This is a genomic window from Pseudomonas inefficax, assembly GCF_900277125.1.
In the GTDB taxonomy this organism is placed as follows: Bacteria; Pseudomonadota; Gammaproteobacteria; order Pseudomonadales; family Pseudomonadaceae; genus Aquipseudomonas; species Aquipseudomonas inefficax.
Genome location: NZ_OPYN01000167.1, coordinates 1 through 50,394 on the forward strand (window position 1 = coordinate 1; position 50,394 = coordinate 50,394).

The 50,394-nt window shown below is 60.3% G+C and carries 75 protein-coding genes and 1 pseudogene (1 of these 76 only partly in view); 23 read left to right on the plus strand and 53 right to left on the minus strand.

Going from position 1 to position 50,394, the window contains the following annotated elements; genetic code table 11:
* Both JV551A3_RS31080 and JV551A3_RS20030 read left to right on the plus strand, forming a co-directional pair.
* Window positions 1-109, plus strand: a pseudogene (locus JV551A3_RS31080) (integrase); the annotation flags it as partial.
* Window positions 110-591: 482 nt separating this feature from the next.
* On the plus strand, window positions 592-876 hold the full coding sequence (locus JV551A3_RS20030) for a hypothetical protein (protein WP_133973691.1): 285 nt from the start codon (window positions 592-594) through the stop codon (window positions 874-876).
* 168 nt (window positions 877-1,044) lie between these two features.
* Here the strand turns inward: JV551A3_RS20030 and JV551A3_RS20035 are convergent, their stop codons facing one another.
* The gene (locus tag JV551A3_RS20035) at window positions 1,045-1,260 is read right to left on the minus strand and encodes a hypothetical protein (protein ID WP_133973693.1); all 216 of its coding nucleotides are present in this window, start codon (window positions 1,258-1,260) and stop codon (window positions 1,045-1,047) included.
* A complete protein-coding gene (locus JV551A3_RS20040; RefSeq protein WP_133973695.1) occupies window positions 1,250-1,558 on the minus strand; it encodes a hypothetical protein in 309 nt (102 codons plus the stop codon). Before JV551A3_RS20040 ends, JV551A3_RS20035 begins: the two co-directional genes overlap by 11 nt.
* Window positions 1,559-1,666: 108 nt before the next feature.
* Between JV551A3_RS20040 and JV551A3_RS20045 the strand changes: the two genes are divergently transcribed.
* A complete protein-coding gene (locus JV551A3_RS20045; protein WP_133973697.1) occupies window positions 1,667-2,362 on the plus strand; it encodes an SOS response-associated peptidase in 696 nt (231 codons plus the stop codon).
* Here JV551A3_RS20045 and JV551A3_RS31085 read toward each other — a convergent pair.
* The 12 genes from JV551A3_RS31085 to JV551A3_RS20105 all read right to left on the minus strand — a co-directional run bounded on the left by JV551A3_RS31085 (window position 2,325) and on the right by JV551A3_RS20105 (window position 12,258).
* Window positions 2,325-2,531, minus strand: a complete 207-nt coding sequence (locus JV551A3_RS31085) for a hypothetical protein (RefSeq protein ID WP_133973699.1) — start codon at window positions 2,529-2,531, stop codon at window positions 2,325-2,327. The two genes, JV551A3_RS20045 and JV551A3_RS31085, sit on opposite strands and share 38 nt — an antisense overlap.
* Before the next feature lie 24 nt (window positions 2,532-2,555).
* Window positions 2,556-2,765: a hypothetical protein gene (locus JV551A3_RS31090; RefSeq protein ID WP_133973701.1), complete on the minus strand. Its 210-nt coding sequence runs from the start codon at window positions 2,763-2,765 to the stop codon at window positions 2,556-2,558.
* Between the two features lie 170 nt (window positions 2,766-2,935).
* Window positions 2,936-3,385, minus strand: a complete 450-nt coding sequence (locus JV551A3_RS20060; protein ID WP_133973703.1) for a carboxymuconolactone decarboxylase family protein — start codon at window positions 3,383-3,385, stop codon at window positions 2,936-2,938.
* Between the two features lie 134 nt (window positions 3,386-3,519).
* Window positions 3,520-4,038, minus strand: a complete 519-nt coding sequence (locus tag JV551A3_RS20065) for a DUF2514 family protein (protein WP_133973705.1) — start codon at window positions 4,036-4,038, stop codon at window positions 3,520-3,522.
* Window positions 4,035-4,478 carry a structural protein P5 gene (locus JV551A3_RS20070; protein WP_133973707.1) on the minus strand — a complete coding sequence of 148 codons (444 nt, stop codon included), beginning with the start codon at window positions 4,476-4,478 and terminating at the stop codon, window positions 4,035-4,037. Before JV551A3_RS20070 ends, JV551A3_RS20065 begins: the two co-directional genes overlap by 4 nt.
* Window positions 4,479-4,551: 73 nt before the next feature.
* On the minus strand, window positions 4,552-5,145 hold the full coding sequence (locus tag JV551A3_RS20075; protein WP_235874615.1) for a tail fiber assembly protein: 594 nt from the start codon (window positions 5,143-5,145) through the stop codon (window positions 4,552-4,554).
* The gene (locus JV551A3_RS20080) at window positions 5,145-5,888 is read right to left on the minus strand and encodes a hypothetical protein (RefSeq protein WP_235874616.1); all 744 of its coding nucleotides are present in this window, start codon (window positions 5,886-5,888) and stop codon (window positions 5,145-5,147) included. The genes JV551A3_RS20075 and JV551A3_RS20080 overlap by 1 nt, the downstream gene beginning before the upstream one ends.
* A 63-nt stretch (window positions 5,889-5,951) precedes the next feature.
* Window positions 5,952-6,824, minus strand: coding sequence for a hypothetical protein (locus tag JV551A3_RS20085; protein WP_133973711.1), 873 nt, complete (start codon window positions 6,822-6,824; stop codon window positions 5,952-5,954).
* The gene (locus JV551A3_RS20090) at window positions 6,824-7,138 is read right to left on the minus strand and encodes a hypothetical protein (protein WP_133973713.1); all 315 of its coding nucleotides are present in this window, start codon (window positions 7,136-7,138) and stop codon (window positions 6,824-6,826) included. Before JV551A3_RS20090 ends, JV551A3_RS20085 begins: the two co-directional genes overlap by 1 nt.
* On the minus strand, window positions 7,135-11,205 hold the full coding sequence (locus JV551A3_RS20095; RefSeq protein WP_133973715.1) for a TipJ family phage tail tip protein: 4,071 nt from the start codon (window positions 11,203-11,205) through the stop codon (window positions 7,135-7,137). The genes JV551A3_RS20090 and JV551A3_RS20095 overlap by 4 nt, the downstream gene beginning before the upstream one ends.
* A gap of 56 nt (window positions 11,206-11,261) precedes the next feature.
* Window positions 11,262-11,858: a tail assembly protein gene (locus tag JV551A3_RS20100; RefSeq protein WP_133973717.1), complete on the minus strand. Its 597-nt coding sequence runs from the start codon at window positions 11,856-11,858 to the stop codon at window positions 11,262-11,264.
* Window positions 11,859-11,913: 55 nt separating this feature from the next.
* A complete protein-coding gene (locus tag JV551A3_RS20105; protein ID WP_133973719.1) occupies window positions 11,914-12,258 on the minus strand; it encodes a hypothetical protein in 345 nt (114 codons plus the stop codon).
* A gap of 174 nt (window positions 12,259-12,432) precedes the next feature.
* Between JV551A3_RS20105 and JV551A3_RS20110 the strand changes: the two genes are divergently transcribed.
* Window positions 12,433-12,762: a hypothetical protein gene (locus JV551A3_RS20110; RefSeq protein WP_133973721.1), complete on the plus strand. Its 330-nt coding sequence runs from the start codon at window positions 12,433-12,435 to the stop codon at window positions 12,760-12,762.
* Between the two features lie 150 nt (window positions 12,763-12,912).
* A complete protein-coding gene (locus tag JV551A3_RS30730) occupies window positions 12,913-13,182 on the plus strand; it encodes a hypothetical protein (protein WP_166674276.1) in 270 nt (89 codons plus the stop codon).
* Between the two features lie 218 nt (window positions 13,183-13,400).
* On the opposite strand, the gene JV551A3_RS20120 is transcribed toward JV551A3_RS30730, so the two are convergent.
* From JV551A3_RS20120 to JV551A3_RS20190, 16 genes are all read right to left on the minus strand, one after another.
* The gene (locus tag JV551A3_RS20120) at window positions 13,401-14,156 is read right to left on the minus strand and encodes a C40 family peptidase (RefSeq protein WP_133973725.1); all 756 of its coding nucleotides are present in this window, start codon (window positions 14,154-14,156) and stop codon (window positions 13,401-13,403) included.
* A gap of 2 nt (window positions 14,157-14,158) precedes the next feature.
* Window positions 14,159-14,908, minus strand: coding sequence for a phage minor tail protein L (locus JV551A3_RS20125; protein WP_133973727.1), 750 nt, complete (start codon window positions 14,906-14,908; stop codon window positions 14,159-14,161).
* A 9-nt stretch (window positions 14,909-14,917) separates the two neighbouring features.
* Entirely contained in the window at window positions 14,918-15,256 is a 339-nt protein-coding gene (locus tag JV551A3_RS20130; protein WP_133973729.1) for a phage tail protein, read from the minus strand.
* On the minus strand, window positions 15,256-18,636 hold the full coding sequence (locus tag JV551A3_RS20135) for a phage tail tape measure protein (protein WP_133973731.1): 3,381 nt from the start codon (window positions 18,634-18,636) through the stop codon (window positions 15,256-15,258). Before JV551A3_RS20135 ends, JV551A3_RS20130 begins: the two co-directional genes overlap by 1 nt.
* 96 nt (window positions 18,637-18,732) lie before the next feature.
* Complete coding sequence (locus JV551A3_RS31450) at window positions 18,733-19,203, minus strand: type II toxin-antitoxin system death-on-curing family toxin (RefSeq protein WP_133973733.1); 471 nt, start codon at window positions 19,201-19,203, stop codon at window positions 18,733-18,735.
* 3 nt (window positions 19,204-19,206) lie between these two features.
* Entirely contained in the window at window positions 19,207-19,374 is a 168-nt protein-coding gene (locus tag JV551A3_RS30735) for a hypothetical protein (protein ID WP_166674277.1), read from the minus strand.
* 311 nt (window positions 19,375-19,685) lie between these two features.
* The gene (locus tag JV551A3_RS20145) at window positions 19,686-19,949 is read right to left on the minus strand and encodes a DUF1799 domain-containing protein (protein WP_133973735.1); all 264 of its coding nucleotides are present in this window, start codon (window positions 19,947-19,949) and stop codon (window positions 19,686-19,688) included.
* 53 nt (window positions 19,950-20,002) lie between these two features.
* A complete protein-coding gene (locus tag JV551A3_RS20150; protein ID WP_133973737.1) occupies window positions 20,003-20,386 on the minus strand; it encodes a phage tail assembly chaperone in 384 nt (127 codons plus the stop codon).
* 9 nt (window positions 20,387-20,395) lie between these two features.
* The gene (locus JV551A3_RS20155) at window positions 20,396-21,055 is read right to left on the minus strand and encodes a phage tail protein (RefSeq protein WP_133973739.1); all 660 of its coding nucleotides are present in this window, start codon (window positions 21,053-21,055) and stop codon (window positions 20,396-20,398) included.
* Window positions 21,056-21,093: 38 nt separating this feature from the next.
* Window positions 21,094-21,522, minus strand: coding sequence for a phage tail terminator-like protein (locus JV551A3_RS20160; protein WP_133973741.1), 429 nt, complete (start codon window positions 21,520-21,522; stop codon window positions 21,094-21,096).
* A complete protein-coding gene (locus JV551A3_RS20165; protein ID WP_133973743.1) occupies window positions 21,519-22,193 on the minus strand; it encodes a hypothetical protein in 675 nt (224 codons plus the stop codon). Before JV551A3_RS20165 ends, JV551A3_RS20160 begins: the two co-directional genes overlap by 4 nt.
* Before the next feature lies 1 nt (window position 22,194).
* Window positions 22,195-22,587, minus strand: coding sequence for a hypothetical protein (locus JV551A3_RS20170; protein ID WP_133973745.1), 393 nt, complete (start codon window positions 22,585-22,587; stop codon window positions 22,195-22,197).
* Window positions 22,588-22,590: 3 nt separating this feature from the next.
* Window positions 22,591-22,968, minus strand: coding sequence for a hypothetical protein (locus JV551A3_RS20175; protein ID WP_133973747.1), 378 nt, complete (start codon window positions 22,966-22,968; stop codon window positions 22,591-22,593).
* A 3-nt stretch (window positions 22,969-22,971) separates the two neighbouring features.
* Window positions 22,972-23,409, minus strand: coding sequence for a HeH/LEM domain-containing protein (locus JV551A3_RS20180; RefSeq protein ID WP_133973749.1), 438 nt, complete (start codon window positions 23,407-23,409; stop codon window positions 22,972-22,974).
* Window positions 23,410-23,456: 47 nt separating this feature from the next.
* Window positions 23,457-24,434 (minus strand): major capsid protein, encoded by a 978-nt coding sequence (locus JV551A3_RS20185; RefSeq protein WP_133973751.1) that lies wholly within the window; start codon window positions 24,432-24,434, stop codon window positions 23,457-23,459.
* Between the two features lie 3 nt (window positions 24,435-24,437).
* Complete coding sequence (locus JV551A3_RS20190) at window positions 24,438-25,211, minus strand: hypothetical protein (protein ID WP_133973753.1); 774 nt, start codon at window positions 25,209-25,211, stop codon at window positions 24,438-24,440.
* Between the two features lie 107 nt (window positions 25,212-25,318).
* On the opposite strand from JV551A3_RS20190, the gene JV551A3_RS20195 reads away from it, so the two are divergent.
* Window positions 25,319-25,858, plus strand: coding sequence for a hypothetical protein (locus JV551A3_RS20195; protein WP_133973755.1), 540 nt, complete (start codon window positions 25,319-25,321; stop codon window positions 25,856-25,858).
* On the opposite strand, the gene JV551A3_RS20200 is transcribed toward JV551A3_RS20195, so the two are convergent.
* Genes JV551A3_RS20200 through JV551A3_RS20220 form a run of 5 tightly spaced genes read right to left on the minus strand, consistent with a single transcriptional unit; the run spans window position 25,855 to window position 30,743 of the window.
* Entirely contained in the window at window positions 25,855-26,946 is a 1,092-nt protein-coding gene (locus tag JV551A3_RS20200) for a minor capsid protein (protein WP_133973757.1), read from the minus strand. The genes JV551A3_RS20195 and JV551A3_RS20200 overlap by 4 nt on opposite strands.
* Entirely contained in the window at window positions 26,873-28,324 is a 1,452-nt protein-coding gene (locus tag JV551A3_RS20205; RefSeq protein WP_133973759.1) for a DUF4055 domain-containing protein, read from the minus strand. Before JV551A3_RS20205 ends, JV551A3_RS20200 begins: the two co-directional genes overlap by 74 nt.
* Window positions 28,324-29,652 (minus strand): phage terminase large subunit family protein, encoded by a 1,329-nt coding sequence (locus JV551A3_RS20210; RefSeq protein WP_133973761.1) that lies wholly within the window; start codon window positions 29,650-29,652, stop codon window positions 28,324-28,326. Before JV551A3_RS20210 ends, JV551A3_RS20205 begins: the two co-directional genes overlap by 1 nt.
* Window positions 29,627-30,103: a DUF2280 domain-containing protein gene (locus tag JV551A3_RS20215; protein WP_133973763.1), complete on the minus strand. Its 477-nt coding sequence runs from the start codon at window positions 30,101-30,103 to the stop codon at window positions 29,627-29,629. Before JV551A3_RS20215 ends, JV551A3_RS20210 begins: the two co-directional genes overlap by 26 nt.
* A 31-nt stretch (window positions 30,104-30,134) precedes the next feature.
* Complete coding sequence (locus JV551A3_RS20220; protein WP_235874617.1) at window positions 30,135-30,743, minus strand: putative metallopeptidase; 609 nt, start codon at window positions 30,741-30,743, stop codon at window positions 30,135-30,137.
* Between the two features lie 87 nt (window positions 30,744-30,830).
* Here JV551A3_RS20220 and JV551A3_RS20225 point away from each other — a divergent pair, with 87 nt between their 5' ends.
* Entirely contained in the window at window positions 30,831-31,073 is a 243-nt protein-coding gene (locus JV551A3_RS20225; protein WP_133973864.1) for a helix-hairpin-helix domain-containing protein, read from the plus strand.
* A 7-nt stretch (window positions 31,074-31,080) separates the two neighbouring features.
* On the opposite strand, the gene JV551A3_RS20230 is transcribed toward JV551A3_RS20225, so the two are convergent.
* Genes JV551A3_RS20230 through JV551A3_RS20240 form a run of 3 tightly spaced genes read right to left on the minus strand, consistent with a single transcriptional unit; the run spans window position 31,081 to window position 31,900 of the window.
* Window positions 31,081-31,272, minus strand: a complete 192-nt coding sequence (locus tag JV551A3_RS20230; RefSeq protein WP_133973765.1) for a hypothetical protein — start codon at window positions 31,270-31,272, stop codon at window positions 31,081-31,083.
* A gap of 47 nt (window positions 31,273-31,319) precedes the next feature.
* Window positions 31,320-31,589 carry a hypothetical protein gene (locus JV551A3_RS20235; protein WP_054572370.1) on the minus strand — a complete coding sequence of 90 codons (270 nt, stop codon included), beginning with the start codon at window positions 31,587-31,589 and terminating at the stop codon, window positions 31,320-31,322.
* A complete protein-coding gene (locus JV551A3_RS20240) occupies window positions 31,589-31,900 on the minus strand; it encodes a hypothetical protein (protein ID WP_064314657.1) in 312 nt (103 codons plus the stop codon). Before JV551A3_RS20240 ends, JV551A3_RS20235 begins: the two co-directional genes overlap by 1 nt.
* Before the next feature lie 123 nt (window positions 31,901-32,023).
* Between JV551A3_RS20240 and JV551A3_RS20245 the strand changes: the two genes are divergently transcribed.
* Window positions 32,024-32,470 (plus strand): hypothetical protein, encoded by a 447-nt coding sequence (locus JV551A3_RS20245; protein ID WP_133973767.1) that lies wholly within the window; start codon window positions 32,024-32,026, stop codon window positions 32,468-32,470.
* Between the two features lie 116 nt (window positions 32,471-32,586).
* On the opposite strand, the gene JV551A3_RS20250 is transcribed toward JV551A3_RS20245, so the two are convergent.
* The 11 genes from JV551A3_RS20250 to JV551A3_RS20295 form a co-directional block, all read right to left on the minus strand.
* Window positions 32,587-33,177 carry a hypothetical protein gene (locus tag JV551A3_RS20250; protein ID WP_133973769.1) on the minus strand — a complete coding sequence of 197 codons (591 nt, stop codon included), beginning with the start codon at window positions 33,175-33,177 and terminating at the stop codon, window positions 32,587-32,589.
* Window positions 33,168-33,299 carry a hypothetical protein gene (locus JV551A3_RS31205; RefSeq protein WP_256660806.1) on the minus strand — a complete coding sequence of 44 codons (132 nt, stop codon included), beginning with the start codon at window positions 33,297-33,299 and terminating at the stop codon, window positions 33,168-33,170. Before JV551A3_RS31205 ends, JV551A3_RS20250 begins: the two co-directional genes overlap by 10 nt.
* A complete protein-coding gene (locus tag JV551A3_RS20255; protein WP_133973771.1) occupies window positions 33,296-33,901 on the minus strand; it encodes a recombination protein NinG in 606 nt (201 codons plus the stop codon). Before JV551A3_RS20255 ends, JV551A3_RS31205 begins: the two co-directional genes overlap by 4 nt.
* Window positions 33,898-34,368, minus strand: a complete 471-nt coding sequence (locus tag JV551A3_RS20260; protein ID WP_133973773.1) for a NinB/YbcN family protein — start codon at window positions 34,366-34,368, stop codon at window positions 33,898-33,900. Before JV551A3_RS20260 ends, JV551A3_RS20255 begins: the two co-directional genes overlap by 4 nt.
* Window positions 34,369-34,572: 204 nt before the next feature.
* Entirely contained in the window at window positions 34,573-35,379 is an 807-nt protein-coding gene (locus tag JV551A3_RS20265) for a hypothetical protein (RefSeq protein ID WP_133973776.1), read from the minus strand.
* Window positions 35,366-36,271: a helix-turn-helix domain-containing protein gene (locus JV551A3_RS20270; protein WP_133973778.1), complete on the minus strand. Its 906-nt coding sequence runs from the start codon at window positions 36,269-36,271 to the stop codon at window positions 35,366-35,368. Before JV551A3_RS20270 ends, JV551A3_RS20265 begins: the two co-directional genes overlap by 14 nt.
* On the minus strand, window positions 36,268-36,447 hold the full coding sequence (locus JV551A3_RS20275; protein ID WP_133973780.1) for a hypothetical protein: 180 nt from the start codon (window positions 36,445-36,447) through the stop codon (window positions 36,268-36,270). Before JV551A3_RS20275 ends, JV551A3_RS20270 begins: the two co-directional genes overlap by 4 nt.
* Window positions 36,444-37,175: a Rha family transcriptional regulator gene (locus JV551A3_RS20280; RefSeq protein WP_133973866.1), complete on the minus strand. Its 732-nt coding sequence runs from the start codon at window positions 37,173-37,175 to the stop codon at window positions 36,444-36,446. Before JV551A3_RS20280 ends, JV551A3_RS20275 begins: the two co-directional genes overlap by 4 nt.
* 254 nt (window positions 37,176-37,429) lie before the next feature.
* On the minus strand, window positions 37,430-37,609 hold the full coding sequence (locus JV551A3_RS20285) for a hypothetical protein (RefSeq protein ID WP_133973782.1): 180 nt from the start codon (window positions 37,607-37,609) through the stop codon (window positions 37,430-37,432).
* A gap of 19 nt (window positions 37,610-37,628) precedes the next feature.
* Window positions 37,629-37,823, minus strand: coding sequence for a hypothetical protein (locus tag JV551A3_RS20290; protein WP_085598710.1), 195 nt, complete (start codon window positions 37,821-37,823; stop codon window positions 37,629-37,631).
* 29 nt (window positions 37,824-37,852) lie between these two features.
* Window positions 37,853-38,101 carry a transcriptional regulator gene (locus JV551A3_RS20295; RefSeq protein WP_133973784.1) on the minus strand — a complete coding sequence of 83 codons (249 nt, stop codon included), beginning with the start codon at window positions 38,099-38,101 and terminating at the stop codon, window positions 37,853-37,855.
* A 96-nt stretch (window positions 38,102-38,197) separates the two neighbouring features.
* On the opposite strand from JV551A3_RS20295, the gene JV551A3_RS20300 reads away from it, so the two are divergent.
* Both JV551A3_RS20300 and JV551A3_RS20305 read left to right on the plus strand, forming a co-directional pair.
* On the plus strand, window positions 38,198-39,040 hold the full coding sequence (locus tag JV551A3_RS20300; protein WP_133973786.1) for a S24 family peptidase: 843 nt from the start codon (window positions 38,198-38,200) through the stop codon (window positions 39,038-39,040).
* 39 nt (window positions 39,041-39,079) lie between these two features.
* Window positions 39,080-39,376, plus strand: a complete 297-nt coding sequence (locus tag JV551A3_RS20305) for a hypothetical protein (protein ID WP_133973788.1) — start codon at window positions 39,080-39,082, stop codon at window positions 39,374-39,376.
* Window positions 39,377-39,892: 516 nt separating this feature from the next.
* Here JV551A3_RS20305 and JV551A3_RS20315 read toward each other — a convergent pair.
* Window positions 39,893-40,150 carry a hypothetical protein gene (locus JV551A3_RS20315; protein ID WP_133973792.1) on the minus strand — a complete coding sequence of 86 codons (258 nt, stop codon included), beginning with the start codon at window positions 40,148-40,150 and terminating at the stop codon, window positions 39,893-39,895.
* Between the two features lie 152 nt (window positions 40,151-40,302).
* Window positions 40,303-40,626: a DUF1654 domain-containing protein gene (locus tag JV551A3_RS20320; protein ID WP_133973793.1), complete on the minus strand. Its 324-nt coding sequence runs from the start codon at window positions 40,624-40,626 to the stop codon at window positions 40,303-40,305.
* A gap of 886 nt (window positions 40,627-41,512) precedes the next feature.
* Between JV551A3_RS20320 and JV551A3_RS20330 the strand changes: the two genes are divergently transcribed.
* The 10 genes from JV551A3_RS20330 (at window position 41,513) to JV551A3_RS20375 (ending at window position 46,116) form a co-directional block, all read left to right on the plus strand.
* Entirely contained in the window at window positions 41,513-41,965 is a 453-nt protein-coding gene (locus tag JV551A3_RS20330; protein WP_235874618.1) for a hypothetical protein, read from the plus strand.
* A gap of 19 nt (window positions 41,966-41,984) precedes the next feature.
* Window positions 41,985-42,404 (plus strand): hypothetical protein, encoded by a 420-nt coding sequence (locus tag JV551A3_RS20335; RefSeq protein WP_133973799.1) that lies wholly within the window; start codon window positions 41,985-41,987, stop codon window positions 42,402-42,404.
* A complete protein-coding gene (locus tag JV551A3_RS20340) occupies window positions 42,401-42,604 on the plus strand; it encodes a hypothetical protein (RefSeq protein WP_133973801.1) in 204 nt (67 codons plus the stop codon). The genes JV551A3_RS20335 and JV551A3_RS20340 overlap by 4 nt, the downstream gene beginning before the upstream one ends.
* Window positions 42,601-42,816: a hypothetical protein gene (locus tag JV551A3_RS20345; protein WP_054883267.1), complete on the plus strand. Its 216-nt coding sequence runs from the start codon at window positions 42,601-42,603 to the stop codon at window positions 42,814-42,816. Before JV551A3_RS20340 ends, JV551A3_RS20345 begins: the two co-directional genes overlap by 4 nt.
* A 288-nt stretch (window positions 42,817-43,104) precedes the next feature.
* Window positions 43,105-43,539: a hypothetical protein gene (locus JV551A3_RS20350; protein WP_133973803.1), complete on the plus strand. Its 435-nt coding sequence runs from the start codon at window positions 43,105-43,107 to the stop codon at window positions 43,537-43,539.
* Between the two features lie 16 nt (window positions 43,540-43,555).
* On the plus strand, window positions 43,556-44,284 hold the full coding sequence (locus JV551A3_RS20355; RefSeq protein WP_133973805.1) for a hypothetical protein: 729 nt from the start codon (window positions 43,556-43,558) through the stop codon (window positions 44,282-44,284).
* Window positions 44,281-44,844, plus strand: coding sequence for a siphovirus Gp157 family protein (locus JV551A3_RS20360; RefSeq protein WP_133973807.1), 564 nt, complete (start codon window positions 44,281-44,283; stop codon window positions 44,842-44,844). Before JV551A3_RS20355 ends, JV551A3_RS20360 begins: the two co-directional genes overlap by 4 nt.
* A 7-nt stretch (window positions 44,845-44,851) precedes the next feature.
* Window positions 44,852-45,364 (plus strand): hypothetical protein, encoded by a 513-nt coding sequence (locus JV551A3_RS20365; protein WP_133973809.1) that lies wholly within the window; start codon window positions 44,852-44,854, stop codon window positions 45,362-45,364.
* Window positions 45,365-45,367: 3 nt separating this feature from the next.
* Window positions 45,368-45,562 (plus strand): hypothetical protein, encoded by a 195-nt coding sequence (locus JV551A3_RS20370; protein ID WP_133973811.1) that lies wholly within the window; start codon window positions 45,368-45,370, stop codon window positions 45,560-45,562.
* A 41-nt stretch (window positions 45,563-45,603) separates the two neighbouring features.
* Window positions 45,604-46,116, plus strand: coding sequence for a hypothetical protein (locus JV551A3_RS20375; RefSeq protein ID WP_133973813.1), 513 nt, complete (start codon window positions 45,604-45,606; stop codon window positions 46,114-46,116).
* Between the two features lie 17 nt (window positions 46,117-46,133).
* Here the strand turns inward: JV551A3_RS20375 and JV551A3_RS20380 are convergent, their stop codons facing one another.
* Complete coding sequence (locus tag JV551A3_RS20380; protein WP_133973815.1) at window positions 46,134-46,871, minus strand: DUF5677 domain-containing protein; 738 nt, start codon at window positions 46,869-46,871, stop codon at window positions 46,134-46,136.
* A gap of 103 nt (window positions 46,872-46,974) precedes the next feature.
* Between JV551A3_RS20380 and JV551A3_RS20385 the strand changes: the two genes are divergently transcribed.
* Both JV551A3_RS20385 and JV551A3_RS20390 read left to right on the plus strand, forming a co-directional pair.
* A complete protein-coding gene (locus tag JV551A3_RS20385) occupies window positions 46,975-47,688 on the plus strand; it encodes a hypothetical protein (RefSeq protein ID WP_133973817.1) in 714 nt (237 codons plus the stop codon).
* An 88-nt stretch (window positions 47,689-47,776) separates the two neighbouring features.
* Window positions 47,777-49,561 (plus strand): DNA cytosine methyltransferase, encoded by a 1,785-nt coding sequence (locus JV551A3_RS20390; protein ID WP_133973819.1) that lies wholly within the window; start codon window positions 47,777-47,779, stop codon window positions 49,559-49,561.
* Here the strand turns inward: JV551A3_RS20390 and JV551A3_RS20395 are convergent.
* Window positions 49,530-50,327 carry a hypothetical protein gene (locus tag JV551A3_RS20395; RefSeq protein WP_128637130.1) on the minus strand — a complete coding sequence of 266 codons (798 nt, stop codon included), beginning with the start codon at window positions 50,325-50,327 and terminating at the stop codon, window positions 49,530-49,532. The genes JV551A3_RS20390 and JV551A3_RS20395 overlap by 32 nt on opposite strands.
* A 56-nt stretch (window positions 50,328-50,383) precedes the next feature.
* Between JV551A3_RS20395 and JV551A3_RS30740 the strand changes: the two genes are divergently transcribed.
* On the plus strand, window positions 50,384-50,394 hold the 5' end (the start) of the coding sequence (locus tag JV551A3_RS30740) for a hypothetical protein (protein ID WP_166674279.1). 187 nt of this gene lie beyond the right edge of the window; the window shows 11 of its 198 coding nt (coding positions 1-11); the start codon lies at window positions 50,384-50,386; its stop codon lies off the right edge, out of view.

Here is a 50,394-nt window from a genome sequence, read left to right on the forward strand (position 1 = left end):
GGAAATCAACGACCTGAGCGATGCAAGCGTGCTGCTAGGGCACTCGAAAGAGGGAATCACTGAACGCGTTTACCGGCGCGTCGGGGCCATTGCCAAGCCTTCAAAATGATAAAGTTTTGGGACTGGCAATCAATAGTTTTGGGACTTCGGTATTTTCTAGCGCCCAAATAAAAACCCCGCAACCTCAATGGCTGCGGGGCTTTCGAATGGTGGAGGCCGAGGTCGGAATCGAACCGGCGTAGACGGATTTGCAATCCGCCCTGCATTTCTTTGCATTTCAGTAGCTTACGAGCTTTTCAGTTCCGCATAGAAGCTTTTTTAGCAACGCTGCAGCCCTTTAAAATCAAGGGGCATGGCAGGAGTTGCGGAACTGATTTTCGCGCCTGGTCAGCGGTTTTCAAGACCGTGGTACAAGTATCCGAATCACGGGGCGCTAGGACCGAAATCGATTCCAAAACAAAGACGAAACGGCACGGCTACAGGCCGCATACTGCAAGGGTCGCCGCTTCGGTTTTGGAATCGATGTTTGATGAAAAAATGCTCGCCTAGTCGTTAGAATCCGGCTCACCCCTACTCTGCAGGAAGCTCAACATGGACATACAGGCACTCCAGCTCTCTCTACTGCCGTGGCTACGCGTTGACACCTGGCACACCATGCACCCGAAGGATGAAGAGCGTTTTCACCAAGCGCTACATGTGGCCTTCGGCGAGCTTGGCTACTCGATCGCTTACGAGCAGTTCTATGAGGCAATTCATCGCACGCTTTCGGAACGTCAACCAGGCGTAGAGGTGTACCGGAGCAAGACCATCGAGGAGTTCGCGCGCCGCGCCGAGGTCATAAGCTCGTACCTGTTCGATGTGCGCAACTGCCAGTAATGCAGCAGTAGCGTGAGATTCGAGCCTCAGGCCGCGTCACAAGCGGCCTGTGCACCTCCGCTGTCTAATACGGTTCGGCCTGTTTCAGCGACTTTCGCCCAGTAAAACCGAGATGCTTTTGAGCGGTTTTAGACAGCCCAGACCACCCTCCTCCGGCGTTCTGCCGAACTACTCCAAATCCCTCTCAGACTCATCCAGCGCCCACAGCCTGGCTGCCTCGGCAAGCTCGAGCATGTCGACCAGATCACCGTCATCGACCTCCTTTCGGCGGTGCCCGGCATAGGCCATCTCGCTGAGGACGGCTGCGCGCCCATCAGGATCAGCCACCAAGGCAGTTTGGTCATTCAGCTCGGCCAGCCAGGCCTGCGGCAGGTCAGTTGCCATAAGTGCCCACCGCACGACACCACCATGACTGCGCGTACAACACACCGTCGATTTCCTCGACACCATTGATGTTGATCCCGAGCTGGGCCATGCCATTGAGCTTAGCGTCGTGCAACCGGGGGATGATGTCGGGCCCAGGTGACGGGTTGAACACCCAGGCCTGGGTCGATACCCGGCCCAGCGGCTCACTGTGGTGGTCACCGATGTGGATGTCGGCCTGCAAAGGCTGGATCTTCCTGAGCTGATCGGAAGGGATGGCCACGCCATTCACGCGGCGGCGAACGAGGAGGAAGTACATGCTGCACCTGATACTGTATATCGATACAGTATTTCAGCATCAGGAAACGCAAATGCGCCAGTACCGCTCGGCGGACTATGCTTGTTTGCTCAGGCAGGAGGGCCGCGCATGTGTGGAAGGCTGAGCCAGTACCGAGGCATACACGACTTCGTTGAAACCCTGAGCCTGCCAGAGGCCTGGAAGAACAACATAGGAGAACAGCCGCTTGGCAGGTGCAACGTCGCGCCGACAACGCCTGTGGCGGTGCTGCGGGTCGATGACGCAGGCCCTCGGGCGGACCTGGTGAAGTGGGGATGGCGGCCGCATTGGGCGACCGACCGTGCTGCGCCGATCAACGCCCGGGTGGAGAAGGTGGCGCACGGCCCATTTTTCCGGTTGATCTGGCCAAACCGGGCTATAACGCCTATCGATGGCTGGTATGAATGGGTGAACGAGGGCGGGCCGAAGAAGCAGCCCTACTACATCCGGCGCCGGGACGGACGCCCTGCCCTTTGCGCGTCGATTGGCCAATTCTCCGGTGGCGAGCATGACGGGTTCGTCATTATCACCGCCGACGCCCAGGGCGGTATGGTTGATGTGCACGATCGCCGACCTGTCGTGTTGTCGCCAGAGCTGGCGTACGAGTGGATCGCGGCAGGAATGTCAAACGAGCACGCAGAGCAACTGGTGCTTAACCTGGGCGAGCCAGCCGAGGTCTTCGAGTGGTACCGGGTTAGCACAGCGGTTGGCAATGTGCGCAACCAAGGCGCCGATCTAATCGAGCCGATTAGTGAACCTGGCCAGCAGGGCCGCCTAACGCTTTGAGCTGGTAATCGGTGACTGCCTGAAACTGCGACTCAGCGATCAGGCGCAACCGCTCGACTTCGTCGGCTGGCCTGCCAGCCCCCTGAGCCTCGTGATAACGCCTCATGGCATCCACGGCGTCGGTATACATGGGATGGTCAGGGTAAAGGATCGGCGGCTTACACTTCATAGGGGTTACATCCTTAGGAGGCCATCACTGAATGGTAGCCGGTGCCCGCCCTGCTTGGATTAACTGGTAATCTAGAACCGCTTGGTATAGCGAATCCGCCAATAGGCGCAGGCGCTCGACCTCTTTAGGCGGGGCACCACCTGTTTGCGCATCACGATGGGCCCGGACCGCTTCCAGAGCTTTCAGTAGCAAGGGCTCACCAGCGAGCGCCATCCCCTCCAGCGTTCTTTTCACGGATTAATCCTTTGGTGGAAGTCAGTGCATTATAGGCCGCCTCGCCCCAGTGCCGCTATTCAGTGGATCGAGGCGATGCGGCTAAAATTGACCCTGACTTCACACCCCGATAAGGCGGAAAACCGAGCTCCACCTTGACGGCTTCCTTCGCAGGGTTAGGCGGTTGACAGCTACGCCTTCGCGGCAGGCTTGAGTCTGAACGTAACCCCCATCCTGTTGAAAGCGTTCATTGCAGCAATCGTGGCAGTCAAATCTACCAGGTCTCGCTCGCTGAAGACCGCGGAGGCGGCAGCGTAGGCCTCATCCGAAACATGGGTTTCTCCCACGTTGGTCACCTCTTCTGCCCACTTCAATGCAGCGCGCTCTAGATCAGAGAATAAGTGTTCCGCCTCATGCCAAACCGCGACTAGCAGCACCTTGTCAACTGACATGCGGCCTTTGATCAAGTCGCGAGAGTGAAGATCGATGCAGAACGCGCAACCATTGATCTGTGATACTCGAAGGAAAACCAGATGTATCAACTCCGGAGGTAGATTCGTTCCGGTGGTTACATAGTGGTGTAACCCGGTCAGCGCTTTTGCTGCACCGGGAGACTTTTCAAACCAATTCATACGAGTCATACATACTCCATAAGCGCTTTCGTAAACACAGACGCATTTTATTGCGTACGCGGCTCGGCTCATGGGTCCAATCCGCTGTAATTTCTTGGTACCAATAGTTGGCTAGGGCGCTGTTCTACTTCCCGGCTTCCTTGCTATGGGGAGAACTTTCCAAAACCGTCGATCACCGCCTCGCATGCCAGGCCGGCTATTCGGCTTCGCTCAAGCGCCGCTGCGCAGCTGCCCGCCATTCGGTCAGACTCTTCAAGCAATCCGCCGAGCACCACGACGGCAGAGGTTCCTGCCGGGCGCTGCTGGGCAGCGATGGTGTCGCAGGTGGCTCGGTGGCTGGCAAGCAGTCGGTCGATTTCCCTGCGCAGCCCACCAGCAGCAGACTCAGCAGCAGCGGCGCGGCCTTTGGCCAGTTCCAGTTTCTTGCGTGCACTCTCACCCTCCTCGTCCGCCAGGGCTTGGCGGCGTTGTTCTTCCGTTCTGGCCTGGGCCGCTGCGCGCCGGTCGCGCTCGGACACCTGCAGGCGGTAGTCGGACAGCTCGCTGTGCGCCGTCGCGGTATCACGCTGCGCCATTACCACCCGGTATTGTTGGCCGCCGGCGACCAGCACCAGAGCGATCAGCCACCAGCACCAGGCCGGTACCGCGCCCAACCATGTCATGCCAGCGCCCGCCGAACGCCCTCGCTGATAACCTGGTCCTTGTAGGGATTACTGCCGTTCTCATGGATGATGATGCTCTCAACGAACACCCGCAGCGTGGTCGGCTCCTTGATATTGATCGGGTCGGTGGGGTGCACGCCCAGCCGCTTGGCCACGGCCCTGGCGTAGGCCTGGGTGTCGTTCTCATTGCTCGGGGCCCAACGGTTGATGGTTTCAAGCACCGTGTCGATACCCTCCCCGCCAACGCCGGGCATCCCATCCTTGCCGCGGTAGTTGATCAGCAGCTTGCCCAGGGCGCGGATGCCGTTCTCTGGCGTGTCGAAGCGGGCGAAGCGAGGCTTGGCAACGCCGGCCTCCAGGCCGAGCTGGCCCTGCCAGGCATTACGCGAGTTGAAGTCGATGTTGCCAGGGTTGTTGTTGCGGATGCCGCGTGCGGTCATGGGTATTCTCCAGGCAAAAAAATACCGGCTCTGGGCCGGTTGTGTTCAAAAGGCAGGTGGTCGTTCAACCGGATCAGGCCGGCGGCGTGGGCCAATCGATGTCGTTGGGGTAGCCTTCCTGGTCAGGTAAGCGGCTCAGCGCCACACGGTAGCGTTTCCAGTCGATCAGCAGAGCGGCCTCAGCTTCGGTGGCCTCGTCAAGCTCAACGGCATCCTGCAGCGGGGCAATCGCTGCATCGGCCACGGCGCGCCGCTGCGCCTGTTCAGAAACCACAGTGGCCAGCAGCTGCTCAGCGGCGGCTTGGGCCTTGGCCTCGGCGGTGATGACTTGCGACCAGTCGATTACACCAGCAGTTGCGGACAGGCGATCGCCCAGCTCCAGGCCGGGCAACTGCACTTGACCGTCAGCCGGATAAAGGTCGACCGGGAAACGCGCCCCCTGCGGTGCGTCGGCGTCATGAGGCAGCATCAGGGTCAGCACCAGGTCGCCGTTGATACGCTCCACAGGGGCAATCACGAAGTTGCAGCCTACGGCCTCGGCCGGCAAAGTCGCGCCATCGGCCAGACGCGAGAAGTCTAGGGCTACGCCGTTCACCTCCAGAATGTCGCCGGTCTTCGCAACCGAGAGGTGGATATCAGAACGAACCGGGGAAAGCTTGAGAATCATTAGAACCACCTCCCTACAGCTAGGGCAGAAATTTGGACTGCAGTGCCTACGGCCCGGGACGCCATATCGAAACCTCGCAGCGTGACTGTCGAACCGCTCGGTGTGCCTGCGAGAGCCGCCCAGTTTGCAGCAGAGCCCCATCGGAAAGACCCTGGAGTTACCACTGGCACGCCTGAGAATGCCGCAGGGAACGACCAGATTCGCGTCCCTTGATACACTCCGCCGGCATATACAGTATCAATAGCCTGGTCGGTAACAACGATGCTCATCCAGCATTCCATGGTCCCGTCGGCATACTTGGTGTACTCACCATTGGCATTGCTACCGCGCTCAATGATGGCTCCCGTTGGTACGCCACCACTCTGGCTGACATTGCCAGCGATGTCGGCTACGGCCGCCTTTTTCAGGCCCAGTCCGGTGCGAGCATCTGCCTGGTTCGTTCCGCCAGTGCCTCCCTTATTCACCGGCAACACGTTCTCGGTCGAGACCGCGCCCAACCCAGCCAGCGTGGAGCCCCAGGTGTTGGCGATATCGTTGAACTTGTCGGCCAGGGTCTTGGTGTAACCCTGCACCGGCGTAATGGCATAGGTGCCGCCGGCTACCGTTGCCCCCTTGTATGCCGGCAAGATGCTCAGCACCGTAGCGCTGGCAATGTTGGTCACCTCATACCAGTTGCCGTCGGGGCCCAGCAGCGCATCGCCCACCCGGGCGTTTGCGGAAAAATTGGTGCCGGTACCGGTCACCGTAGTTTGGCCAGCCGCAATCGCGACCGTGCCTGTCCTGTACCAGGGCATAGGATGCTCCGATTAGTTGAATGGAAATGGGAGATCGTCCGTCTTGATGACGAGCGCCTGCGGGTATCGATCGGTGGGTATGTCGAAGTAAGCGGTAGATGCGGTATTGCTTAGCAGCATTGTTGTGCGGGCTGCGTCACAGGCCATGAAGTAAATGCCGCCATCGGCTCCATAGGCACCGTCCATGTTTGCTTGCATATTCGAGCGAGCAGGGAATGGACTACCGGGCGATGGCATATTCTCCATAGCGCCCTGCCCCAACGACCTCGAAAAGGTAGTGCTGGCCGCAAACTCTCCTGTGCCAACAGCGATGAATACGGTTGCTACACAGTAGTAAGGGCCGCTGTTGATGAACCGCGTAGCAGTCTTGGTGGCCCCCGCGAAAGGCACGCTGTAGAGCTTAATGCCGTTCACCACTGTGGGCGTAGGGGGCGCGGGCGCACTAATCGTATCGACGATGTTTAGCGGGTACTGTAATGAATTGAAGGTGAGCGCGCCGGATTCGTCGTAGCACTTGAGACCTGCTCCGTTCAGCGTGTTTCGCATAGTGTCGAAGTAGTAGAACTTCGTCGAAGGGCTGGCCCCGATGAAATAGAACGTCGTGGTGTCACCCGACTTTGAGGACCCGCAAGAGATTCCTGGTCCCGTTATAAATACGATTGGTGCAATTACCCCGGTAACGCTGAAGCCGTGAATTGCATCGACAATCGATGACTCTGCATAGCTGCTTCCTTCATTAGGGGGAAGCTGCGCCGATCGATGTTCGAGGCGCGGCCAGTTGACTTGGAAAGAGAGATAGCCGCTCTTCAAAAGCCCATAAGTGATCTTCTCAGTGTCGAACAGGAGGCTTCCATCCTCCTTGTAAACCTTCAGGCCTGCAGACATCAGTAATACCCATAGTGAATGCGGCAGTTGAGCGAGTAGAAGCCCCATCCACCGGCGTAGGAGTACTGCCAAGACAGGGTGGCGACGGAGGCCCCCACGACCAGCGTCACCCCCGGCCGCTTGCCGAGGTACTTGTTCTGAGCGGAAAGCTCGGTGATGGCGTAGAAAAGCGTCTTTCCAGCGGGTGCCAGGGGAATCGAGAGCGACCCGTTGGCCGCTCCCGTGTCCACATAGCCCATCATCTGGCTGATCGAACTGGTCATATCCAGCAGCGCCAGGCCGCTCGGGTCGTAGACCTTTAGGCCTGCCGTCATACGTTCACTCCCAGGTCGATCGCCAAGTTGCCGTTGGCGTGGAAGATGCGCAGGCGCTGGTTATTGATCAGCAAGCGCCCCTGCCCTGCCACCGTGCCGTTGATCTCGAACGTCCCGCTCTTGTTCAGGATCCAGCCCTGCTGGCCGGCCACGTAGTTGGTCGAGCTGATGTAGCTGCCAATTTTGGCGTTCGTGATGGTGCCGTCTTGGATGAAGGCCTCATTCATGAACACCTGCCCACCCTGCACTGCGAACGGCGAGGAAAGCGTGCCGTTGATGCCATTGACCACTGCGAAGAGGTCGGCCGATACCAGGAACTTGCTTTGCAATCCGGCCGGGCCGTTCTCGATGCCAAGGCCGATGCCAGCGGCCACGTACTGGCCCTGGGCGTTGACCTGCATCTTGACCGACCACATAGTACTGGCCTTGTTATCGAGCGCAGCCAAGGCCTGGCTGGTGACCTGCACCGAGGCGCTGGTTTTCTGTATTTCACCGTTGGCTTTATCCAGCGCCGAGTTGAACGACACCTCCAGCGTTTCGGTTTTCTTCGCCTGGACTTCGATTTCAGACGCCCGGACCTTGGCCTCCTCGGCAATCTTGGCAGTGTTTTCCCAACCTTTCAGTGCTCCGGTCAGTGCACCTTCGCCGGTGTCATCTCGCTCGGCCTGCGGCACCGTGAAAGAGGCCTCCATGTAACCAATGCGGACGCCCAGCGCCTGGTCGGCATCTGCGCGGGTGGCTGCTTCCTCACTGATGGATGCCTCACGAAGCGCCCTCTCGCCGGCAATCCCATCCGCGCGGTCGGCCTTCTCCTGATCGAGCGCGGTATTTGTAGCGTCTACTCTGGAGTTGACCGTCTCAAGCCGAGAGGCCGTCGACGACTCATTGTCGGTGACCGTCTTTTCCAGCACCGAGATGCTGGCCGAGTTGGAGCCCACCTTGGTGTTTACGTCCGTGAATCTGCTGGCCGTGGCCTGCTCGTTCGTGACAACTGTCTGCTCCAGGCTGCGGATACTGCCGGTGTTGTCCGCGACTCTCGCCTCCACACCTGTCACTCGAGTTGCCATCGCCTCGTTCTGGGTCGCCCTGGTGCGCGACTCCTCGGACACCTTGGCAAGCGTATCCCAGCCCCGTAGCGCATCGGTGAGCGCACCTTCCGGATTTTCGTCGCGGTACGCCGACTGCACGGCCTGAAGCATGGCCGCGTTCACTATCACCTTCCCGTCTATCGTGGCGATGTCCGTGGTGTTTTTCGTCACAGCCTGGGCCAGGCCATTTGCGGTCTCGGCAATGCTGCCGATGTCGACCCAGAAGGCCGGGTTCGGCGGCGCGTTGCTCCCGTCAGCTGCTGCCGGCACCGGCGCGATGGCCATGTACAGGCGGTGGCCACTGCGTACCGCATCGTTCTTGGCATAGGCGTCGGTGGGCACGTACTCCAGCGGGTCGGTCAAGTCGGTGATCAGGTCCTCTAATTCCTGCTTCGCCTCGTTGATACGATCATTGACGGAGCCAGGGAAGTCGCCCGAGATTTTCTCGATCTCCTTCAGCAGCTCCTGGCCCAGCTCGCTTTCGGTGATCTGGCCACTGATCAGCTCGAGCACCGGGCTGGCATCCGCCCCAGACTGGCCAAGCACGCCATTGCCAGTCGGGTACCATGGGCCGATGTTGCCGGTTCGGTCCACCAGGCGCGCCCAGAAGAAGAACGACACACCGGCCTTCAGGCCTTGCATTACGTGCTCGGTCTGCGGGTAGGCCAGGTCGGCGAGCTTCGTCGCAGCCTCCAGGCTGTTCGTTGGGCCGTACCAGATTTCTGTCCGCTGGGTGTCCTCGGCGCCTGGTGGAATTCCCCATTTCAGCGATATCCCGAAGATCAGCGGATCGGCCGCCAAGTAAGTGACCGCCGGCGGTAACCCCTCCTTGCCCTTCAGCTCAGTGAGCGTCGAGTCCCGCCAGGTCGACGTTATGTCGAACGAGCTGACGGCGCGCACCCTGGCCAGGTAAGCGCCAGCGTAGATCCCAACAACGTCGACCGACGTAGTACCTGTGCGCTGCAGGCGGATCCAGTTGCCGTTGTCCTTGCGCCATTCCACATCGTAAGCGACCGCCCCCTGGACGGCCGGCCAGCTGATGGTCATGGTGCTGACCGCGATACCCTGATCCACCGCATAGGCCGAAGTCAGCGAAACGCTGGCAGGCGGCGGTACGGTAGTGACCGGAATGACACTGATCGGGCGCTCGTCCAGCTTGGCGCCGGTGTCGATCGCTGCGAACTTGCTTGGGTTGAACTCGAGCGCGGTGATCTCGTACTCGCCTTCCTGGGTGCGGGTGGTCTTCAGCACGCGGAACAGCTGCACCGCCAAGTCTTCGTAGTCGATTGCCCATTGCAGCTCGGGCTCTGGCTGCACGCTGTACTCAGTCGTCACCGTCACCGCGCGCTCGGCCACGGACTGCACGGTGCGCGCCTGGGCTGTGCCGTTGGGCAGGTTCAGGATCAAGCGGTCACCTGCCTTGATCGGCGTGTCGCGATCGAGGGTGACCACTCGGCCAGCGGCGGACGAGATTCGTCCACCATTCGGGCGGCCGGCCACCAGCTCATCCGCCACCGGAATGACGTAGCCAGGCAGCGGGATACGGCCCTCCATGCCGGTCTTGAAGCTGACAGTGCGGTCCTGGCTGTTGCTCAGCAGTGCCCACTTCCCCCGGCGCTGGGCTTCGGATGCGCGCGTGCAGCCGATGGCCGAGATCTCGATTGGCCGGTCGCGGTACCGGCGCTGCAGCGCCAGGTCGGTCACCGGGATCACATCAGTGTCGTAGTTGTTGCCAGGGTTGTCGTAGCTGACCAGCGCACGGCTGTAGTGGGTGTTTCGCTCGGCACCGCCATACACGAACTCGCCGTCGATGACGTTGGACCGGGTAAACACGTAGTCGATGTCCTGTGCACGCGGCATGTCCGCCTGCATGAACAGCGAGCCGTGGGCCCAGTACACCATGCCACGGTAGATAGCGGACAGGTCGCGCAGTAAGGTCCAGGCCTCGGCGCGGCCCTGCAGGTTCATGTCGCACAGAAAACGAGGCTCCTGACCACCCTGCCCGTTCGGCACCAATTGGTCGCAGTACTGAGCGATGCGGTACATCTCCCACTTGTCGACCATCCACGACTTGATGCGCTTGCCCAAGCCGAAGCGATCCTCGACGCACAGGCCGTAGGTCACAAATGCGGGATTGTTGGTCCAGGCCTGCTTGAAGGTGCCATCCCATACGCCGGTGTAGGTGCGGGCCACTGGATCATAGTTGCTCGGAACGGGCCAGCGCTTGGCCTTGCACTTCACGGTCACTGCCGGAATGTTCTGGAACTGCTGCGCGTCGAACTCGATGTACAGCAGCGCCGTGTTGGGGTAGCGCAGCTTCTCGTCGATGATCTCGGTGTAGCCGGCAATGGTCATCGTATCGGCTACGGTACCGCTGTTGGCGTTCGGGGTGATGCGCCGTACGCGCAGCATCCAACCCGAGGTAGCCGCCGCCAGGTTCACGCGCACGGAGCGCTGATATCCGTTGGTGGTCTTGCCATCGACGGCGCCGCGATGAGCCTCGACGTATGCACCGCCATCGGTGGCGATATCGATGGCGTACTCGATGCGATAACCGTTGGTATTGCCGTTGCTGTCCTGCTTGGCCAGGCGCGCCCAGGACATGCGTACGCGCACGGCGGAAAGCTGCGTATTGCTCAATGCGCGGGTGAACGGGTTGTCACTGCGCAGTTCGACGTTGACAGTGGTCTCGTTCTCTACCGACGGGATGCCCTGGATGTAGTCCTGCTCGATAGTGCCTCGGCGCCACTCCCACTTCACGCCCGGGAAGTTCACGTTGCCGCTGGCATCCATGATCGGCGTATTGTCGAGGTAGATGTCGCGGTCGGTAGGTGTGCCGTCAAACTCCCCCTCGCCGACAGCCAGCAGCAGCTTGGCGATGTTGGTCGACTGCAGGCTGTCCGGCGCCTCGACGGGGGATTTCGGCTTGCTCTCGCCGCCCTTGGCGCCGGTGATGTCCAGGTGATCTGTCGGGCCCATGCTTTCCTCCGGGCAACAAAAAACCGCCCGGAGGCGGTCTGTACGCTGAATCGGCCCTAGGCCTTGTCTTGCGCCTCAATGGAGGCAGAGATGATCGCCCCACCCCAGCGGCGCTCGCCGATACAGATCGGGACTGGATTGCCGCTGGCAGTAGTGTTTTTTGCGCTGCCGAAGGCGTAACTTGGCAGGTTCTCGGGTGCAGCGCTTTGGGATAAACCCTTGGCTTGGGGGCTGAGCATCTGGATGACGCCGCCCAGGGCAAGCGATGCGCCGAGAGACTGCCCCCACCCTTGCATCCCAGGAACGAAAAAGGACGCAACGAAGATTACGGTGCCGATGATCGTTTGAAGAAGGCCTCCGCGTTTGCTCCCGCCAATAAGAGGAACAACCCGAATCTCTTTGGTGCCACGGCGCCCTAAGTCATCCGCGCCTACGTTTTTTCGGTTCCGAAATACGGCAAAGCGGATCCCTAGGGCATCAAGCCGCCTGATTTCCTCTACAAAACCGGGAAGCGTTACGCGCAAAGCTTTGAATGCCTCCCACCCCTCTCCACTTTCCAACTGGCGGCGATGCACTCGGCCAAATTTCTGGGCCAGCGAGCCGGAAAGCTTGATCGTCGTCATCTGCGCGTAATGCGCTACCGTTGCAGCCATACTTTCCTCCAGGGAATAAAAAACCGCCCGAAGGCGGTTGATAGGTGGCGCTATGTCAAAGGCACGACTTTACTGCACTCTCTATCGCGGAACGCCCGACGCCGGGCATCCATGCAACCCGTTGATAAAATATAACCGAGCTACCTGCGTCCGTCTTCGAGACTTCAAGTAGTTCGTCTGTTAGGTTCATCGCAGCAACGACAAGACGGTAGCCATTCTGAGTTTCTGACATGGTCGCTTCAGATCGAGCATCCTGCCATTGGGGGAGTACACATAGCGCGTACTCCTTTGGTGATTTCTTGGTAACGGCTTTGGTCGTCGGTGAATTGCCTTTCAGATCGCTTGGTGACACGCACCCCGCCAGCAATACCAGTCCCACTGCTCCGATCAGAACTCGCATGTGATCCCTCCTTGTTGATGACGGGAATCTACCACAGCTAAACCGGGTGATAATCCCGAACCTGGGTTACAGGTCTTGGATCGTTAACCAATTCATCCAATCTGTGCTATCAAGGTTTCAGCCCATCTGGGCGAGCATCGACTGCAAAAAATAACATGACATGGAGAGCGCCAATTGATTACGCCACAACAGAAAGCCGCTGCCATTCGCAACGCACGAGAAAAGCTGGTAAAGGATTTCGAAGATGGTGTCGATCTCGACCCCAGTAAAGAAGCTCTGACCAAAGCTGTAATTGCATCCTTCGATGAAGCTAGTAGGAGGCGATGGGCTGCTGAATTCATGATGGGAATAGTGCCTCCCGGCCCGATGTTCGAGCTCTACCTCATGGAGTATGTCTCTCAGCTAGAAGAGATTATCGAAGCAGGCTTAAGCTCGAAAACGGACGAAGAATTGGATTACGTGCTTGGTGGCCTAAAAACCCTGGACAAGATAGACAGAATTTAAGGTTCATAGCCTGTCCACCCATCCAGCGTGGATGAAATACCAGTACCGCGCCAGCATTTCGCCATAGTAGCTTTGCTCCTCCAATGAACCGCCCCGGTCCGTTGCCGGAAAGCCTGTGGACCGGGGCATGATGAGTTGCAAGGACAAAAGATGAACCCAGGACAAACAATTTTTCCGTACCTGCTGATCACGAAACACAAAGAGGTTGGATACCTCTGTGGTGTCGTCTCGACAGACGGATCGTTCCAGCATAACGACGGCGAGCTCTACTCGTTCCTTACTGAGAAATCCTTCAAAGAGCTTCGCCAAGAGTTTGATACTGCCGGCAAGGAGTATGCGCTTGTCGAGGCAGCTAACTACGCATATAGCAATGCCGACGGCAGGCTTGCCCGAATTTTCATGCACCTTGACGGACGTTAGGCCGAGGATCCCGTCCACAGTAACGCCCCGTCGATGACCTCTACCCTGGCGCCTTCGGTAAGGCGGTAAGGGCCGCTAAGCAGGTATTCAGCGCGCCCTTGCTGCACATCTACTACATCGGGCTCACGGTCTGGTGGAGTGACGAAACGCCGGCGCCAAACGATAACCGGTACATACGGATCATTTTTCTGCATCTTTTCTCCAACGGCATTGCCGCTTCACTTCACGTCGCGATGACGCAACACAAGGCGCGTCCGGTCGAGCCAAGGCCCGCCAAACACGACGATTTCTGATGGCCGCCCCAGCAGGTGGTGCAGCATAAAAGGCCCAGGTCCGAAGACCTGTCCGTCCTCACCGGGCAGCTGCGCGTCGACGCCCAGGTAGATGCCCGCGTGGTTCGGGTGAGCCGTTCGGCCAACGGCCATGACGATCATGTCGCCGCGCTGAGGCTGGCTAACCTGGTAGAACCCGGCGGACTCGTAGGCCTGCTCGTAAAGGCTCGGGCCGTCCGCCTGCTCCCACCATCCCTCCTCCCGGGTATAGGCCGGGAAATCCAGGCCCCACTCCCGTTTGTACCAGTCCGCGCAGACCTGCCAGCAGTCCCAGGCGCCGTGCACGAACGGCCGCCCAAGCAGCGGTGCGTGACCGGTGGGAGTGACAGTGCGCAGGTCACCCTCCGGCCAGGACAGGATGTACCAGGGCAGCCCAGTGGCTTCGCACATGGCCAGGTCACGGGGTGACGGCCTGCTGGTGGCATCTGGATGCGAGTGCACGATGCCGATCACCTCACCCAGGTCTTCGGCCGCAGCGTACTGCTCCGGCGAGATGCGGAACTCCTCTGCAGGATCCGCAGCGGTGTTGTCACACGGGAAGTACCGCTGAGCGCGCCCCACAGCGATGAGCAGCCCGCAGCACTCCCGCGGGTATTCAGCCGCGGCGTGCGCTTGCACGGCGGCCAAGATGTGTTTGCGCATGGTCAGTTCCGTGCGATGAGGGAAACGGCCGGGAAACCGCCAAAGGGCAGTTGGTTGCCCTGGCCAAACCGAACGGTGCAGCCAGAGTCCAGGCAACCATTGCACTGGTCCTTGGCCGGGTCATCCGTGGGGTTGCCGTCGAGGTCGAAGTAAGGCCCGGTGTATCCGCAGTTGGGGCCGCGGTAGCCGGCGGTCATTGCCCAGTGGCAAAGCTGGGTCATCTGCCGGCCGATCGTCTCCCCGCCGACATCACCGGGGCTGGCCAACTCCCAGGCCACCGTCTTGCCGTTCTCCGACACCTTCTGATCGATGTACCAGACCTCGATGGCTTCCTCGGTTGGGTCGGCCTTCGGGTTACCTGCCGGAAAATTCACCGCATCCAGGTAACGCGCCATCGTGTGGCGCATGGTCAGCTTGAACTCGAGCAGATTGTCGAAGGCCACGCACAGCGCCGTGATCCTTCCGTTGACGTTGCCAACCGTCAGCGTTGGGCGCACTGCGGTACCGTCCGAGTTTGCTTCGATACCTTCGATCTGCATGGGCCAGGCACCGTACTCGTTGCCCTGCCACCAGATCGACTTGGCCGGGAGCTGGTCGGCGTTCGCACCAGCTGCCGCAAGGTCCTCCGGTGTGTGCGGTATCGCGTGCCCGTGGAAGCGCAGAACATCAGCACCAAAGTCCGAGCCATCCAGCTCAAACAGCAGAACTTCGTTGCCTGGCTCCAGGGTTTGGATGTCCTTGATCAGTGACATGCATGCTCCCTACGGGTGGAAAGCCCGCTTGAAGGTGGCGGAGACCTTGAATCGACCGCCCCCCACGGGCGTGGGCTTGGGGTCGGCGCAGGTGAACAGCCCCAGATCGCCGAGCGGTGTAGACCACAAGAAGGCCTTAGCACCGCCGTGCCGGTCGAAAAACTCCATGATCTTGCGGACCTGGGCCTTCGTGCCGGTTACGGTGATTGGGTAGCTGTCCTCCTTGTTGTTGGGGCCGTCGCCCGCCACCTGACGGTACCCGCCGCCAAACCTGGACTCGCGGACCCGGTAAGTGATGTCTGGTGCTTCGCCGCGATGCGTCGGCCAGCTGAACGTCTCGATGGCCATCAGCGCCCTCCTTTGGTGTTCCGGTAGCTCACGCCGCCGGGTCGCCAAGAATCTGCAACAGCCTTCTCGGCAGCGAGCTGCATCTGCTTCTGCATGTTTTGCTGAAGCAGCGTCTGGTCGAGCTCCATGCCTTCGTCACTTCGATCCGCGACGGCCACGTTGACCGGTGCCGACACGCTGATCATCGTGCCCGAAGTGCTCATGGTAGTTAGGTTTGAAGCAGGCCCAGTGCCGAGCGGGGTGATGGTACCGCCCTGCTCCCCCATCATCAGATAGGTCTTACCCCCCTGGTTCAGCAGCTCTGGCCCAAGCTCGTTGACCTGGTAGAGCGAGTTGGCTGCTACCGGACCACCACCAGCGCGCTGACCGGAGACGAAGTTGTCCATGATCTCCGGGCTGTACCCGGCCTGGGTCGATCCTGCGGACGTCGTTCCGCTGCCGAACCACGCAGAGGCTGCCGTAGCACCCCAGCCGGCCAAACTGCTTAGCAAACCAGACGCTGCGCGCTGTGTCTCGATTCTCACCATGTCCGCAAGTATCGACTTGGTGAAGTCAGTGAACGAGAATTTACCGGTCATGGCGAAGTTCACGACAGCATCTTCCATCGAGCTGAAGGCGTTGCTGTACAGGGTCTTCGTCTGCCCCGCAACATCCCGCGCTTGATCCAGGTAGTTCTGGAAGGCCGACGACGCCCCCTTGCGCCAATCCCCCTGCGCGGCGGTCATCTGGTCGTAGTTGGCGATGGTGGTTTCCTGCAGGTCCTTTTCGGTCTTGCTCAGGGCCGCCAGCTTTTGGTTGTACTCATCGAGGCTCATGCCACGGGAGCCGTCGCCATATTGGTTGGCCAGGTCCAGACGCTGCTGGTTCATCCGATCGGTGATGCCGTTCTGCTGATCCTGCAAGCTGCGCTGGCGGTCACCCAGCCCCAAGCCATCGGCGGCGCGCTGCCCCTGCAACCTCAGCGCCTGGACCTGCTGGTCGAGGGCGTCGGTGTAGGTCTGCACAGCCCGGGCTTGCTTAGCTAGACGCCCCTGCTCATTGGTCGCCAGCATCGAAAGCTCGGTGTCGGCGTCCTTCTGCGCCTTGACCATAGCCGCCCGAGCATCGGCGATCTTCTGATCCAACTGGATTCTCTGCTGAGCGCTGGTGCTGCTCCGCCCCTTGGCCTCCTCCAAGGCCTTGATCTCGGCCTCGTAGGCGTTGGTGATCTCGCCCTTCTGCTGCTTGATTATCGCTGCGCGCTGGGAGGCATAGGACTCTTGGGAGATAAGCCCCGCCTTCTGCGCCGCGTCCAGTTCCTTCTGGTGATTCTTGTACTCGGCCAAGATGGCGCTCAGCGCGTTTTTCTGTTCGTTGAACCCGGAGAGGTCGACAGATGCAGTCCGGCCGGCTGGGTCTTTGTACTGCTCGGCGATGTTGCTGCGGATCCTTGCTACAGTCTCAGGATTGAGTCGAGAATCCGCTGGATCTTTCTTCCTGATGATATCCAGCGACCGCTCGTATTCCTTGAGGGCCTCGCTGCGTTTCTTGGAATTGGTCCAGGCCGACTTCTCTAAGGCATCGACCTTGTCCATGGCCTTGATGGTCTTCTCGTTGGCCTCCGCCTCCTGGCGGTCGAATACAGCGATATCTTCTTGTGCTGCTTTCTTGTCCTTCAGGAACTGAAGTTGGTCGGTATAGAACGTGACCATTTCTTGCTGATTCTGGAAGCCCCCCACATCTCCGCGCTGAGCGCCAGCCAGGTTCGCTTCCATACGAGCAATATCATCATCGATGCTCGATCGACCGATGTTTTTCAGGGTATCCGCTGCCTTGGCGACAGCGTTGTAGCCCTGCTCCCACCAACTCAGGTTTTCGATGATCTTCGGGGTGCGCTCGTTAATCGTGTCTGCGAAAGCTTCGGTGGCGAGCTTGACTGCGTCTGCGTGCCTTCCCTGCTGCTCGAGCGCGGCAATCTGCGAGTACACCGAACTCGTGAGGTAGTTGTACTGCGTGTTCAGCGCGGCCGAAGCCTTCACTGGGTCATCCGCGAGCTTCACAAATTCGGCAATGGTGTCGGAAACTGCCCTACCCGTTGCCTCCTCCATCGATACGGACGCTTGCGCTACATCCATGAAGCTGTCACCAGCAATTTTGCCGCTGCTGGCAAGGCTGGCCAAAACCGAAGCAGCGGCGCCGGTTGTTCCAACAGTCGCGCTCACCTGCTTGGCCAAAGCCCCCAACTGGTCTGCAGTCAGACCAGCGGAGCTTCCCGTCAAGGTCAATGCATTATTGTAGGCATCCGCCTCTTCAGAACCTTTGTAGTAGGCGTAGCTCAGCACCCCAGCCGCCGCCGCTGCGACAGTGAATGGGTTCACCAACCCCATGACGTAGCCACCGAGGGCCTTAACGGCCGGGCCTACGCCGCCGAACATGTCCTTGAGCTGCCCGCCCTGCTGCAGCAATACCTGGAGCGGGGCCTGGCCACCCTGCAAGGACACCACGATGTCGGTGAACTGCGCCGGTACGCCGCGCAGAGCTGCTGCGGTGGCCTTGGCAGACATACCCGTCTTGTTCAGCGCAACATCGGCGCCGCTCAATGCGGTGCGCGTCTGGTCGATTTTCGCCTGGTACTCGCCGAAGGTCTCCGCATCGAGCGCGCCACTGGTGCGGAAGCCCTTCAGCTTCTGCTCCATCTGGTCCAGCCGGCCCATGGCCGCGACGGTTGGATCAATCTTGCCCAGCAGCTCCTCGAGCGCCTGCCCCTCTTCCCTATGCGCGCCGGTAGCCTTCTTCGCCGCCTCCGCCTGGCGCTCTTCCGTGGCAATCAGGGCCTGAGCCCGGCTGTTGATGGCCGCCTGACGGCTTACGCTGTCGGACAGCACAGCATTTGCCTGGGCGGTGACCTCAGCGGAGTGCTCGGTCGCCCGGTTGAGCGACTGAACGTACTGGCTGGCCTCCAGCGACGCCTTGGCCACGGCCATAATCCTGGCCTGCTGCTCGTCAGCGGATTCGGCAGCGCGCCGGCCGGCCTGGGCACCGGCATCCGTAGCATTGGTGAGCGCCTCTTGTACCTTGCCCGCCTGTGCAGCTTCGGTGCGGAACGCGCCCATGTTGGCGGCGGCGCTGCTGAACGCCGTGGAGGCGCTGGTGACGGCGCGCCCCACAGTGGCCATCTGCTGAGCCAACTCGGTCTGCTTGCCGTTGAGCGCCTGCAGCTCCTGAACGATCTGCCGGGTGTCACCCTGCAGGCTGCCCAGGGCAGTCTCCCAGGCTCGCCCGGTTCGTCCAGCCGACTCCTCACTGCGCTTGCCGGCGTCCGTCAGCTGATCGAGGTTGTCCTTGGCCTCGACGGCATCACCGGAGTCGATCTGCAAGCCAAGGGACGCGATGGTCGTCATGCTTTTCTCCGAGCAATAAAAAACCCGCCTAAGCGGGTTGAATATGCAGGGGCTCAGAGCCCCTTAAATGTAAAAACCCAGCGCGGTAGCTGGGCTCTAACCAATCATGGTTCGGTCAATTAGCCGCCTGAGACTATCGTTTCCGAGAGCCTCCAGTTCGTCTATCGGCCTGTGCCAGTGATATAGGAAGTCTTCGAGAGTCTCCCTGTCGACCACGTGCGTGACAACGGCTACCGCGATCTCGACTAGATCGTCACCGGGCGCAGTGAGCTCATAACCGTTCATCAGCATGAAGATCGATGTGGCTACCACTGCGGTGCGCTTGTTGGCGTTATGGAACGGGTGGTTTCGAGCCAGGCTTTCGAATAGCACGGAAGCCAGTGTTATGACGTCTTCCGTCTGAGCGAAATACCGATGCAGTCCAATGCTTTGCTGAGCCGTTTCGAGACTTGCCTGACTGAGGACCCCGCAGATTTCTCCCGGGGTCTTCATTTTGATCAGCCGCTCGTTGATGAGGATCAGGTCCTCACAGCTTAGGTAGAGTAGTCCTTTACACCTGGCTGGCATTGATTATCGCTTCGCCAGCTCTTCGATGGCGCGCTCGTAGCGCTCAAAGGTGATCGCGAAGGCCTGGTCCACCTGCTCTTCATGCTTTCCAAACTCAGGACGAGGCTCTACGACGTCTTTTTTACGACGTGGAACGTCAAATTTTGGGCGAGTTTGCAGAAGTGCGGACATTGTTTCTCTCCTTCGTGGCGGGCTTCATGCGTACCGCCATGGGCTCTGTATGAGCCAAAATTCCGGTGTTTTTTCCGTTCACCGGCGTACCAAAGGTACGTAATCGGCGCGAATAGTATCTACTCTGACGTCAAGTGTCACTGCTAATTCCGATGGAATTCGGCTATCCCGCCGATTGGCTATCGCAACGATTTTTCGGCCTCCTAAACAGAATCTTTAGGCTGCGCAATTACGTTGTAGCATGCTTATAGGCTGTTTACACCCCCTATACGAAGGTATTTTCGGTGATCGACGGCCGCTTCGCGGCTCTACTATGCGGCGTTGAATTCGGTCATTACGGCCAAGGCCTCAACCTCCATGACGCGGAGATCTGGGAAAATGTCGTTGAGGTCGCGGCGCTTGATGCCGAGCATTGAGGCGGTTGCGGGGATGGCGGTGTAGTCCAGGCCGGACGGGCCGCGCGAAGCCACCCGCCACTGCGTGCCCAGGGCATCGAACAGGCGGAAGGCTGACCATGCGTCTGGCCAGATCTCCACCACCTCCTCCTCGATGTCGTCAGGGGTCAGGCCCAGCACTGCCAGTTGCTCGGCGGACGGACCGCGCTCGTAGCAAGCCCGGGCCGCCGCCCTCAGTTTCCCAAGCGGGCCGGACTGTAGGCGGCTTGGTAGGCGTCGATTACTGCCTTCGGTGCGCCGGTGCAGGTGCGCACCAGGTCGGCGATGGCCTCGGCGCTGAACTCGTCCTCCAAGTCCCAGCCTGTGACGATATCGCCCAGCTGCTCGGTCTGCAGGGCGATTTCACCGGTGGTGACCTCCTCCCAAGTCGCGCCGTCCTTTTGGGCCTTCTCCGCCCAGGCGTCGCGCGCCTTGTTCCAGCGGTCGAACATTGCGGACAGGGCCACGCGGTCCATGTAGCGGAACTGGAATTGCACGGAAGCCGGCTCGGCGCCAATGCGCGGAACCAGCACTATGGCAGCGAAAGTGGGATTTTGCGCGATCTTGATCTTCGCCATGAGGCCTCCCTACGCGACGGCCAGGATGCGAACGGGACGGCCCGAGAGTGCGATGCTGATGGTGCGCGTCATGAGGCTGTTCCGGTCCATGGTCGGGGTGGTGGTGATGCTGACGTAGCCAGGGTAGAGGATCTGGTCGCCCCCTGGCAGCTTGAGGCGCACTACCGCGAGTTCCTTGCTGTCGCCGTAGTTCTCGACCAGGGCAACATAGGCGGCGCTCGGCTGGTCCTCGACGGTGATCGACAAGGTGATCGGGTTGCGGTTGGTCGGGAACTGACGGTCATCGTCATCCTCCAGATACCCCACAGTGAGGTATTGCTGCTCACCGCCAGCCGAAGTGAATGCAGTCACCTTGGAAATCTGCGCCCAGGCGGTCACAGGCAGGACCGAGCCTACGCCAGCACCAGGTGTGTACTTGTCCACGTTGGTGGTGTTGAGGCCTTTCAAGGCGAACGTGTCGGCGGCCACGTTTGCGGCGCTGACGGCACGGTCGGCGATGAGTGCCCAACCGGAGCTGACCAGCAGGACATCGCCATTCTCGATGTCGTGACCGGCAGCGGTGGCCACCGGCGGCAAGGCATTGGTCAGAGCGGTGAAGGCGACGGCGGCGCCAAAAATGCTGGCGATTTCCAGCACAGAGCCGTTCGGCAGCGGGAATTTTGCGGCCATGAAGGTTTCCTCGTTGTTGCCCGCCGGGCGGCGGTTGGTTAGGCCCCAGCGGGCGGTTGTTCCGCGACTCCGCGGTAGGTGAAGCTAGTTGGGACCGTGTAGGTCGCCGACTCGGTGATGGTTGGGCCTTGGTCAACTGGTCCGGTGATCAGGCCCTCGAAGCCGTTGCGGCTGAGCGACGAATCAACCCGGAAGAGGCTCGAAAGCTCATCGACCAGGCTCTCGGCGGTAGCCAGAGGCTCGCCCGCCGGGCAAACGATGCTCACCTGGTAGACGCCGGTGTACTCGTAGGCCTCGCCGCCCAGGTAGCGACAGGTGGTGCCCGCCGGCAGCTGGAAAGCCTGCAGGTAGGTTTCACCTGGTTGAGCTTCGAAGGCCTGCTGGAAGTTCGCGACCCGGATCGGGCGCGCCGTGGCCCAGGCCATCAGCTTGATCTCGATAGCCTGCCGGGCCTTTGCTTGGCTCATACGCTGTTGTTCCTGATGGCTTCGTCGACGATGCGTTGGAAGTTGGCCAGGGTCACCCTGACCATGCCGGCCGGGGCCTGCGATGAGTGCCCGTACTCCAGCGGGATAGCGTACGGCAGGTTGTTCACGATGTACGCTGTCTGGCCTATGGTCAGCGCCTGTACCTGGGTGATGAGCGCGGTAATGGCTTCACTGCCCGACGGGTCGATTCGATCGAGCTCTTCGGTTGCCGGCGAATCAATGGAGAACTGCCAGTTTCCCCGGAAACGCCCGCCCACATAGCCCTGGCCTGCGACCAGGCCGTTCACAGCGAAGTTCTGCTCGCGCTCGGTCTTGGTCAGGGGCTTCGCGTACTTCACGCCCTTGCGCAGCTTGCCGGCCTTGGTGAAGTTGTCCTGGTTCAGGTTGATCAGGGTGTTGCGGACCGTCACCTTGAAGTCGTAGTCATCGGCAGCTTTGTTGGCCTTGGCCCGGTGGGCCACGTTGGCCGCCCACAGCTCCGGATTGCCTACTGGTGACATGCGGATGACGCTGCTGCCGATCTCGATCACGATCTCGCGGAAGGTAGCGTCCAGGGCTTGCTCCGCCTGTTCTGCGAAGGCCCGTATGGCCTCAGCGAACCCGCCCTGCTGCCCGCCGTATCGCTGGGCCATGTGTGAGCCGCGCGCCATGTCACTTCCTCAGCTGAATGGTCCAGGTCGCCTGGGCCGGGTCCTCGTAAACGTTGAGCACGCGATACCCACTCACCTGGTCACCTATCTTGGGGGCAGCTGGAACATCGGTAGCGGCACCGGCCTGCCCCTCGAAAATCTCGTTTTGGAGCACCAGCAGCTTCACATCCTCGGTTTGGATGCGGGTCCCGTCGATCTCCTTGGCCAGATAGCTCCCGAACACACCGCGGCCGACGTAGTAGATGGTCGAGGCCGGCACCGTACCGCCGATATCAGGGTCGTAACCACCCTTCACTGTGCGAGACCCAGCCACAGGCTTCACCGTGTCGGCTAGGCCATCAGGATCATCGAAGGCTTCCGCCAGGTCGGCCTGAATTTCATCGCGCATGCCCATGGGTTAGATCCTCTTGAGCATCACGGTGCCAGTGCGCCGTATCCACGGGGCGATGAGGTCCAGGGCGAAATTTTCGCCAGTAGAGCGATCGACGGAGCCCGCGACATAGGTTTTGCTGGTCGAAGTGCCAGCCTGGGCCGATACCGTCTTGCTCTGCACCTCGCGCTGGGTGTCCTTGTAGAGCTTGCCGGCCGCAGCCAGCTTGGCCACCTGCGCGCCGGCAGTCACGATGGCATCCGGCACCGGGTCTGGCACCGGTCGCTTGATCTTGGCCGTGAGCCAGGCATTGGCCATGGCAACGGCGAGGACCGCATCACCATCGCCTGCCCAGCCCTGCCCGAGCGCCTGGTCAACATCAGCGACGGTGATGAAGTCGGTCATGGCTTATTCCTTCGACGGGATGAGGGCCTGCAGATCTGGCTTGTTGAGGGTGGGGTCGAAGGTGATCCCCAGGGCAGTCAGCCAGGCCTTCAGCTGAGGGACCTTCATCTTGTGAGGGTCGGTCTCGTCGTCGCCGCCCTCGTCCTCGAGCGCTTTGTCGATCTCCGCCTGACTACTGACCGAGGCATAGCCGTTCGGCGGGTAAGCCGACGCCTTGTAGCCCTCCGCCATCCATTGAGCGACGGTGGGGCCGTCCAAGCGCAGCCCTTCTTCGATCTCGCTGACGCTGATGCCCTGGCGCTGGTACGCCTCGCCGATGTGCGGAGCATCGCCCTGAACGGACACCGAGGTAGCGCCATCGATCACGCCAAAGAACTGGTCCAGGCGGCGGTAACAGGTGCCACGCTCGGTGCCCGGGGTGTTGGTGTAGATGACTTTCATGCTGATCTCCTGCGCAGGGCGCCAGGCCGGCGCCCCGCATCATGGGGTCAAGGGGTGGCGGTGCCGCTGATGACCGCGGCGAACGGAACCTGCTTGCGGTCGAAGACGCGCTTCCAGTTCGCTGCTGCGGCGTACTGGACCGCGGTCGGGCTGAGGTTGCGGTTCTCGCTGCCCTGCCAGCTGAAGCCGGCCGGTTGTAGGATGAAGGTCTTGCGCTCCCACAGAACCTCGGCGCCGCCACCGTTGCCGCCGCCTGGTTTGCGCTCCAGCTCGACGGGCTTGGTCGGATCGCCTTCGCCGTAGCCGAAAGCACCCTGGCCGAAGAACAGCGACAGGTACTGGCCCGGCGCGTAAGTCAGGGCGTCGTCCATGAATACCGGTTTGCCCAGGTAGGTCGCCAGGATGATCTTGCCCTGCGAGTCGCGCAGATACTCGATCATGTCCTGCTTCACCATCTGGTTCATGACGACCGAGTGCACGCCGATGGCGGCGAACATGTCGGCGGCGTCGCCGGCGGTGAAAGCGGCATCCTGGAAGGCATTAGCGCTGATCGAGGCGCCCGAGTCCTTGACCATGTCGCCACCGTTCTGGGCGATGTTGGCCGCGATGATGCCGCGGCCGGCGCCCATCAAATAGCGCTGCCACTGGCGGGTCCAGTAAGTGCCGAAGCGGTTGCGGATGTGCTGCATCGGCTCGGAGTTGGCCAGCTCGGCAGCCAGGTCGGAGACGCCGTAGCCTTTGTTGAGGTACAGGGTCCGGGCACGCATGCTGCCCTGCTCGGCCTTGCCAAGCTCGCCCTGGTCGTCAGGGTCATCGTTGGAAATGTTCGGCGCTTCTTCGGCGTCGAGATCCTGCCAGTAGCTGATCTCGGAAGTGCCCTGGCCGTTCTTGGCAATGTCGTCCAGGGTGGCAGAGCGGGTGATGATGCCCGATTCGAAGACGGCGGTCTTCTCGGGGGAGTTCACCGGCTCCAAGGTGCCGTAGTAGTCGGAAACGAAGATGTCCGACAGTTGGGTAGATGCCATGGGTTAGGTCCCTCGGGTGGCTTGGAGTTTTTTGAATGCGTCGGGGTTGTCACGAGCCATCGCAGCGCGCTCGGTCTCGGTGTACTCGCCCCATTTCTTCGTGGCCTTGCCACCGTTGTCGCCGGTCTGCCCGGCACCCTGAGCCCTTGGCCACAGGTGGGTAGCGGTCTCGCGCAGCGATTCCGCCCATTCGAGGGGAGACAGCGGGGTCTTGCCGTCCTTCCCGTACACGACTTCGCCGGCACGGTCGGTTGCGACAGGCTCGCCGTCTTCGCTCAGCTTGAAGGTGCCGCGGGCGCGAAGGATGATGTCCTCGGCAGCCTCGGGCAGCGCACCGGCCTTGATGGCGGCAGCGCGGATGGAATCAGCCAGCACCTTGTCGCTGTACTTGGCGGCGAAGGCTTCGGCCTTGTCCGCACGCTCGTTGGCTGCCTTGACCTGCTTGTCCAGGTCGGTGCGCAGGCGCTCGGTGCGGCGGCTGATGACCTCGTCCAGCTTGCCCTCGGCGATCAGCTTGGTCTCTTCATCTTGGCCGGCCTTTGCCAGCAGGCCCTTGACCGCTTCGATATCCAGACCGTCGAACTGGCCTTTCAGCTTGTCCAGTTCAGCCTTGATGGTCTTGTTGGAGCCGATCAGCTCAGTGTTTTTGGACTTGAGTCCAGAAACCTCCCTGTCCACATATTCCTGCACCTTGCCGCCCAGCGCCTCCTTGAGGGCTGCGGCTTGAGCATCGTCGAGGGTGAGGCCGTGGGCGGCCGGATCGAAGTCGAAAGGCATGTAATTATCCCCTTGGGATTAGTTGACCCGCTTAGCGAGATGGGAAAAATGGTGCTCCTCCCTCAAACCGGGGGAAGCAAGCTTTGGATTGAGAAGGAACGAGACAAATGCGTCGGAGACTTAGAACCCGCCTACCCGAACCTGAAAAACACAAAAGCCGCGCGGGCGAAGCAATCTTTGCTGCTGTTCTCGCGGCATTCGTGGCTTTGGTCGGCACGGGCCTAACCTGGTACTCAAGTGATAGATCGCTCAGGCAGGCGTTGATCCAGTCGTGCGTAAAACGCATTGACGAGCAGGAGGCCAAACTTCGCGAAAAAGCAGGGAGGTTCCTTGCTCGCAAGGCGGAGTGGTACAGCAAGACTATTAATCCAGAGATGAATTACGATGAGTACTATCGAGCAGGCGAACAAGCTATCGCCGCCGCGCAAGATCTGTCAGTGAACGCCCCATTGCGTCTTGGGCTCGCTGCAGTGATGGCAGCTGATTCGATTCGCATGGTCATGTCAGCCAAATCAGAGGAGGAACGGCTGGCAGTGAACAATGAGATAAGCAAAGAGGCTTATGACTGGCCAAGCTTTTTCTTTAGAGAAATCGATAACTACCGGCTGGATCGCATCAAGTGCCAGACAGATCCCGATGAGTACTAGAGTCCTGCCTCGGAGAAGGCTAAGGGCTCTACCGCCTTCAGTTGATCCAACGTCAAAGGCTTGAAGTTCTTATCCAACTGCAACGTGGCAAAGCGCTCAGCAGTCAGGCCGCCATCACGGAACAGCTTGCCGCGCACCGGTCCCAGCGCGGCGTCCTGGAACGCCGCTGGCTGCGTTTTGAGCCACTGGTAGTAGCTGAGGCTTGCCGAGACCTGCCCGCCGCCATCCGCGCCCACTGCTGCCCTTGTGGCACCCTCCCCGAACAGCGCCGACAACCTGGTAATCGGCGTGATGGTGGTTCGGCAGTGGATGTGAAACGGCGGCACAGGCCCCTTGCCTATCTCGTACTCGCGGCCATCCAGGCTCCGGCACTGCACGCTGGTCTTCCGGTCCAGAGTGGCGACGATGCGATAGCCCGGCACCACCTCGGCGTTCGCCTTGAGGGTTTCCATACGCGCCGTGGTGGCGACATGCTGGACTGCGGTCTGGACGACCGCCCGGGCGCTCCGGTTCGTGACTGCCAGCACGCCGTCCGTGAAGTTCTGCGCTGCGGTGCCCCGCACGGCCTGGGTGATTTCGGCGTTGCTCTGGCCTTGCACGACCCCCATCCGGATGGCATTGGTTACCCTGTCCGCTTCAGTACGTGTCCACCCACTCAGGAAGGGCTTGAGCAGCTTGCCGCCATCCACACCGGCCACCTGCAGGGGCTGCGTGTTGATCGCTGCCCGGATCAGGGAGTCCGCTGGCATGACCGCATCGATCAGCAGAGCCTTGGCCAGGCTGCGCCCCTCGAATGCAGCCTCGTACTGCGCAATATCCACCAGGTCGGACTGCATCCGGTCGCTGAAGGCCTTGTAGATTTCCAGCAACTCGCCGCCCACCCGGCCAAGAAACTCCTCAAGCCGGCTGCGGCTGTAGGTGGTCAGTTCCTTGCGGGTGAGTTGGTCGCGGACATGGGCGTCAGCGCGACGCAGATAGGTCTCAAACTTCTTAACCTCGCCAGCCTTGAGCCGCTCAAGCAGCACCGAGTGGCGGCTGACCTGCTCCAGCAGCTTCTCGTCCGCTGTTTGCTGCGGTTTCGTCGCCATCTTCTTTATCCAAGTTCACGCCGCCAGTGCCGTGATCGTCGCCGATCAGTTCGGCCTCTTCGTCGTAGGGGTGCTCGGGAAGCTTTCCAGTGGTCAGATACTGCCAGTAGGTCTCGGCGCTGATGGTGCCGGCCATGACGCTCTTCTGCAGCTCGGCCAATACTTGGGCATCTACTACCGGCATCACAAACTCCGGCTTGACCTTGAACGCGACTTCGTCCGGGTTGTAGCCCGTCCACTCAGCTGCGTATCGCAGGGCCTGCTCGATGCCGGCCGCGGCGGTAATGACAATACTATGTAGCGTGGCGTGCTGGTCATTCTGGCGTGTCTTGCGGGCCTCGCCCGACTCCGTACCGGAAACGTCCATGACCTTGGCGCCAGCCTCAAGGGCCGCGTTCTTCTGGTCTTCCATCGCGGTGCGGACGGCCTGGATGCCGGCACCCTGGAACTCGAGGTAGCCGCACGATCCGCTTGGGCCAAGGTCCCAGGCCGCCGATGGGCCGGTGACGCTGAGTTCCACGCTCTCGTCCAGACCAGATACCCACGGCTGCGGGTGACTGGTCTGGTGCAGCGCGGTGAAGTAGTCAGCACTCAGCTGGTACGACTTCAGCGCGGCCCGGGCCATGGTCAGCAGAGGGATTTCGTCCACATCGGGCGAGTTGTCGGTGGAGCCGCAGTAGATGACGGGGATGTAGCCCAGGCCGCGCACCAGGTTGTTGCTGCCGTCGACGGTGCCCAGAGGGCGGTCGTCCTCAATCAGCTCGCCGGCCTCGTTACGCACACCGGTGCGACAGACTGAGCCATCTATGTAGAACTCGCGGTAGACCGTCTCGTATTCGTGGCTGTAGCGATCCTGCTCCTTGCGCCTGAACTCGCGGAACACCGACAGCACCAGGTCCTGGCGACCACCTTGGTCGGCGGTGTCCCAGTTGATGGCGTTGCGAACCGCATAAGTGGCGAAGTATGGCTGGCCCGCGTCATCAATGTTGACCACCAGCGGCACCCGGCCGTGGGAAATAGCCTGGCGCACGATCCGCAGGAACAGCTGGCTAAGGCCGAAGCCATCGGCCGTAGCGTTGTCCTCCAGCCTCTTCAGGCCCGCAGGCAGCTTCACCTCGGGTATCAATCGCGAGACCAGGCCCATCATTGAGCGCAGCGAATCCCGCACCCAGTGTTCGTATTGGGCCCGGGCGGTGTAGTTCTGGTACAGGTAGGCATTGCCGGCGCCATCCAACTTCTCGGCCTCGGTCATGCCGCTGGGCTTTGGCAGGTTGCGCGGACTGCGCTTGATAGCGCCCTCGCCCTCCAGGGCGTCATCCATCATCCGCCACTCTTCGATGTGAGCGTCGTAGTCTGGGTTGGTGGATTGAACAGGCATTACGCCAAACCTCCGATGCGGCGGGTGCCGGCGGACTGAGTCTTGATCGGGAACCGCTTGGCGATGAAGTATCCGGCGGCGTCGTTCATGTGGTCGTGCCCTTTCTTGGGGTCCTTGTCCGGTTCACCCTTATCGGTGTAGGTCTGCCGCTCCAAGCACTGGGTAAGCTGCGGGCATTGGTCGATGTTGACCTTCAGGCGCCGCTCACCGTAGGTGTTGAGGAACATGGCGTTGACCGCGTTGATGCGATCCTTCACGCCGGGGTTCTGTGAGTCGACCACCACGGTGAAGCCGGCCTTCTTGAGCAGGGACAGGTCCGATTCGCTAGCGTTCTTGCTACTGGTGTTCTGGCCACTAGCGTCTGGGTACACGGAGACGCTGTGGCCAGAGAAGCGAACCTTGATCTTCTCGATCATCTCGGGCGTATCCCGCACCGAGTGGAACTCATCCAGCGCCAGCGGCAGGCCGTCCCGGACCACGTACACGACCGCGGCCATCTTCATGACGTTGAAGTCCATGCCGATGTGCACGGCCTCGCCCGGCCTGATGCGCTCACTGGTGCGACACTCGGCCCGGTCGAAGGTGTAGTACACGACTCCGGCGTAGTTCTCGAAGCCGGCCTCGTATTCCTGACGGAACGTGCGCGGGTCCATCTTGCGGCGGGCAGCGTCCAGTTCATCGGCCGGGACGTTGCCGCCCTGCAGCGAGGTGTACTGCCAGCTCTTGTGATCCGGCTCGCCGCCCGGCTGTCCGTCGCGGTAGGTGTCGTAGCAGTGGTTGAAGCCCTTCGGGGTCCCGATCCGCAGCGCGTGCCCGCCCTTTCTCGACTCGCCGGTCTGAGGAATCGTGTACTGGCAAGTCGAGAGCATTGGCCTGAGCACTTCTTCCCAGGCTGCCCACGGGCAGTCCGCCCATTCGTCCACCAGGACGAAGAACAGGCCGGAGCCCCGCAAGTTGTCGTAATTGTCCAGGCCGACCACACGCATGATGTGGCCGGACTTCAGGGTGATCGAGCACTCGGTCTCGTTCGGTCGAGCTGCGCGCCAGGCTTCTGGGATGGCCTGCTTCAGGCGGCGCCAGAAGACCCGCTTGGCCTGCTTGAACGTCGGCGCGCCATACCAGATCTCGTCCTCGACGCTCACGCCCCACTCCGCAGCCAATCGGGCCGCGCGGCGCATCTCTGCCTTGCCGAGGAAGGTCTTGCCGAATCGACGCCCGCACACCGCATCACGGAAGCGTGCCTCAGGCTGAAAGCCCCAAACGTAGATGTTCGCCTGCTTCGGCGTCAGCTTCACCGGCGGGTCATAGGTACGGGGTAGTCGGGACACCTTCGTCTGGCTCCAGCTTGTACTCAGCAACTGCGTGCTGCTGGTCCGCCTGGGAGCCCAGGGGCTTGTCGGGTTCGATCTTGCGGTTGACGTACATATCGCCGCATTCCTTGGCCGCCTGCTCGTACAGTTGGGCCGTCAGGGTCAGGTTCCGCATCCCTTCGGCTTTGTCAGCCATCCGATTGAGGCCGCGCAAACGGTAGGCCTTGTTGGCGATGGGAATCTCAGTAATGTCTTCGCGGAAACGCTTGCGAGTGTCTTCGAACAGCTGCTTCCACTTGGCGGCCAACCCCTTCCCAGAGACCTTCGTGGGGTCGTGCGACTCGATCTGCTGCCGGGTGATGGTCAAGCCGAATTCCTTTTGGACCGACTCGGCCACCTGGGAAGGCGTATCGAAGCAGGCCAAGGCCTGAATTACGAAAACCTTCACCTCACTTGATAGGGCTGCCATAGGCGTTCATCCGTCCAAACCTGTCCAAAAATCAGGCCGACTTCAGTAGACAGGTTCCGCAGGCCCTCGAAATGTTGATCTTGGCCACCTCTGGCGGCCGGCTTGCAGCATCGATCAGCTGCTGTACGTCGTCGCTGGCACCGTAGCGCCTCACCACCCCGACGAACTCTTCGACGTCGTGGCCACGCAGGTAGAGCTTGGGCATCCCGTCCTGGGTGAACTTGGGTGCGCCGAACTCATCGGTCGTCTGGGCGATGTGGTACAGCTCGTGCTCGACCAGGGCGCAGAACTCAGCATCGGTGCACTGGGAGCAGTAGTCGGCGGCCAGGGTGATGAGGTAGTCCGGCTCCTCGCCGAACCACTCCCGCATCTGCTGCTCTTGCCGGGCCTTCTGCCATCCGCCAGCGCGGAACATCAGCTGCTCGGCCTGGCCAAGGACGACCCGCCCTTGCTTGGCGAACCCGCTGGACGCCCATAGCACGCCAATGTTGGCGTCCATCAGGTGAGCATGGTCTGGGTTATGGATGCTACCGGTGTCTGCAAGGATCTCGCTCTGCACCCAATCCCACACACCGGTAGCCGGGCGTAGTGTGAGCCACATGGATTCGATCAGGTCTGCCGGCGGAAGTGGTCTAGCCAAAGTGCTTAGCCTCCAGCCGCTTGTGGCACCGACTATCAACATGAGGCAATCTTGCAGAGCACCATTGATCAGATAGGGATTTCACTGATGCCATTTCCACCGAAGGAACGTGCTGCACTATTGGAACTCAAGGGCGTAGGCCCGACGGTCATCGTCAGACTTGAGCAGATGGGTATCGAATCATTAGCCGAACTGGGCAGAGCCGATGTTACCGACATCTTGGCGCGAGCATCTGCCGCATTGGGATCTACGTGCTGGAGAAATAGCCCTCAAGCAAGAGCAGCTATTACTGCCGCCGTCGATTTTGCGAAAGGTGCACGAAGCCAATAGCAGATCCTCACGTGATCACCATCCTGTGCGTCTCGGCATGAGCGTGGCCGTGCAGGATGGCAGCGAGCAACCCCTGAGGAAGCCCGGCTTCCTTGGCCGCAACAATCGCTTTCACCAGAGCGGCATCGAACTCGGCCACCGCATGGACGATATCCATGCTGACAGGAAGCTCATGGCGAATTCGCGTGACGTTGCTCATGGAGTCCTCTCGCGCCACGAAACGGCGCATATCGAATTTGTGGAGTCCTACCCCGGCTGGAACACATGGCCGCGCCGGGCTACCGCATACAGGACGATCCCCAGCTTGAGGATTACGCCGTACAGGGTGGGCACGTGGCCGTTCATGGCCAGGACGAACGCACCGAATGCCCCAATGGCCACCAGGTAGAACGCGACGGCCAGCAGTGGCGCATCCATTGGCCTGATCCGGCGCAGGTAGTCGCACGCGGCGATCACCACCAGCACGCTCAGGAAGGCATTGGCGCCGATCAGGACTGAAATCAGGGTCGAGCTCATCAGGTAGCTCCCTTGGCTCCGAACTGACCCACGAGCGACTTCAGCACCGGGATGATGTTCATTGCCAGAAGGCCTATCAGAAAGGCCACGCCGTATTGGGTTTCTCCGCCGGCTTCAAGCTTGAAGAAACTTATTGCCAACGGGGTGCAGAAAACTGCCGAGGTAAACCCGGTGAAGAAGGCTGCGACCGCCTGGCCCCGGGTGAGGCCCCGCAGGAAGGTCAGCGAGAGGATCGCTCCTGCGAAGCCGCCAATGATCACGCCGTACTTCACCAGCAGGACGCCGGCAGTCGTGCTTGCTGGTTCGGCCATGAATGGTTCCTAGAAGAAAAGGCCCGGGGGTGAGGCCCTATTTAGGGACCGGGCAAGTGCGATGAGAGTAAAACCATGGCTGCGTGCTATCGTGATTCGCACATTTAGACGACGAGCTGAGCAATGGAAAAATCAAATATTGAGCGCTTTGACGAGATCACCGCCCTTATCCTCTCAACGCTTTACTCGAAGTTTCCTGAGCCTGTCTTTTTGTGTCCAAAAGCACTTGGGCTGAGCAATGAGGAGCCAACAAGAGATGAAACTGGTGGCGTGATCTACACATCAGGCTGGAGGGAATTGAGCAATTTTATTGATCACTCAGCCTACTGGCTCGCTGAAGAGGGTTACCTGTCTCAGCGAGCCGGCCGCATCAGTTCGCGGTATACCCTTTCTGCAGCTGGGCTTAAATCGATGAAGCATGTAGATCAGCCAGAGATTGGCAGTGACACGCTGGGCGAAAAATTGCGAAAGGCGTCGTCCGAAGGGGCTAAAGCGACGACCTCGAAGCTCGTTGACCAGTTCCTGGCTGTAGGTGCGTCGCTGATCACCAAATCTATGGGGATCGAATAGCGCACGCCAAATAGGAAACCCGGCGCAATGGCCGGGTTTTTGGTGGTATTTGCCAAAGGCAAAACTCTAACAATGGGCAAATACTGCCACTACGCGTGCGGGAACGCAATAGGCCCTCATGCGGCCTCTTTCATTTTGTAGATTGCGGCCGCCACCGGCGACAGCGCACGCTTGTCGATGTCCTCGCAAACCTCGAAGCAGATCTGCACGAATGGCTCCCAGTCCCTGGCCCAGGCGCATGAGGGAAGCGTCACGCCGTACACATCGTCGATCCAGCGCTTGAACCACTCCGGGCTTTCAAACGGGTCCTGCGCCGATGACTGCCCGCCCTGGTGCATGCGGCGGTAACGGAACATCACGCCCTTGGCTACGTACTCACAGCGCTCGCGCTTGGCCGCGGTCATACGGCCCGACCTGGCCATTGCCAGCGAGAACACGCACTCCTCGGCCACCTCGCGCTCGTTGTCGCCGCTCTGCGGGGCATACATGAAGTTGCCGAAGGCGCGCAGACTGCCGGGCAGCTTGAAGATGGCCGCCTGCACACCACCGGCCAGGGCCTGGTGCACAGCATGGCTCGCCTTCCGCTGCTTCTCCGTGGTCTGGACCATGGTGCCCAAAAGGCCCAGCTGTTCGATGAATGCGCCTTGGCTATCCCAGGCCGTGTAGAGGCAGTCATGCCACGCTTGGCGCGCGCTGTTCAGTTGCATGGGCCGCCCTCCTCACGCTTGCGCTTGGCCTTGATGGCTGCCGCACGTGCGAGCGCGTAGCCGCCGAAGATGACCATGGCCAGGATCAGCAGCTGGCCGCTGTCGGTTGGTGTCAAGTTCATGCTGCTGCCCTCCGGAGGTCTTTGAGTTTTTGCCTGTACAGCGCCTTGATGGCCTGCAGGTCTTCGATGGTCAGGCGCTGGGGCTTATGAGGCCCTTCGAGGAATTCCACAGCTTCGGCGCCAATGCGCTTCACCAAGCGGATGCGGTACTCGACCGCGTTGCCCGACAGGTTCCGGTTGCACTTCACGCACTGACGGTGGACGTTCAGCGGCTCGAAGCGCAGCTCCGGACAGGCTCCCACCGACCGGTAATGGCCGGCGTCCCAGCGGCTGCCGGTGATGAGGTCGTGGTCGCTCGGCAACGAGTCGCAGCTAATGCACGGCAGGCCGGCGTCGCGCTCACGGATGTAGGCGTTGAACGCGGTCTGCGCCTCGGCCATGTGTTCGCGGCGGGTCTTCAGCTTCTCCCGGCGCTCCTGCAGGTCCTGGCGGGCCTGCTTGGTAATGGCCTTGGCCGCGATCTTCTGCACCTTCGAGTCCTTGGACATGGCCAGCGCGCAGGCGATGCTGCACACCTTCTGCGTGGTCATGGTCGGCTTGAAGGGTTTGCCGCAACCTGGGGCCTTACACTTCTTCGGTTTGATCTCCTTGGCCAGTGTCATGCCGCCTCCTCGCTCAACAGGTCACTGAACACAACACCCTGTGGCGCGAACTCGGCCAAGATGCAGTCGGTGAACTGGCAGCCCTGGGCCCGGTCGAACAGCCGGGTCACCGGGAAGCCATCCGGCCCGAACATCGCGCACGGCCCCATTAGGCGAAGCTTCACCTCATACGGCAGGTGGATGAACGACTCGGCCCAGCCGGTGCGGAACTCATCGCAGCCGGCGCGCATGATCGGCACGCCGAAGTGCAGCTTGCAGTACCGGCGCACATCCTCGATGTCGCCCATCTCGGTGCTCTTGGCGATTCGGTCGTACATGGCGAACCACAGAGCGTTCTGATCCAGGGTGCGATCCTTGCCCGGACGCATGGTGACCACGACGAACTTCTTGTCGCGGAACATGCGGGTCAGCATGGTCACGGCCTCGGACAGCTTGGCCTTGCTGTTTACGCTGATTTTGTCAGCCATGAGCGCGGCCCTCTAGACGATCCATCGATTTGATGAGCGCGCGGTCATGCTCAACCAGGCCCCGGGCCTTCGAGTAGAGCGCGTGAGCGCGCAAGCCGGTGTGTGGGCTGCTGGAGTAAAAGTCCCAGCTCAGGTACCAGCCGCCGAGGAATAAAAGCGCGTTATCCACCTGACTGCGAATCAGGAGATCTCTTTTGAATAGGCTCACACCCCCTCCCCAGCCGGCTGCCCGGCGCGCTTGATGTTCAACTGAGCAATGGCGACGCGTGTTTGCCGTTTACGCAGATAGGTTTCGATGCGACGGCGCTGTTCTTCTTTGGCGCGCTGGCGGTCTTTCTTGGCCTTCGCCGCCTCGAGGATGCAGCGCACCTCGGCGAGCTTTTCGCGGGTCTTGGAACCAGCGTACGGGCGCACTTCACCAGTGAGCAGGCCGGCAATAGCTTGGCCGTCTTGGGTAATGGGTGCGATGCGCAGGTCGGCCAGGTACTTAGCACCGGTTTCGTGGGTGATGAGCTGAGCGCGGACTGCCGACTCAATCGCAGTGACGCGACGGCCCTGGTCGTAACCCAGCGAAACCTCCCACTTGGCCGGCTGGTCCTCGGCCCGCGCGAAGCTGACCAGGCGCTCGTAGGCGCTCATGAAGGCCATCCGGGCGCCGACCTTGTCGCCGGCTTCAAGGATTGGCTCGGACGCGATCATGGCCTGGCGGATTTCAGTGGTGAGCACGACCGTCTCATGCTCGTCACTTGCCGCCAGGGCGATCGACCACGCCTCATCCTTGCCCGGGCGAGTGTCAGCCGCGTGGATGTGCTTGAGGACCATACCGAGCGAAAGGCGCCCAGCTGGCTCTCTCCGGCACGCACGCAGTGCGCCAATGATCACGCCAGGCTCATAGGCCGAAAGATCCTCAGCGATCAACTCAGCGCCTCCCGCGCTAATCACCTGCCCCATTGCCTCGGCAGTTGCGCAGATGGCCACGGCCAGCTCGGCTTGTTGGTCAGAGGAAAGCATTGCGCTTACCCCTCTGACGATTGCGGATCGCGTCAGCCGCTTCCTGGGCCGCGTTCATGTTCGCCTGGGTCTGTTCCTGTTGGCGGGCAGTCGTGGCGTTCATCTGGCGGTTGGTCACCCACTGGGTGTGGTAGGCCTCAGCTTTGGCCAGCAGGTCGCCAAGGTTGTGGCAACCGTTGATCAAGCGCGCGTCGTTGATGGTCAGGAAGTACGCGGCTACATGGTGAGCGACATCGATGCCGAGACGGCTGATCAGTTGGCCAACCTGCCCGCCTGCTTTGGCGTTCCATACCGGCCATGCGTGGTAGCGCTTGCGGTAGGCCATGGCATAGTTCGCCCAAGCCTTGAACGTTTTGCAGGACTGTTCCTTCGGCCCTGGCATATCGGCCGGGATCTCGCAGCGCGGCTGCTGAGCCGTAAACGGAAGCACGATACCCTCCGCGACCACGGCTTCAGCCTGGGTCGCAACTGGTTCAGTGACTGGTTCCTTTACTGATTCAAAAGAGTGACTGGTTCTGGGTGCAGCTCCTGCACTACCCCCTAGTGAATCTGCTGCACTAGGGGGTGAACCTGCTGCACTACCTTGGTGAATTTCCTGCACTACCCCTAGTGAATCTGCTGCACCACTCAACGTCAGGTAGTAGACGTTCGAGGAGTTACCCTTAGGACCACCCTTGCGGATTTCTTTGCGCAACAGGCCGGCACCGCACAGGGTGCTGATGTGGTTCATGACCGAGCGCTTGCTGATTTCGCATTGATCGGCGATGTGCTGATACGACGGCCAGCATTCTCCCTGGTCGCTCGCGTTGTCGGCCAGTTTGATGAGCACCAGCTTGCGCAGCGGATTGCCGACCTTGGTCTTCATGGCCTTGACCATCAGTTCCATGCTCATGCTGAGATACCCAACTGCAAGACAAACCCGGCGACGATGACCCCACCCCACAGAGCAAGAGCCCGGAACACATCAAGGGCGCGTTCAGCCCTCTGGGCATGCCTCAAATACGCCATTTTTTCCTCGATCACACGGTCGAAGAGCTCTTCAATCTGATCGTATTGGTCGGGAGTCATGCCCCACCTCCAGAGACGACCAGGCTGGCCAGGTCGGCGAAGCGGTCGACGTACCAGTGCGGCTGGGTTTCGCGCGGGCATTGAGGGCTGGTCAGGTTCTTGCCATAGCGCAGCCCCTTGTCAGTGATGGCCCAGAACGTGACCGTCTCCTGCTTGGAGTTCTTGCGCTGCATGAGCTTGAGCACGCCGGCTTGCTGCAGGCCCTTGTTGAACGACGCGGGCGACATGCGGATACCGTTGTCCTTGAGCAAGGTGGTCAGGGCCTTGGTCGGCAACGAACTGCCACCAGTTGCGTCAGCCGGCGCATCCACTGCATAGCTGGGCAGGAACTTCGGATCGAGGCCGTTGTTCTCGGCGATCTTGGTCAGCATCTGCATCTGGCAAGACGCGGCCGGCTTCAGGAGGCGCGTGAAGCACTCCATGATGGCGATTTCGCCGATCACCTTGGTGCCGTTTGCCATCACGGCCTGGTGGGCTTCAGACTGGCCTTCCAGCTCTCGCCAGCGACGAATCACCTTCATGCGCAGTCCAGCGCTATACCCGGTCAGCAAGCAGTCGGTGTGCTCGCGGTCAAGCAAATACTCGACCTGCTCGCGGTTCTGCCCGTCCAAGTAGATGTGCTCAAAACTGAGTACATCTGCTTTCAGTTCGGCAAGCATGGCAACAATGTCACGCTTGACGTTGGCGTGACGCTTGCCAGTCAAGCTAGCGATCTCTCGCGACGACATCGTGCGCGCCACGAAATCGTGGTTCGCATTTTGTGGCGCAGCCCTGGAGAGGGCCTGTACATGAGGGAAGGAGGTATGCATAATCGTCCTCGAAGCAGTATTAGAAGAAACCGCCCCGCCAGGCGGTTTTTTTGTGCCCGGGGTTCGTACCGTGATAGTGCGAAGCCCATGGGCACCGATCCGCGCATGCGCGGAAAAAATGACGCCATTCCGGTTGCTCTGCCTGTAGTCAGGCCTTCCCTTTTCAGGGACTTTTAAGGCCGAGGCAGATGCCGGAGCTTCCCGGCGCCTTTAGGCCTCGTTTTCTCGAGGAGGCTTTCCCGTACTAACTGGACGGCGTACTGCTCGGGGGTCACCCCGGCTTTCATCGCCATCTCTTCAAGCTTTCGGTAGAAGCGCTCCTCGAGGCCGTGACAAATCAACGTTTCGGCCATGAGTCCCCCTTGCGGGCCTTCAGGCCGTGTGCGCAGTCTCGTTATCATCCTGAGCAATCAGCAGAGCGAGCTTCTCCTCTACACACATGCGCACGAACACAGCTGGTTGAAGGCGGTGAAGCTTTGCAACCGCCCTGACAGCCTCGTAGGTGTCCTCGTCGTAACGGGACTTAATCTCCCGGTCTTTCAAATGGCGGCTATCGTCGTAGCTCATTGAGTGGTGGCTCCTTGCTGGGAAAGTGGTTAAGCGGCGGAAAGCGCGTGGCTCGAATTGCTGTCGATCTGGTTCCACGGGAACGAAGGACACAGGTCGGCACGATTCACAGCGCCATTCGTAAGCACCTCAATCTGGAGTGCGCGCTTGGCTGGGACCGTGCGCTCTCCTGAACACCATTGGTTGACGGTCGGCGCCGCCACCTTCAGCCGGCGAGCCAATTCCGCCTGGCTGCCCAGCACGCGGGATGCTTCTTTGGCTGCTTCTGCTGATTTCATGAGTTCTCTCCTGGAGATTTACCGATGAATATAAGGCATTACCTTATTCGGCACAAGCCATTGCCTAACCAGCACCCCGATTGGCCTAATTAGGCAATGCTTACCGGACCAGAATTAGGCGCAGCCATTGAGGCTGCGCGGATCGCCAAGGGCGTATCGAAGAAACAACTAGCAGACGACTTCCAGGTGAAGCCTCCGTCGGTACAGGGCTGGGTGAAAAACGGCCGAATCGACAAGTCGAAGCTGATGGACGTCATCGCCTACTTCGCTGATGTCGTAGGCCCTGAGCATTGGGGGCTGCGCGCAGGCTTTACCTACGAGAGCCTGCCGGACGTCGCCTCAGTATCGGTTGAAGAACCGGCGCCCACCTCGGCTGCGGATATGGTTCGCAACATGCTCGCCAAACAGGGGAAGAACCTGCCGGAAAGTGCTCGCGCGCAGCTGATGGCAGCCGCTGAAGCGTCGGACCAGGGCAACGTAATCACCGTCGACTTCTCTCGCCCTGGGCTCGTCGGGGATGAGGTTCGGATTGCTCACTACGATGTGCGTGCGGCCATGGGCAACGGCCAGGCCACGCACGACTACCCGGAAATGCTCAAGGATATCCGCGTCAGCCCGAGCCATCTCCGCGAGTTGGGTGTTGAGTTCGAAGAGCACTTCCACTTGAAGGTGGTCACCGGCTGGGGCCAGTCGATGGAGCCCACCATCAAGCACCGCGACCCGCTTATTGTGAATATCAACGTCCGCGAATTCGTGGGCGACGGGATTTACCTCTTCGTCTGGGATGACCTGCTCTATATTAAGCGCCTGCAGGTGGCTGATGAGGAGCACTTCGAGATGATTTCGGACAACCCGCGGCATAAGGATCGGTTAATCCGCAGAGACATGACCTACATCCAGGCCAGGGTGCTGCTGGTCTGGAATGCGCATCTAGTCTGACCATTGAAACTAGCCGATCAGAATCAGGTAGAGGCATCCATGGAATACACCAGCAGCATGGCCGTCGAAACACTGCAGATCAGTGATAAAGACGTCAACAAGTACATAAATGAACGTATCGGCTCTAACGCATGCCCTTGCGGAAGCGGAGAGTTCGAATTAATCATTGACTCAGAAGCAACGCCATCTGTGATGACCATGAAGGACGTCCGAGACGAGTTCAATGAGCATTGGTTTTTTTGGCAAGCATGCAACCATTGCTCGCAATCTAAAATGATCGCCGCGTCGCGGGTGTGGGCATGGATCAAGGAGCAAAACTCGAAAAATGTCGACTAATATTCGAGCATTTCCTGGATCGGCTAGGGGTGACACTGGGTCCGGGGGCAGCCATACTGGCGGCAACGGAGGAGGATCAGATTTGGAATCTCGCGTAGCAGCATTGGAGAAAGCAATCCCGGACATCAGGGAGAGGCTGGCTCGCGTTGAGACAAAGCTGGACACCATCGAGAAGACAATGGCTACAAAATCCGATCTGGAAGCAGTTCGCCACTCTATCGCAACGGATGTTCAGAAGACTGTAGCTGATGCTACATGGCGTTTCGTGCAAATCTCTGTGGTCCTAGCCGGCCTAGCCTTCACTGCCGCAAAATTCATTGGCTAACCCCGCCGCAATTATAAGCCCGCATTTGCGGGCTTTTTCATGCCTTCACGCTTTTTTCACGCCCTACCCTGCACAGTTGAGACTCATCCGCTTCCCTACGTTAGCCCGCATAGCAGTGCGGGCTTTTCTTTGCCTGTGTTTTGCAGATGGCCGCATGAGCTGTCGGTGGCCGTTGCCAGGCTTGCCTATAATCAGGCGCGGATCACCTCAAGGCGATCCCGACCAGCCGGTGTAATGGCGTTCTCCCCTTCATCGCTAATGCGATACCGTCCGGACACCATCTTGGTTATTGAGAACCGGACCAGCTCGCTTTGGGATAAGGCTTCGCCAGCTTCGAAGCTCATTGCCTGCTCCAAGTCGAAGATTTTGATTTCTCCGATTTTGTAGCGGGCGAAGGCTACTAGAGCGTTATCCAATTCCTGTTGGCTGATCTTTCGAGCGACTTCCATTCGACCTCCCAGGTCATGAGAGTCCCGGTCCGTGGGATTGGGGGCAACGAACCGGGCGGTTTGTTGAAGGCGGACCGTACTACGCCTCCATAGAAGTCGCTACTGGCTTTCCATCCATGCTGGATAGGTGGGCAGGCTACTGATTCCATCCGCTAAAAAGGCGCCTCTTCCTCCACCCTCTCCTCTTCCCAGTCTTTCTCCACGACTAGGTCTCGATCGTCTGCGCTCTGCGGCTCCCACCGTACCGTCACGCTCTCGTCATCATTGAACGTCAGGTCCAGTTCTGGCGTTTCGGCCAGCAGGCCCATCACCTCCTCCCATTCCATGTCTCCATCCGTGTCCAGGCGATGGATCGTCACCCAGCGCTGAGCTTGCGCGATCGGGTGATTGATCATCGACGAGACCCGCAAGCCAAGGCGCTCCAGCCCGGTCATCTCCTGGCGAGCCTGCGGCGACGACTTCTTCTGTTTGGCCATTCCTTCCTCCGTTAACTGTACATCCATCCAGTATTAGGCGGAGCTTACCCGAGCCATCGAATGATGCAAGCCCGGATAGCAGATTAGGCACGCATGAAAAAGTTAGGCATTACCTATTTACAAGAATTAGGCATTGGCTTATCGTCCATCTCAAGCAGTCACTCACGAGTGACTGCAGAGGCCCTCTCAGGCCGCCGCTCTTTAACAGCCAGCGCCATGCCCGACTACCCGGCCCAGCCGGTTAGGTCACTCCCGGCTCCATCGGTGGGAGGTCAGTAAACCGATGAACAAAACCGCACTTGCCTCTACCGGCGACCGGCGATCCGACAGGCCCGAAAGCCTGCCCACGCGCAGCCCACTGCGACGGCGGACGAGGTGTTGACCGAACTGAGTGAATGACCTGGTAAGCGGGTGCGGAGAAACACAGATTTCACTGGCTGGCCTTGGCGACAGGGCCAGACGGGAAATCGATTGCTCAACCGGCGTCGCGAAGGCGAGTGAGCCAAAAATATTGAATCAGACACTTGCCTACTGGGTCAGGATTTATGAACGCAGTAAATCTGACGAGGTAACAGCAATGACTATCGAAGCAGAGACACTCGCTCAACTTACCGAAGCGCTCCAGGAGCGCGGAATGTACCTAGTTTCAGACATCGCATTTACCAGAGCGCCTTACCGGCATAACCACCGCTGGATCTGCATCGTGGAGTGACCATTCTCACTGCCGGCGGCTCAGAGTAGGCCTCTACCGCCGGCTCCTCTGCTACTTCACCCAGCTCCAGCCCCCCGTTTCTTTCCTACCCCCATCCCAACATATCGACCGCATTGGCAGGTGCCAGGCCACCTTTCACGGTGGGTTTGGTCACCCGCGCCTGGCTCCTGGCCAATGCGGTTGCAAATCGAGCAAATCAACATGAGCGAATTTGGTTACTGCGAAGGCGACATCTGCGCCCGAAAGGGCTGCAAGGGCGTCGTCAAAGAGCATGGCGTTGAGAACTGCAGCTGCCACATCAACCCGCCCTGCGGTTCGTGCACTGCTCCACGTGGCTACTGCGAAGCGTGCGGCTGGGAAGAGTCCGAAGACGAGATAGTCAACGACTACGTCGTCAGCGTGAACAAGGAGACCGGCGCCTACCGGTGCTGGGAGCCGCGTCCGCTTGACCCGACCAAGATCGACTGGCGCACCAGTTCTCACACCTACTCCTCGCAGATCTGCGAAGGCGTTTACCCAGAAGGAACAACCCGCGACCAAGTCGTGGAGAAAGTGCGCGGAACGTTCGGTGGCCGATTCGAAAGCTTCGGAAATGGCCGCTTCAAGTACATCGCATACACCGACTGACCACCACATGGAGGCGACCATGGGCGCACTTCGAGCAGCACAATGGCACTACGACAACCAGTTGCCTCCAGCGGTGAGCGCGAGCGCGGCCGAGGAAGCTGAGACACGCTGGATCGACGACGGCATTGCCGAGCTGATGGCGCGTCGTGACGTAGTGTTCCAGCGCAACTTCCGCCAGCGTGGAGTGACCTACGAGCGCTTCGCCCAAGCGGTGGATGAGTTCGTGATGGGCCAGCTTGGGCAGTCTGGCATCAGCAATTCGGTGCTAGGCCGTCTGGTCCTGGCCGCGCGCTGCAAGGTCACCAGCGATGCCGCGGCAGCTGCCGACGAAATCATGAGCGTGGCGAGCCCTGAAGTAGCACTACAGGAGATCGCCCGCCAGCTGCTCACGCCCTTCGCTAAGGAAGCAGTGCTGGCCCAGGCCGAGGACGCGGGATGAATCCTCACAGCGTGGCGGTCCGCGCCATTGAGGCCGCAATCGAGACGATGCTTTTGCCGGGCTCTGGCCCGGTAGAGGAAGCGAAGGCCGAGACGATGGTCGTCGCCTACTTCTCCATCCTCGTCATCGACTCCAACGAGTTCAAACACTACTGCGAGCGCATTCGGCGCATTGCCGAACGACGCAAGGAGGCTGCATGACAACTCCAGTTTTCCCTTCGCTGATTGACGACCAGGTGGCCGAGGTCGCCCAGGCCGTGCCAGACGATCGAATCCTGCTGGTGTTCAAGGGCCTGACCATGGAGGACGCCATGAATCAGGCGCGACTGGCTCACATCGAGAACCCGGCAGCTTGGTCGGGCCGTGCCTACCTCTGCGGCATGTGCACGCTGGCCTACGAGGTTCGGGCGTGACCTCCTACCAGCAGGCCCGTCGCCTGGTCACCTGGCGTGGCTCCTTCTCCATGCTCTTCGCCTGCACCTTCTTCATGCTCGCCAGCGCACTGGCCGGCAGCATCACTTCCTGAACACACACCCGAGCCCGGCGGGCCCTTAGGGGATAACCGGACCGACCCGGAGCGTAAGCGGCGAGAGCGCGCAACCATCCACCGCAGCCAGGGCCTGGAGCGTACCTCCGTGCCTGGGTGACCTGGCATTTCCCCTTTCAACTGACGGCGCCGGCCTGGCGCGAGGTGTATCCCAATGTCCGAATTAACTATCAACGTCGACGACTACCTGAGCGAGTCGGATAAGCGTCGGATCGTGACCGATGCCTTCAGCTCCGCCGCAGCCGCCCATGCTCAGAAAGACTTCGAGCGCATCATCAGCAACTCGGCCTACTACCTGGTTGGCGAGATCGTCGACCAGCACTTCGACGGCAACATGGTGGCCACGCTGAAAGACAAAGCCATCAGCGTCATCAACAACCTGTCTTCGTCGACGGTGTTCAGCCCGCCGAACGCCTGGGATCGCGCAGCGAGCAAGGGCTTCGAGCATATGCAGTCGGCCCTCGACGAACTCAAGCCGATGATCCACCAGCGCGTGCACGACCTCATCGCTCGGTACAGCAGCGAGGAGCTGCGCAGCCTGATCGAGGAGCAGATCGGCGACGCAATCATCAAGAAGCTGACGGCGTAAGCTGCTGGAGCCTGAAATGACCAACAACATGAGCATCTGGGAAAAGGTCCAGACGACCGACACCCGATTCACCAAGGACGCCAAGGTCGGCGGCCAGCAGATCACCAGCCTGAACGGCACCGCCATGATCATGAAGGCCACCGAGGTTTTCGGTCCGGCCGGCATCGGCTTCGGCTGGAACGTGGTTGAGGAGCGCTTCGACAAGGGCGCCGAGATGTTCAGCGGCGAAGGCGACAAGCGCGTCAGCTTGGGCTTCGAGCTCAATCACACCATCAAGATCAAGTTCTGGTTCGTGCTGGAAGGCCAGCGCGGCGAGATCGAGCAGTACGGGTGCACCCAGTACCTCTACAAGTCGAAGTACGGCACCACGACCGACGGCGAGGCGCCGAAGAAGTCGCTGACCGACGCCATCAAGAAGGCCCTGTCCATGCTGGGCTTCAGCGCCGACGTGTTCCTTGGCATGTTCGACGATGAGAACTACGTTCAGCAGCTCCAGGCCGAGCAGGCGATCGAACAGGCTGAGGACCGCCAGGCCGAGATCGAACGCCAGCAGCAGGAGCGCCTGGACTTCATCAAGGACACGATCGAGACCATGCAGAAGGCGGTGACTCCGCATGAGCGCAAGAAGATACACGACCACGCTGTGCGCAAGCTCATCGGCCGCAAGGACGAAAAAGGTGCCGCACGCATCTCCCTTGAACTGAAGAACCTAGAAGCCGGCAAACCGCAGGAGGCCGCAGCATGACGCAACTCTACGCACTCACTGGCCAGATGGCCGAACTCGCCGCCATGTGTGACACCGACGATGAAGGCCTCAAGCAGGCCATTCAGGACACGATGGCCGGCATCCAGGGCGAGTTCGAGGTGAAGGCCGACAACATCGTCATGTTGCGCCTGAACATCGAGGGCGACATCAGCGCGATCGACGCGGAAATCGACCGCCTCAACGAACTCAAGCGCATCAAGGCCAACAGCGTGACGGCCATCACCGACTACCTGCGCCGGAACATGGACGCGGCCAACATCAAGACGATCAAGCGCCCGCTGTTCACCATCAGCCTGGTCACCGGCAAAGAGAAGGTAGTCGTCGACAACGAACAGGCGGTACCGGATGAACTGACGTCTGTGGTGACCAAGATCGCACCTGACAAAAACGCAATCGCCGCAAAGCTCAAGGCCATTCGCGAGCACAACGAAGCCGTGCGCAAGCGCATGGCCACCGGTGAGGACTGCGAAGACGAACTCATCCGCGAGCCAAGCTGGGCGCATCTGGAGCGCGGCGATAGCTCGATCCGCATCAAGTGAGGTGAGCATGAACCAATCAATCGACCTGGAGGCCGCAAAAGCAGCCTTCTTCTCGTCTGGCGGCCAGCTCATCGTGCTGGAGGGCTTCACCTACCGGCCGCTGCCGCAGCGCAAGCACCCGGAGCCCAAGCCGAAGCGAGCCAAGCCTACTGCGCATAAGTCGGAACACCCGCAGCAAAGCCGCGCCAGAACTCGCGCTGCGCAGATCGCAGAACTCGCCAAGACCATGACCTGTGGCGAGGTAGCGAAGCTCCTTGGCGAGACCAAGGGAGCGCTTTGGGGCGTAGCCGCTCGCGAAGGATTCAGGTTCTGCAAACCGCCGCGCCAGGTGCAGCCAGTGAAGGACGCCGCCGCTCAAGAGGCTGCTGATCGAGAGCTGGCAGATCGGATCATCGCCTTGCGCGACGATGGTATGTCCCGCTGCCGGGCAACTGCAGTACTCGGAATCGGAAATCGCAAGCTGGAGCGGATCCTGGCGGCATTCAAGATCAGCTTCCCGCTTCAGCGGTATCGGGGATAGGCCATGAGCGACCACGGCGAGCACCCCAGCGTCTACTACCTTGGCCGGGAATGCCGCCGCAACGGTGGCGGCAAGATGGCCAACCCATTCGCTTTTCACACGTTCCACGGCTCTTGGTTCTTGGCCGGCTGGAACGACATGGATCTTGAGATTGAACAGAAAAATCCGAAGCGCGCTGCAAAGAACAAGGCGGCGTGAGCAATTCAACCTACCGCCCAGCGGATTGAAGGAGGTGCCGTATGGCGATGGACCAGGCAGAGCGCGACCGGCGCCGACGCGAGAAGTCAGCAAAGCACCAGGAAGAAGACCTGCGCTTGAAGGTTCGACCAGGGACTAAGCAGGCCCTGCTGGAGCTGATGGAGTGGGCCGGGATCCAAGAACAGGGCGAGGCGATGACGCTGATGATTCATCACATCGAAGCGCTCGGGCATCACGCTCTGTTACGGATCGCGCGCCACGAAATCGAGGGTCACCGAACTGTGGTGCGGACCGAGCCGCTGCGGCTGTCAGCCAGGAAGCGAACCGGGCAGCATCTGCGCGCCATATGCGGTTGGGCAGGCGCCACCTACAGCCAGATGATCGAGGCGCTGATCCACGGCATCCACGCACTGGGCAGGCTGCACGCGGCGAAGTTTCTCACCCCGCCGCGGCACGAGATCAGCATCTCGCCGCGCCTGGCCCTGGCATTCGACCGGAAGAGTATGCTGATGATCCAGCAGGATCCCGGGGACGAAATTTTGAAGCCTCGGTGACGATGCGCAAACTACTGTCATTCGTCGAATATGAAGTTCTCACGCAACTTTATACTTGATACATCAAGACAAACCTTAATTAGCCCTAGGGTGAATTCCAAATGATAGTCGGTCGGCCCAGTAATGAGAGCTGGTACGTCATCCCTCATCAAAATGGAGGAATCCATAGAGCGGAAGGTGGCATGGCTCGCAACCCCAGAAAGGCCCCGGTATATTGTGTCGTACAGTGGGATCAAATCTGCGACGCCAGCGGCGTCAAAACACGAAAACCCCGCTCCGCCTCCATCTGCCCGGCGACTTACCTCATTCAAGTCCGCTATGTTTTGTTCGGTTAGCCCTTTGCCTGACAAGGAACGGATCATTGCCTTCGCCTGTTTTGCCTCAGCTATGTCTCCCTCTCTCGCAATTCTGCAAAAAACCGAAGGATCATTGATAAGCGCGCCGGCGTAAAACAGTGCTTCCACTGCGGAACGGGTTAAGGTCTGCGCGTCAACCACTAGCCCTCGCTCGCAAAGAATAATCGCAGCCTGACAGCTCCGGACAGTTCTTTGAAGAAAGGTCAACGAAGCAATCATATGAGGCTGACTTAGGTCGGCACCAGCAGCCATCATGAGTTGATACGCCGAGCCTGATGCAGTCTCAGCATCAAAAAATGATTGTTGGTACTTGTCGCGCTGGACAGCACGAAAAATCTCAATTTCAGCGGATAGAAAACCTTTTTCAGCAAGGCCTTCCCTGTCATCAGGCTTATCCATTCATTGCTCCGGCTTCAAGTCACTGGTCACTTTCGAGACTTCAACCCTCAAAATATCACAGTCGCATCCGGCCACGGAGGGCGGCGCATGCATGGAGAAAGCCATGAACGACGAACAACGCAAGAAGCGCATCACCGATGTCGCCGAGTGGATGAAGGACCACACCTATACCCAGTTGGTGAACGCCAATGGCGTCGAGGTGTGGCGCTGTGAGAAGCCAGATACCATTCACCTGGCCTTCGACATCTGCGTGACCCGCTTCGGTATGTCGATCGCTGGCGACATCGGCTGCCTGGTCTTCCGTGTCGGCAGCAGCTACGGCATCGACTTCTTGCGCCACCAGAGCGACGGCTACCTCTACGAGAAGCTGGACGATGCCTTCCGCAAGGATCGCGAGTTCGACGGCGAAGGCTTCATCGAGCGGGTCGTCTGGGCGGTCTGCGATCGCATCTACCACGATGTGGATGAAGACCTCACGCCGGAGTGGGCGCCCGAAGAGAAACGCCGCGGCGTGACAGCCGAGAGCGTGAAGGACTGGCTGAAAGGCCATAGAGATCAGGACATTCATGACGGCGACTTCCCTTTCGAGGAACTGGCGGACCTGATCGAAGCAGCCGAGGAGCTGACCAGCACCGGGCGCGACGAGAGCATCGCGGCGCACGACTTCCTCAGCGAACACGAGAAGCTGCTCTGTGTCTCCGACACCTGGGAATGGCGCCTGAACAAGCCAGCCGGTGCCGTGATGACCCGCCTGTTCTACGTCCGTCACGCCGCCAACGCAATCATGGCGATCAAAGCGCAGGCCGCTGCCGCCTGACCCTCCGGCGCTGCCCGCCAGCGCCTTCCCCTCTCAAACGATGAACGCCTCCCCGGCGAGGGCGGCGCCTGCACGCAAGGACCACAACATGACCTGTATGACCTCCCTCGCCCTGCCCTTCGAAAAGGAGCTGGTCGTCGATCTCTTCGCCGGTGGCGGCGGCGCCAGCAGCGGTATAGCCGAGGCGTATCGCGAGCCGGACGTTGCGGTAAACCACAACCGGGTCGCCTTGGCCGTTCACCGAGCCAATCATCCGAACACCGAACACTACGTTGCCGATGTGTTTGAGGTCGACCCCATCCTGGCAACTAAAGGTCAGCCGGTCGGCATCCTGTGGGCGTCGCCAGACTGCCGCCACCACAGCAAGGCGAAGGGCGGAAAGCCGCGCAACCGCAAGATTCGCGGCCTGGCCTGGGTGATAGTCCGCTGGGCCTACCAGACGAGCCCCCGCCTGATCTTCCTTGAGAATGTCGAAGAGTTCGCCGACTGGGGTCCGCTCGACGATGAGGGTCGCCCGATCAAGGCCGAGAAAGGCCGCACGTTCCAGGCCTTCGTCAACGTGCTGGGCAACGGTATACCGGAAGATCACCCGGATCTGCCGGAGATCCTGGCCGAGATCGGCGACTACGTGCCCAAGCAAGCGCTGGTGCGCGGCCTGCGCTACAACTTCGAGCACCAGGTGCGGGTCGCTGCGGACCAAGGCGCCCCTACCATCCGCAAGCGTCTGTACGGTATCGCCCGACGAGATGGCAAGCCAATCGTCTGGCCGGCGCCTACGCATCACAAGAAGCCGGGCAAGGGCCAAAAGGCCTGGCGTTCCGCCGCCGAGTGTATCGACTGGGAACTGCAGGGCCGCACGATCTTCCGCGACGACGCTCTGGTGGAAAACACGATGAACCGAATCGCGAAAGGCCTGTGGCGGCACACCCTGGCCTGCAACGACCCGTTCATAGTCCCGCTGCGCGGCACCTCGAAGTCGCACACCAGCACACACAGCGTGGTCGATCCAGTCTCGACCATCAGCGGCGGAGGCACGCATCACGCCTTGGTTCAGCCGGCGATGGCCGTGGCCGGCTGCCTCACGGAGCACGCCAACGGATCGACGCAGCGAACCTTCGACGCCGAAGAGCCGCTACGGACACAGGTAGCCCAGGTCAAAGGCGGCCACTTCGCGCTGATCTCTGCCAACCTGGTCACGCTGCGCAACGGTTGCGTCGGGTCACCGGTAGACGGCCCTGTCGGCTGCATCACGCGCAGCGGCGGGCACCACGCCATAGCCTCGGCCCACCTTGAGCAAGCGAACGGCGGGTTCTACAAAGGCGATGGTCGCAGCGCGGACGATCCGTTCTCGACGATCCTGGGCAAGGGCTCCAACCAGCGCCTGGTCACGGCCTACATGGTCAAGTACTACGGCGCGGAGAAGGACGGGATCTCGATGCGGGAGCCAGTGCACACCATCCCGTCAAAGGATCGGATGGCAGTCGTGCAGGTCGTCCAGCTGCACAGCCACACGCTGACCGACGAGCAACTGGCCGGGGCCCGCAAGTGCGCAGCCTTCATGCGCAAGTACCTGCCGCAGCACTTCACCGAGCACGCCGACGTTGTGATGGTTGGCGATTACGTGATGGTCGACATCACCCTGCGCATGCTCAAGCCCCACGAGCTGAAGCGCGCCCAAGGCTTCCGGGCCGACTACATCATCGACCGCGGGCTGTTCCTCGATGAAGAAACCGGCCGGCTGTACTGGAAGCCAATCTCCGGCGCAGACCAGGTGAAGTTGCTGGGCAACAGCGTCTGCAAAGACGAAGCCCGGGCACTGGTCGCTGCCAATGCCTCCGACCTCATTGAGCTTTATCAGCGACTGGCTGCGTAGCGTCATTTTCCGAGAACAAATGAACGTCTTGCTGCCAGCGGTCTAGCAAATACGCGATCTTGGGATGGGCCGCAGGAGCGTTATGAATGATGTCCTGCTCAACGGCACGCAGTTGCCTCTCCACCCCACTTCTCTCCTTCCTAAATCGAGACGAATGGAGCAGAGCTGAGACAAGATCAAACACCCGAAACCCATCGAAGCCTTGGAAAAACGCCGACTTCAGATGACTGAAGCTGAGTTTTTCATCAATGAACGTAGCCGCGTCCTTTGATACCAGCACTCGCGAGTACACCGCGTGTTTGCTTTCGAGCTCGTAGGCTTCAATCATCGCTGGCCCAAACAACGCCCCACCACGTTCATGCACCAATTTTCCTACAGTTATCCCTCCACGCATCAGCATTCCCAGGCTAAAGAAAAATTGGAAATGGATAATCTGAACTGCTCGTAGCAGAAGATCGCAAGCAGCGAAGTTATCTGCAGGGGCTGAGATGACGAAAGAGTCAGAAAACTGTGTGGCTACAAGCCGATACGTTTGGTCGGCGTGTTCCATTAGCGAATCACCGTAATAGTCCTGGCAAGTCTTCATCCCGTCGACATCCAGAAATGGGATGGCTCCGTACAGAGCCGACTCAAGGCCACCGTCTTTGAACTCACTAAAGATCTTGAAGAGCGACGCGGCTATAGCCGGCTCTTGCTCAGCTTGCTTGATAGCCGCTGAGAAGCCCAGCAAGTCGAAAAAGCATATAAGGCGATTCTCGTAATTCATCTCATAGACCAAGGATTCGCGAGTCGCGATGTTAACTCATTCGCAAGGAGTTACCCATGCCCACAGA

Coding starts and splice junctions, on each gene's coding strand:
- JV551A3_RS20205 (WP_133973759.1), bottom strand. CDS start 28,324: ATGCCTGTTCAATCCACCAACCCAGACTACGACGCTCACATCGAAGAG.
- JV551A3_RS20295 (WP_133973784.1), bottom strand. CDS start 38,101: ATGAAATCAGCAGAAGCAGCCAAAGAAGCATCCCGCGTGCTGGGCAGC.
- JV551A3_RS20175 (WP_133973747.1), bottom strand. CDS start 22,968: ATGACCGACTTCATCACCGTCGCTGATGTTGACCAGGCGCTCGGGCAG.
- JV551A3_RS20375 (WP_133973813.1), top strand. CDS start 45,604: ATGGCGATGGACCAGGCAGAGCGCGACCGGCGCCGACGCGAGAAGTCA.
- JV551A3_RS20150 (WP_133973737.1), bottom strand. CDS start 20,386: ATGGCGAAGATCAAGATCGCGCAAAATCCCACTTTCGCTGCCATAGTG.
- JV551A3_RS20065 (WP_133973705.1), bottom strand. CDS start 4,038: ATGACATGGTTGGGCGCGGTACCGGCCTGGTGCTGGTGGCTGATCGCT.
- JV551A3_RS20060 (WP_133973703.1), bottom strand. CDS start 3,385: ATGACTCGTATGAATTGGTTTGAAAAGTCTCCCGGTGCAGCAAAAGCG.
- JV551A3_RS20300 (WP_133973786.1), top strand. CDS start 38,198: ATGCTTACCGGACCAGAATTAGGCGCAGCCATTGAGGCTGCGCGGATC.
- JV551A3_RS20280 (WP_133973866.1), bottom strand. CDS start 37,175: ATGTCGTCGCGAGAGATCGCTAGCTTGACTGGCAAGCGTCACGCCAAC.
- JV551A3_RS30730 (WP_166674276.1), top strand. CDS start 12,913: ATGAACCCAGGACAAACAATTTTTCCGTACCTGCTGATCACGAAACAC.
- JV551A3_RS20270 (WP_133973778.1), bottom strand. CDS start 36,271: ATGAGCATGGAACTGATGGTCAAGGCCATGAAGACCAAGGTCGGCAAT.
- JV551A3_RS20245 (WP_133973767.1), top strand. CDS start 32,024: ATGGAAAAATCAAATATTGAGCGCTTTGACGAGATCACCGCCCTTATC.
- JV551A3_RS20370 (WP_133973811.1), top strand. CDS start 45,368: ATGAGCGACCACGGCGAGCACCCCAGCGTCTACTACCTTGGCCGGGAA.
- JV551A3_RS20135 (WP_133973731.1), bottom strand. CDS start 18,636: ATGACGACCATCGCGTCCCTTGGCTTGCAGATCGACTCCGGTGATGCC.
- JV551A3_RS20215 (WP_133973763.1), bottom strand. CDS start 30,103: ATGGCAGCCCTATCAAGTGAGGTGAAGGTTTTCGTAATTCAGGCCTTG.
- JV551A3_RS20365 (WP_133973809.1), top strand. CDS start 44,852: ATGAACCAATCAATCGACCTGGAGGCCGCAAAAGCAGCCTTCTTCTCG.
- JV551A3_RS31085 (WP_133973699.1), bottom strand. CDS start 2,531: ATGAAGTGTAAGCCGCCGATCCTTTACCCTGACCATCCCATGTATACC.
- JV551A3_RS20275 (WP_133973780.1), bottom strand. CDS start 36,447: ATGACTCCCGACCAATACGATCAGATTGAAGAGCTCTTCGACCGTGTG.
- JV551A3_RS20380 (WP_133973815.1), bottom strand. CDS start 46,871: ATGGATAAGCCTGATGACAGGGAAGGCCTTGCTGAAAAAGGTTTTCTA.
- JV551A3_RS20330 (WP_235874618.1), top strand. CDS start 41,513: ATGCGGTTGCAAATCGAGCAAATCAACATGAGCGAATTTGGTTACTGC.
- JV551A3_RS20305 (WP_133973788.1), top strand. CDS start 39,080: ATGGAATACACCAGCAGCATGGCCGTCGAAACACTGCAGATCAGTGAT.
- JV551A3_RS20200 (WP_133973757.1), bottom strand. CDS start 26,946: ATGGCGACGAAACCGCAGCAAACAGCGGACGAGAAGCTGCTGGAGCAG.
- JV551A3_RS20265 (WP_133973776.1), bottom strand. CDS start 35,379: ATGCTTTCCTCTGACCAACAAGCCGAGCTGGCCGTGGCCATCTGCGCA.
- JV551A3_RS20165 (WP_133973743.1), bottom strand. CDS start 22,193: ATGGCGCGCGGCTCACACATGGCCCAGCGATACGGCGGGCAGCAGGGC.
- JV551A3_RS20170 (WP_133973745.1), bottom strand. CDS start 22,587: ATGGGCATGCGCGATGAAATTCAGGCCGACCTGGCGGAAGCCTTCGAT.
- JV551A3_RS20075 (WP_235874615.1), bottom strand. CDS start 5,145: ATGATTCTCAAGCTTTCCCCGGTTCGTTCTGATATCCACCTCTCGGTT.
- JV551A3_RS20340 (WP_133973801.1), top strand. CDS start 42,401: ATGAATCCTCACAGCGTGGCGGTCCGCGCCATTGAGGCCGCAATCGAG.
- JV551A3_RS20235 (WP_054572370.1), bottom strand. CDS start 31,589: ATGAGCTCGACCCTGATTTCAGTCCTGATCGGCGCCAATGCCTTCCTG.
- JV551A3_RS20290 (WP_085598710.1), bottom strand. CDS start 37,823: ATGAGCTACGACGATAGCCGCCATTTGAAAGACCGGGAGATTAAGTCC.
- JV551A3_RS31205 (WP_256660806.1), bottom strand. CDS start 33,299: ATGAACTTGACACCAACCGACAGCGGCCAGCTGCTGATCCTGGCCATG.
- JV551A3_RS20335 (WP_133973799.1), top strand. CDS start 41,985: ATGGGCGCACTTCGAGCAGCACAATGGCACTACGACAACCAGTTGCCT.
- JV551A3_RS20180 (WP_133973749.1), bottom strand. CDS start 23,409: ATGAAAGTCATCTACACCAACACCCCGGGCACCGAGCGTGGCACCTGT.
- JV551A3_RS20350 (WP_133973803.1), top strand. CDS start 43,105: ATGTCCGAATTAACTATCAACGTCGACGACTACCTGAGCGAGTCGGAT.
- JV551A3_RS20155 (WP_133973739.1), bottom strand. CDS start 21,055: ATGGCCGCAAAATTCCCGCTGCCGAACGGCTCTGTGCTGGAAATCGCC.
- JV551A3_RS20255 (WP_133973771.1), bottom strand. CDS start 33,901: ATGACACTGGCCAAGGAGATCAAACCGAAGAAGTGTAAGGCCCCAGGT.
- JV551A3_RS20040 (WP_133973695.1), bottom strand. CDS start 1,558: ATGTACTTCCTCCTCGTTCGCCGCCGCGTGAATGGCGTGGCCATCCCT.
- JV551A3_RS20030 (WP_133973691.1), top strand. CDS start 592: ATGGACATACAGGCACTCCAGCTCTCTCTACTGCCGTGGCTACGCGTT.
- JV551A3_RS20090 (WP_133973713.1), bottom strand. CDS start 7,138: ATGACGGCAGGCCTAAAGGTCTACGACCCGAGCGGCCTGGCGCTGCTG.
- JV551A3_RS20195 (WP_133973755.1), top strand. CDS start 25,319: ATGCGTCGGAGACTTAGAACCCGCCTACCCGAACCTGAAAAACACAAA.
- JV551A3_RS20285 (WP_133973782.1), bottom strand. CDS start 37,609: ATGGCCGAAACGTTGATTTGTCACGGCCTCGAGGAGCGCTTCTACCGA.
- JV551A3_RS20085 (WP_133973711.1), bottom strand. CDS start 6,824: ATGTCTGCAGGCCTGAAGGTTTACAAGGAGGATGGAAGCCTCCTGTTC.
- JV551A3_RS20120 (WP_133973725.1), bottom strand. CDS start 14,156: ATGCGCAAACACATCTTGGCCGCCGTGCAAGCGCACGCCGCGGCTGAA.
- JV551A3_RS20250 (WP_133973769.1), bottom strand. CDS start 33,177: ATGCAACTGAACAGCGCGCGCCAAGCGTGGCATGACTGCCTCTACACG.
- JV551A3_RS20070 (WP_133973707.1), bottom strand. CDS start 4,478: ATGACCGCACGCGGCATCCGCAACAACAACCCTGGCAACATCGACTTC.
- JV551A3_RS20345 (WP_054883267.1), top strand. CDS start 42,601: ATGACAACTCCAGTTTTCCCTTCGCTGATTGACGACCAGGTGGCCGAG.
- JV551A3_RS20225 (WP_133973864.1), top strand. CDS start 30,831: ATGCCATTTCCACCGAAGGAACGTGCTGCACTATTGGAACTCAAGGGC.
- JV551A3_RS20190 (WP_133973753.1), bottom strand. CDS start 25,211: ATGCCTTTCGACTTCGATCCGGCCGCCCACGGCCTCACCCTCGACGAT.
- JV551A3_RS20105 (WP_133973719.1), bottom strand. CDS start 12,258: ATGCGAGTTCTGATCGGAGCAGTGGGACTGGTATTGCTGGCGGGGTGC.
- JV551A3_RS20395 (WP_128637130.1), bottom strand. CDS start 50,327: ATGAATTACGAGAATCGCCTTATATGCTTTTTCGACTTGCTGGGCTTC.
- JV551A3_RS20230 (WP_133973765.1), bottom strand. CDS start 31,272: ATGAGCAACGTCACGCGAATTCGCCATGAGCTTCCTGTCAGCATGGAT.
- JV551A3_RS20315 (WP_133973792.1), bottom strand. CDS start 40,150: ATGGAAGTCGCTCGAAAGATCAGCCAACAGGAATTGGATAACGCTCTA.
- JV551A3_RS20160 (WP_133973741.1), bottom strand. CDS start 21,522: ATGAGCCAAGCAAAGGCCCGGCAGGCTATCGAGATCAAGCTGATGGCC.
- JV551A3_RS30735 (WP_166674277.1), bottom strand. CDS start 19,374: ATGTCCGCACTTCTGCAAACTCGCCCAAAATTTGACGTTCCACGTCGT.
- JV551A3_RS20240 (WP_064314657.1), bottom strand. CDS start 31,900: ATGGCCGAACCAGCAAGCACGACTGCCGGCGTCCTGCTGGTGAAGTAC.
- JV551A3_RS20185 (WP_133973751.1), bottom strand. CDS start 24,434: ATGGCATCTACCCAACTGTCGGACATCTTCGTTTCCGACTACTACGGC.
- JV551A3_RS31450 (WP_133973733.1), bottom strand. CDS start 19,203: ATGCCAGCCAGGTGTAAAGGACTACTCTACCTAAGCTGTGAGGACCTG.
- JV551A3_RS20045 (WP_133973697.1), top strand. CDS start 1,667: ATGTGTGGAAGGCTGAGCCAGTACCGAGGCATACACGACTTCGTTGAA.
- JV551A3_RS20385 (WP_133973817.1), top strand. CDS start 46,975: ATGAACGACGAACAACGCAAGAAGCGCATCACCGATGTCGCCGAGTGG.
- JV551A3_RS20360 (WP_133973807.1), top strand. CDS start 44,281: ATGACGCAACTCTACGCACTCACTGGCCAGATGGCCGAACTCGCCGCC.
- JV551A3_RS20035 (WP_133973693.1), bottom strand. CDS start 1,260: ATGGCAACTGACCTGCCGCAGGCCTGGCTGGCCGAGCTGAATGACCAA.
- JV551A3_RS20130 (WP_133973729.1), bottom strand. CDS start 15,256: ATGGCCATCGAGACGTTCAGCTGGCCGACGCATCGCGGCGAAGCACCA.
- JV551A3_RS20260 (WP_133973773.1), bottom strand. CDS start 34,368: ATGGCTGACAAAATCAGCGTAAACAGCAAGGCCAAGCTGTCCGAGGCC.
- JV551A3_RS20095 (WP_133973715.1), bottom strand. CDS start 11,205: ATGGGCCCGACAGATCACCTGGACATCACCGGCGCCAAGGGCGGCGAG.
- JV551A3_RS20390 (WP_133973819.1), top strand. CDS start 47,777: ATGACCTGTATGACCTCCCTCGCCCTGCCCTTCGAAAAGGAGCTGGTC.
- JV551A3_RS20320 (WP_133973793.1), bottom strand. CDS start 40,626: ATGGCCAAACAGAAGAAGTCGTCGCCGCAGGCTCGCCAGGAGATGACC.
- JV551A3_RS20100 (WP_133973717.1), bottom strand. CDS start 11,858: ATGGCTGCAACGGTAGCGCATTACGCGCAGATGACGACGATCAAGCTT.
- JV551A3_RS20355 (WP_133973805.1), top strand. CDS start 43,556: ATGACCAACAACATGAGCATCTGGGAAAAGGTCCAGACGACCGACACC.
- JV551A3_RS20125 (WP_133973727.1), bottom strand. CDS start 14,908: ATGTCACTGATCAAGGACATCCAAACCCTGGAGCCAGGCAACGAAGTT.